The sequence below is a fragment of the Pedobacter sp. CG_S7 genome (assembly GCF_040544395.1).
Taxonomy (GTDB): domain Bacteria; phylum Bacteroidota; class Bacteroidia; order Sphingobacteriales; family Sphingobacteriaceae; genus Pedobacter.
The window spans coordinates 1-57,671 of sequence record NZ_JBEONS010000007.1; the positions used below are offsets into that span (position 1 = coordinate 1).

60 protein-coding genes and 1 other RNA gene (1 of these 61 running past the window's edge) are annotated in these 57,671 nt (G+C 36.9%); 27 read left to right on the forward strand and 34 right to left on the reverse strand.

Annotated features, from left to right (window positions below):
- Nucleotides 1-106 precede the first annotated feature (106 nt).
- The gene (gene tnpA, locus AAKU52_RS05900; protein WP_502931020.1) at nt 107-391 is read right to left on the reverse strand and encodes an IS66 family insertion sequence element accessory protein TnpA; all 285 of its coding nucleotides are present in this window, start codon (nt 389-391) and stop codon (nt 107-109) included.
- A gap of 24 nt (nt 392-415) precedes the next feature.
- Entirely contained in the window at nt 416-709 is a 294-nt protein-coding gene (locus AAKU52_RS05905; protein ID WP_354331250.1) for a transposase, read from the reverse strand.
- A 91-nt stretch (nt 710-800) separates the two neighbouring features.
- Between AAKU52_RS05905 and AAKU52_RS05910 the strand changes: the two genes are divergently transcribed.
- Nucleotides 801-998: a hypothetical protein gene (locus tag AAKU52_RS05910; RefSeq protein WP_354331253.1), complete on the forward strand. Its 198-nt coding sequence runs from the start codon at nt 801-803 to the stop codon at nt 996-998.
- Nucleotides 999-1,059: 61 nt separating this feature from the next.
- Complete coding sequence (gene istB / locus AAKU52_RS05915; protein WP_354331255.1) at nt 1,060-1,812, forward strand: IS21-like element helper ATPase IstB; 753 nt, start codon at nt 1,060-1,062, stop codon at nt 1,810-1,812.
- A 440-nt stretch (nt 1,813-2,252) separates the two neighbouring features.
- On the opposite strand, the gene AAKU52_RS05920 is transcribed toward istB, so the two are convergent.
- The 3 genes from AAKU52_RS05920 to AAKU52_RS05930 form a co-directional block, all read right to left on the reverse strand.
- Nucleotides 2,253-3,071, reverse strand: coding sequence for a hypothetical protein (locus AAKU52_RS05920; protein ID WP_354331257.1), 819 nt, complete (start codon nt 3,069-3,071; stop codon nt 2,253-2,255).
- Nucleotide 3,072: 1 nt separating this feature from the next.
- Complete coding sequence (locus tag AAKU52_RS05925; protein ID WP_354331259.1) at nt 3,073-4,125, reverse strand: hypothetical protein; 1,053 nt, start codon at nt 4,123-4,125, stop codon at nt 3,073-3,075.
- Between the two features lie 220 nt (nt 4,126-4,345).
- Nucleotides 4,346-4,780, reverse strand: a complete 435-nt coding sequence (locus tag AAKU52_RS05930; RefSeq protein WP_354331261.1) for a hypothetical protein — start codon at nt 4,778-4,780, stop codon at nt 4,346-4,348.
- Nucleotides 4,781-4,986: 206 nt separating this feature from the next.
- Between AAKU52_RS05930 and AAKU52_RS05935 the strand changes: the two genes are divergently transcribed.
- Together AAKU52_RS05935 and AAKU52_RS05940 are read left to right on the forward strand one after the other, a co-directional pair.
- A complete protein-coding gene (locus AAKU52_RS05935; RefSeq protein ID WP_354331263.1) occupies nt 4,987-5,268 on the forward strand; it encodes a transposase in 282 nt (93 codons plus the stop codon).
- Nucleotides 5,269-5,282: 14 nt separating this feature from the next.
- Nucleotides 5,283-6,149, forward strand: a complete 867-nt coding sequence (locus AAKU52_RS05940) for an IS3 family transposase (protein ID WP_354331460.1) — start codon at nt 5,283-5,285, stop codon at nt 6,147-6,149.
- Here AAKU52_RS05940 and AAKU52_RS05945 read toward each other — a convergent pair.
- Nucleotides 6,138-7,640 (reverse strand): DUF6443 domain-containing protein, encoded by a 1,503-nt coding sequence (locus AAKU52_RS05945; RefSeq protein ID WP_354331265.1) that lies wholly within the window; start codon nt 7,638-7,640, stop codon nt 6,138-6,140. The genes AAKU52_RS05940 and AAKU52_RS05945 overlap by 12 nt on opposite strands.
- A 196-nt stretch (nt 7,641-7,836) precedes the next feature.
- Here AAKU52_RS05945 and AAKU52_RS05950 point away from each other — a divergent pair, with 196 nt between their 5' ends.
- On the forward strand, nt 7,837-8,184 hold the full coding sequence (locus AAKU52_RS05950; protein WP_354331267.1) for a helix-turn-helix domain-containing protein: 348 nt from the start codon (nt 7,837-7,839) through the stop codon (nt 8,182-8,184).
- 32 nt (nt 8,185-8,216) lie between these two features.
- Here AAKU52_RS05950 and AAKU52_RS05955 read toward each other — a convergent pair whose 3' ends face one another.
- From AAKU52_RS05955 to mnmE, 5 genes are all read right to left on the reverse strand, one after another.
- The gene (locus AAKU52_RS05955) at nt 8,217-8,447 is read right to left on the reverse strand and encodes a hypothetical protein (RefSeq protein ID WP_354331269.1); all 231 of its coding nucleotides are present in this window, start codon (nt 8,445-8,447) and stop codon (nt 8,217-8,219) included.
- Nucleotides 8,448-8,507: 60 nt separating this feature from the next.
- Nucleotides 8,508-8,834, reverse strand: a complete 327-nt coding sequence (locus tag AAKU52_RS05960) for a tyrosine-type recombinase/integrase (RefSeq protein WP_354331271.1) — start codon at nt 8,832-8,834, stop codon at nt 8,508-8,510.
- A gap of 11 nt (nt 8,835-8,845) precedes the next feature.
- The gene (locus AAKU52_RS05965) at nt 8,846-9,718 is read right to left on the reverse strand and encodes a site-specific integrase (protein WP_354331273.1); all 873 of its coding nucleotides are present in this window, start codon (nt 9,716-9,718) and stop codon (nt 8,846-8,848) included.
- Between the two features lie 4 nt (nt 9,719-9,722).
- Nucleotides 9,723-10,289 carry a helix-turn-helix domain-containing protein gene (locus AAKU52_RS05970; RefSeq protein WP_354331275.1) on the reverse strand — a complete coding sequence of 189 codons (567 nt, stop codon included), beginning with the start codon at nt 10,287-10,289 and terminating at the stop codon, nt 9,723-9,725.
- Between the two features lie 323 nt (nt 10,290-10,612).
- Nucleotides 10,613-11,983 carry a tRNA uridine-5-carboxymethylaminomethyl(34) synthesis GTPase MnmE gene (mnmE, locus tag AAKU52_RS05975; RefSeq protein WP_354331277.1) on the reverse strand — a complete coding sequence of 457 codons (1,371 nt, stop codon included), beginning with the start codon at nt 11,981-11,983 and terminating at the stop codon, nt 10,613-10,615.
- An 87-nt stretch (nt 11,984-12,070) separates the two neighbouring features.
- Here mnmE and AAKU52_RS05980 point away from each other — a divergent pair, with 87 nt between their 5' ends.
- Entirely contained in the window at nt 12,071-13,189 is a 1,119-nt protein-coding gene (locus AAKU52_RS05980) for an AI-2E family transporter (RefSeq protein ID WP_354331279.1), read from the forward strand.
- 2 nt (nt 13,190-13,191) lie between these two features.
- Here AAKU52_RS05980 and AAKU52_RS05985 read toward each other — a convergent pair whose 3' ends face one another.
- Genes AAKU52_RS05985 through AAKU52_RS05995 form a run of 3 tightly spaced genes read right to left on the reverse strand, consistent with a single transcriptional unit; the run spans nt 13,192 to nt 17,213 of the window.
- Entirely contained in the window at nt 13,192-14,448 is a 1,257-nt protein-coding gene (locus AAKU52_RS05985; protein WP_354331281.1) for a sensor histidine kinase, read from the reverse strand.
- Nucleotides 14,449-14,477: 29 nt separating this feature from the next.
- A complete protein-coding gene (argS, locus tag AAKU52_RS05990) occupies nt 14,478-16,259 on the reverse strand; it encodes an arginine--tRNA ligase (RefSeq protein WP_354331284.1) in 1,782 nt (593 codons plus the stop codon).
- Nucleotides 16,260-16,262: 3 nt separating this feature from the next.
- Nucleotides 16,263-17,213 carry an arginase gene (locus tag AAKU52_RS05995; RefSeq protein WP_354331285.1) on the reverse strand — a complete coding sequence of 317 codons (951 nt, stop codon included), beginning with the start codon at nt 17,211-17,213 and terminating at the stop codon, nt 16,263-16,265.
- Nucleotides 17,214-17,312: 99 nt separating this feature from the next.
- On the opposite strand from AAKU52_RS05995, the gene AAKU52_RS06000 reads away from it, so the two are divergent.
- A complete protein-coding gene (locus AAKU52_RS06000; RefSeq protein ID WP_354331287.1) occupies nt 17,313-18,704 on the forward strand; it encodes an arginine decarboxylase in 1,392 nt (463 codons plus the stop codon).
- A 114-nt stretch (nt 18,705-18,818) separates the two neighbouring features.
- Here the strand turns inward: AAKU52_RS06000 and AAKU52_RS06005 are convergent, their stop codons facing one another.
- Nucleotides 18,819-19,250 carry an Hsp20/alpha crystallin family protein gene (locus AAKU52_RS06005; protein WP_354331289.1) on the reverse strand — a complete coding sequence of 144 codons (432 nt, stop codon included), beginning with the start codon at nt 19,248-19,250 and terminating at the stop codon, nt 18,819-18,821.
- Nucleotides 19,251-19,336: 86 nt separating this feature from the next.
- Between AAKU52_RS06005 and AAKU52_RS06010 the strand changes: the two genes are divergently transcribed.
- Complete coding sequence (locus AAKU52_RS06010; RefSeq protein ID WP_354331291.1) at nt 19,337-19,831, forward strand: acyl-CoA thioesterase; 495 nt, start codon at nt 19,337-19,339, stop codon at nt 19,829-19,831.
- Between the two features lie 125 nt (nt 19,832-19,956).
- On the opposite strand, the gene AAKU52_RS06015 is transcribed toward AAKU52_RS06010, so the two are convergent.
- On the reverse strand, nt 19,957-21,354 hold the full coding sequence (locus AAKU52_RS06015; RefSeq protein ID WP_354331293.1) for an FAD-binding oxidoreductase: 1,398 nt from the start codon (nt 21,352-21,354) through the stop codon (nt 19,957-19,959).
- A 20-nt stretch (nt 21,355-21,374) separates the two neighbouring features.
- Nucleotides 21,375-21,764 carry a dihydroneopterin aldolase gene (locus tag AAKU52_RS06020; protein WP_354331295.1) on the reverse strand — a complete coding sequence of 130 codons (390 nt, stop codon included), beginning with the start codon at nt 21,762-21,764 and terminating at the stop codon, nt 21,375-21,377.
- Nucleotides 21,765-21,955: 191 nt separating this feature from the next.
- Between AAKU52_RS06020 and AAKU52_RS06025 the strand changes: the two genes are divergently transcribed.
- The 3 genes from AAKU52_RS06025 (at nt 21,956) to AAKU52_RS06035 (ending at nt 24,092) form a co-directional block, all read left to right on the forward strand.
- Nucleotides 21,956-23,146 carry an acyl-CoA dehydrogenase family protein gene (locus tag AAKU52_RS06025; RefSeq protein ID WP_354331462.1) on the forward strand — a complete coding sequence of 397 codons (1,191 nt, stop codon included), beginning with the start codon at nt 21,956-21,958 and terminating at the stop codon, nt 23,144-23,146.
- Between the two features lie 71 nt (nt 23,147-23,217).
- Nucleotides 23,218-23,601 (forward strand): SRPBCC domain-containing protein, encoded by a 384-nt coding sequence (locus AAKU52_RS06030; protein WP_354331297.1) that lies wholly within the window; start codon nt 23,218-23,220, stop codon nt 23,599-23,601.
- Nucleotides 23,602-23,879: 278 nt separating this feature from the next.
- The gene (locus AAKU52_RS06035) at nt 23,880-24,092 is read left to right on the forward strand and encodes a hypothetical protein (protein ID WP_354331300.1); all 213 of its coding nucleotides are present in this window, start codon (nt 23,880-23,882) and stop codon (nt 24,090-24,092) included.
- A 243-nt stretch (nt 24,093-24,335) separates the two neighbouring features.
- On the opposite strand, the gene AAKU52_RS06040 is transcribed toward AAKU52_RS06035, so the two are convergent.
- The 3 genes from AAKU52_RS06040 to AAKU52_RS06050 all read right to left on the reverse strand — a co-directional run bounded on the left by AAKU52_RS06040 (nt 24,336) and on the right by AAKU52_RS06050 (nt 28,116).
- Nucleotides 24,336-24,893, reverse strand: a complete 558-nt coding sequence (locus AAKU52_RS06040; protein ID WP_354331301.1) for a hypothetical protein — start codon at nt 24,891-24,893, stop codon at nt 24,336-24,338.
- 556 nt (nt 24,894-25,449) lie between these two features.
- Nucleotides 25,450-26,610 (reverse strand): diaminopimelate decarboxylase, encoded by a 1,161-nt coding sequence (gene lysA / locus AAKU52_RS06045; RefSeq protein WP_354331303.1) that lies wholly within the window; start codon nt 26,608-26,610, stop codon nt 25,450-25,452.
- Nucleotides 26,611-26,802: 192 nt separating this feature from the next.
- Nucleotides 26,803-28,116: an aspartate kinase gene (locus tag AAKU52_RS06050; protein ID WP_354331305.1), complete on the reverse strand. Its 1,314-nt coding sequence runs from the start codon at nt 28,114-28,116 to the stop codon at nt 26,803-26,805.
- 240 nt (nt 28,117-28,356) lie between these two features.
- Between AAKU52_RS06050 and AAKU52_RS06055 the strand changes: the two genes are divergently transcribed.
- From AAKU52_RS06055 to AAKU52_RS06070, 4 genes are all read left to right on the forward strand, one after another.
- Nucleotides 28,357-30,090, forward strand: a complete 1,734-nt coding sequence (locus AAKU52_RS06055; protein WP_354331307.1) for a phospho-sugar mutase — start codon at nt 28,357-28,359, stop codon at nt 30,088-30,090.
- Nucleotides 30,091-30,185: 95 nt separating this feature from the next.
- Nucleotides 30,186-30,677, forward strand: a complete 492-nt coding sequence (locus AAKU52_RS06060) for a hypothetical protein (protein WP_354331310.1) — start codon at nt 30,186-30,188, stop codon at nt 30,675-30,677.
- Between the two features lie 101 nt (nt 30,678-30,778).
- Nucleotides 30,779-31,489 carry a DUF4397 domain-containing protein gene (locus AAKU52_RS06065; protein ID WP_354331312.1) on the forward strand — a complete coding sequence of 237 codons (711 nt, stop codon included), beginning with the start codon at nt 30,779-30,781 and terminating at the stop codon, nt 31,487-31,489.
- A gap of 105 nt (nt 31,490-31,594) precedes the next feature.
- Nucleotides 31,595-32,503, forward strand: coding sequence for a DnaJ C-terminal domain-containing protein (locus AAKU52_RS06070; RefSeq protein ID WP_354331314.1), 909 nt, complete (start codon nt 31,595-31,597; stop codon nt 32,501-32,503).
- 372 nt (nt 32,504-32,875) lie between these two features.
- Here the strand turns inward: AAKU52_RS06070 and AAKU52_RS06075 are convergent, their stop codons facing one another.
- The 5 genes from AAKU52_RS06075 to AAKU52_RS06095 form a co-directional block, all read right to left on the reverse strand.
- The gene (locus AAKU52_RS06075; protein WP_354331315.1) at nt 32,876-33,292 is read right to left on the reverse strand and encodes a response regulator; all 417 of its coding nucleotides are present in this window, start codon (nt 33,290-33,292) and stop codon (nt 32,876-32,878) included.
- Nucleotides 33,293-33,453: 161 nt separating this feature from the next.
- Nucleotides 33,454-34,104, reverse strand: coding sequence for a response regulator (locus AAKU52_RS06080; RefSeq protein ID WP_354331317.1), 651 nt, complete (start codon nt 34,102-34,104; stop codon nt 33,454-33,456).
- A 96-nt stretch (nt 34,105-34,200) separates the two neighbouring features.
- Nucleotides 34,201-34,800, reverse strand: a complete 600-nt coding sequence (locus AAKU52_RS06085) for a sensor histidine kinase (RefSeq protein ID WP_354331464.1) — start codon at nt 34,798-34,800, stop codon at nt 34,201-34,203.
- Complete coding sequence (locus tag AAKU52_RS06090) at nt 34,801-35,829, reverse strand: PAS domain S-box protein (protein ID WP_354331319.1); 1,029 nt, start codon at nt 35,827-35,829, stop codon at nt 34,801-34,803. It lies immediately after the preceding gene.
- A 235-nt stretch (nt 35,830-36,064) separates the two neighbouring features.
- The gene (locus tag AAKU52_RS06095; RefSeq protein ID WP_354331321.1) at nt 36,065-36,226 is read right to left on the reverse strand and encodes a hypothetical protein; all 162 of its coding nucleotides are present in this window, start codon (nt 36,224-36,226) and stop codon (nt 36,065-36,067) included.
- Nucleotides 36,227-36,507: 281 nt separating this feature from the next.
- Between AAKU52_RS06095 and AAKU52_RS06100 the strand changes: the two genes are divergently transcribed.
- Complete coding sequence (locus AAKU52_RS06100; protein WP_354331323.1) at nt 36,508-36,783, forward strand: hypothetical protein; 276 nt, start codon at nt 36,508-36,510, stop codon at nt 36,781-36,783.
- A 130-nt stretch (nt 36,784-36,913) separates the two neighbouring features.
- Here AAKU52_RS06100 and AAKU52_RS06105 read toward each other — a convergent pair whose 3' ends face one another.
- Nucleotides 36,914-37,444 carry a ferritin gene (locus tag AAKU52_RS06105; RefSeq protein WP_354331325.1) on the reverse strand — a complete coding sequence of 177 codons (531 nt, stop codon included), beginning with the start codon at nt 37,442-37,444 and terminating at the stop codon, nt 36,914-36,916.
- A gap of 99 nt (nt 37,445-37,543) precedes the next feature.
- Nucleotides 37,544-37,909 (reverse strand): hypothetical protein, encoded by a 366-nt coding sequence (locus AAKU52_RS06110; RefSeq protein ID WP_354331327.1) that lies wholly within the window; start codon nt 37,907-37,909, stop codon nt 37,544-37,546.
- 118 nt (nt 37,910-38,027) lie between these two features.
- On the opposite strand from AAKU52_RS06110, the gene AAKU52_RS06115 reads away from it, so the two are divergent.
- Nucleotides 38,028-38,489 (forward strand): DUF4268 domain-containing protein, encoded by a 462-nt coding sequence (locus tag AAKU52_RS06115; protein WP_354331329.1) that lies wholly within the window; start codon nt 38,028-38,030, stop codon nt 38,487-38,489.
- 186 nt (nt 38,490-38,675) lie between these two features.
- On the opposite strand, the gene AAKU52_RS06120 is transcribed toward AAKU52_RS06115, so the two are convergent.
- The gene (locus AAKU52_RS06120) at nt 38,676-39,683 is read right to left on the reverse strand and encodes a beta-ketoacyl-ACP synthase III (RefSeq protein ID WP_354331331.1); all 1,008 of its coding nucleotides are present in this window, start codon (nt 39,681-39,683) and stop codon (nt 38,676-38,678) included.
- A gap of 86 nt (nt 39,684-39,769) precedes the next feature.
- Between AAKU52_RS06120 and AAKU52_RS06125 the strand changes: the two genes are divergently transcribed.
- From AAKU52_RS06125 to AAKU52_RS06140, 4 genes are all read left to right on the forward strand, one after another.
- Nucleotides 39,770-40,435: an SCO family protein gene (locus AAKU52_RS06125; RefSeq protein WP_354331333.1), complete on the forward strand. Its 666-nt coding sequence runs from the start codon at nt 39,770-39,772 to the stop codon at nt 40,433-40,435.
- A complete protein-coding gene (locus tag AAKU52_RS06130) occupies nt 40,436-40,861 on the forward strand; it encodes a c-type cytochrome (RefSeq protein ID WP_354331335.1) in 426 nt (141 codons plus the stop codon). It begins immediately after the preceding gene.
- A 25-nt stretch (nt 40,862-40,886) separates the two neighbouring features.
- An RNA gene (gene rnpB / locus AAKU52_RS06135) (RNase P RNA component class A) lies at nt 40,887-41,296 on the forward strand.
- Nucleotides 41,297-41,365: 69 nt separating this feature from the next.
- Nucleotides 41,366-42,769 carry a sigma-54-dependent transcriptional regulator gene (locus AAKU52_RS06140; protein ID WP_354331337.1) on the forward strand — a complete coding sequence of 468 codons (1,404 nt, stop codon included), beginning with the start codon at nt 41,366-41,368 and terminating at the stop codon, nt 42,767-42,769.
- 56 nt (nt 42,770-42,825) lie between these two features.
- Here AAKU52_RS06140 and AAKU52_RS06145 read toward each other — a convergent pair whose 3' ends face one another.
- The 5 genes from AAKU52_RS06145 to gatB form a co-directional block, all read right to left on the reverse strand.
- Complete coding sequence (locus tag AAKU52_RS06145; RefSeq protein ID WP_354331339.1) at nt 42,826-44,613, reverse strand: chloride channel protein; 1,788 nt, start codon at nt 44,611-44,613, stop codon at nt 42,826-42,828.
- Nucleotides 44,614-44,624: 11 nt separating this feature from the next.
- A complete protein-coding gene (locus AAKU52_RS06150; protein WP_354331341.1) occupies nt 44,625-45,347 on the reverse strand; it encodes an RluA family pseudouridine synthase in 723 nt (240 codons plus the stop codon).
- A 28-nt stretch (nt 45,348-45,375) separates the two neighbouring features.
- Complete coding sequence (locus tag AAKU52_RS06155) at nt 45,376-46,065, reverse strand: response regulator transcription factor (protein WP_354331342.1); 690 nt, start codon at nt 46,063-46,065, stop codon at nt 45,376-45,378.
- A 107-nt stretch (nt 46,066-46,172) separates the two neighbouring features.
- Complete coding sequence (locus tag AAKU52_RS06160) at nt 46,173-47,282, reverse strand: redoxin domain-containing protein (RefSeq protein WP_354331344.1); 1,110 nt, start codon at nt 47,280-47,282, stop codon at nt 46,173-46,175.
- A gap of 4 nt (nt 47,283-47,286) precedes the next feature.
- Nucleotides 47,287-48,750 carry an Asp-tRNA(Asn)/Glu-tRNA(Gln) amidotransferase subunit GatB gene (gene gatB, locus AAKU52_RS06165; protein ID WP_354331346.1) on the reverse strand — a complete coding sequence of 488 codons (1,464 nt, stop codon included), beginning with the start codon at nt 48,748-48,750 and terminating at the stop codon, nt 47,287-47,289.
- Nucleotides 48,751-48,991: 241 nt separating this feature from the next.
- Between gatB and AAKU52_RS06170 the strand changes: the two genes are divergently transcribed.
- A complete protein-coding gene (locus AAKU52_RS06170) occupies nt 48,992-49,498 on the forward strand; it encodes a hypothetical protein (RefSeq protein ID WP_354331348.1) in 507 nt (168 codons plus the stop codon).
- Between the two features lie 108 nt (nt 49,499-49,606).
- On the opposite strand, the gene alaS is transcribed toward AAKU52_RS06170, so the two are convergent.
- Nucleotides 49,607-52,306 (reverse strand): alanine--tRNA ligase, encoded by a 2,700-nt coding sequence (gene alaS / locus AAKU52_RS06175; protein ID WP_354331349.1) that lies wholly within the window; start codon nt 52,304-52,306, stop codon nt 49,607-49,609.
- Nucleotides 52,307-52,420: 114 nt separating this feature from the next.
- Here alaS and AAKU52_RS06180 point away from each other — a divergent pair, with 114 nt between their 5' ends.
- The 5 genes in view from AAKU52_RS06180 to AAKU52_RS06200 are tightly spaced (at most 40 nt apart) and all read left to right on the forward strand, a layout consistent with a single transcriptional unit that may run on beyond the window.
- Nucleotides 52,421-52,756 (forward strand): MerR family transcriptional regulator, encoded by a 336-nt coding sequence (locus tag AAKU52_RS06180; RefSeq protein WP_354331351.1) that lies wholly within the window; start codon nt 52,421-52,423, stop codon nt 52,754-52,756.
- A gap of 40 nt (nt 52,757-52,796) precedes the next feature.
- Nucleotides 52,797-54,884, forward strand: coding sequence for a helix-hairpin-helix domain-containing protein (locus AAKU52_RS06185; protein ID WP_354331353.1), 2,088 nt, complete (start codon nt 52,797-52,799; stop codon nt 54,882-54,884).
- 4 nt (nt 54,885-54,888) lie between these two features.
- Nucleotides 54,889-56,694 (forward strand): ComEC/Rec2 family competence protein, encoded by a 1,806-nt coding sequence (locus tag AAKU52_RS06190; protein WP_354331355.1) that lies wholly within the window; start codon nt 54,889-54,891, stop codon nt 56,692-56,694.
- A 22-nt stretch (nt 56,695-56,716) separates the two neighbouring features.
- Nucleotides 56,717-57,496: an enoyl-CoA hydratase/isomerase family protein gene (locus tag AAKU52_RS06195; RefSeq protein WP_354331357.1), complete on the forward strand. Its 780-nt coding sequence runs from the start codon at nt 56,717-56,719 to the stop codon at nt 57,494-57,496.
- Nucleotides 57,497-57,514: 18 nt separating this feature from the next.
- On the forward strand, nt 57,515-57,671 hold the 5' end (the start) of the coding sequence (locus tag AAKU52_RS06200) for a hypothetical protein (RefSeq protein ID WP_354331359.1). The gene runs 521 nt beyond the window's last position; only the first 157 of its 678 coding nucleotides appear in the window; the start codon lies at nt 57,515-57,517; the stop codon falls past the right edge of the window.

Below are 57,671 nucleotides of genomic sequence, written 5' to 3' on the forward strand. Positions count from 1 at the left end.
CTGCATATTTGAACTTACCAATCCACATAGCCCGTCAAAACTTTTACGCATATCACAATATCCCGAATAAAGATAAAAACGGTGTGAAGATCCTAGTGAGAACATCTCAATACAGGCGGATCAACTGAGCTAAAAGCAACAGGTCGCCGTTAACCTTTAGTTTAACCCCATTCGGATAAAATAATTCTATCTCTCTGGCACCTGAACTCTTCTCTATTGGAATAAATTTCCCGGGAAGACTTTCTTTTTCATTGATCCGAGCATACCAATAATAGAACTTGGCCTCATTGATGCCTTTTTCAAGACAATATTGCTTTTTTGACTTGCCACTGGATTGCCAGTCCTCGATCATTGATACCATCGCGCTGCGTTTTTCTTCTAAATTATTCATGAAGGCAAAACTAGCCCTGAGAATTCAGCTAGTCAAGATGTACTTTGTAGGCTGGATACATTCATTCTGCATCTGGAGTTTGCCAATTTGCTCATATAAGCGGGCTTCATTAGCCTCATTTTCCTTGGTGCCGGTTTGCTTCTCGGAAAATACAGCCGAACTGTTTTCCAGAAAATGCTTCTTCCAGGTCGCGATCTGGGTAGGATGAATATCATACTGCAAGGCTAATTCAGCTATCGATTTTTGCTCTTTTAAAGCCTCTATAGCTACTTTCGCTTTGAATTCAGGACTGAACTTCTTTCTGCTAACTTTTTTCATCTGTCAATAAATTTACGGTTTTTTTTAGACCTTAAATTATTGACCTAATACTGGGGAGTATTATATAGGCCAGCAGCTTGCCGGACAGACATTGGATTATTGCCGCAGTCACCAGATCATCAGTGCTGGTGATTTCAAGGCTGTAGCAGAGAAGTTAAAACAACAAGAGCCTGTTTTAGGGGAAGCCAAAATTATTTCTTTAAATCCCTTAAATGGGGAAAGCTACCAAAAGACCATGCTGGATCCTGATAAAAGTGATTTACAGGCCTATGAAATGTTATTCAAATAAGTAAAAACGAAAGTCATCGGGCCAGGCCTGGCCCGATGACTTTCCTCATCAATCGAAAATAATGGAAACAGAAAAACAACAAATCAGGCAATTGTGTACACAATTCAAACTGGGCGGAATAGGCCCTGCACTGGACCAAACCATCACAAAAGCGGAAAGTCAGGGAATGGGCTTTGTAAAGTATACCATGGAATTGTTTAAACAGGAAGAAATACACCGTCTGGATAAAGATCTATCCAGACGGTTAAAGGCCGCAGGATTGCCCAGAAATGCCAATCTGGAACAATATGATTATGCTGTAGATAATGGTTTGAAGAAAGAACAACTTCACCAGCTCAGAGAACTCAACTGGGTAGACCAACTTTTTAACATGGTGCTGATGGGGCCTAGTGGGACGGGAAAAACAATGATCGCTGCCGGACTTTGTCATGATGCGGTGAAGGCTGGCTATAAAGCTTATTTCAAGACTATGGAAGATATCATACATACTTTACAAACTAAAGATGTGGTCAAATCCCAGCAAACCGAATATAGGAAACTCCTGAAAGCAAACCTGATCGTATTGGATGATATTATGCTTTTTCCATTGGAAAAGAATATGGCAGTGGCTTTTTTTAACTTCATTAACCATATTTATGAGTCCACTTCAATCGTGGTTACCACAAATAAAAAACCTACCGAATGGGCCAGGTTACTCGATGATGAAGTGATTGCAACAGCGCTGTTAGATCGGCTACTTTTTCGATGTGAGATTATCAATCTTTCAGGCGAAAGTTACCGGTTACAGAACCGAAAAACTTTTTTAGCTTCTTGAAAAAAGAATGTTACTTTTACCGCTAGAGTTCTGCATCATTGTTGCCATTTTCTCTGCACTATTGTTGCCAAATACTCTGCATTCTTAATTGCCAAAAATCCTGCAGTATTACTTACCGACTACACAGCTCCTAACTGTAAAGACTTTTCCGGACGAGACAATGCTTTATATATATCTACTAATATCTAACTATATCTAGTTACATACAACTATTTCCCAATACAAAAAGTAATTCCAGTTGGTTTACAGGCACTTAAGACCAGGAAGGTACAAATGAGATACAAAACTTTAAAAATAAGTTTTCACCGCTAATTCGAATTGAGGAATAAAGATACGTAAAAAGGATGTTTTATGACCTTAATTAATTTTTAATAGTATAATACAGATTCAAACCAATAAATCTAAAATATAATTCTATGTATAATATTTGCCTTAATATTTTAACTGATAAGATCTTCCAAAACTTCATACGACAAGAAAAATTTCTTGCAATTATTCACAAATGTTTTAAGACCTTCAAAATTATAAATGACAGTGCCGTTTAATCCCACCAAATAAGTAGTAACATCTTTACTATGCATTATTAAATTTCGCAAATTACATAATTCTTCAATGGCTATATCATTGCCATTTACAATCCGTTTACTTACAAAATACAATAAGAGTTCCTTTAAATAAAAAGTTTGAAAAGGATTAGCATCCCGCCTTATTAATTCTGTTTTATTTAATTTGTCAAGATCGTCCGGAATTAGCTCTAAATATCTTTTCGCCCAAAACTCTCGCTTGGATTCCCTTTTTTGATTGATCGATTGACCATAAATCCAATCAATAAAATCTCGATTATCGAAACCATATCGTATTAAGACAGTCCTTAAATTATTTTCAAAACGTAAAATAGCACGATATAATTCTACATAAAGGAATTCATTATTGTAATCAATGATATGTACAACTCCTCTTATTTTCCCGTTATCTAGTATAAAACGAATTTCATTACTGTTGATTTTTTCGAATTTCTCCAGAGTCTGATCAGCAAACAGCATATCGAAAGAATTAACACTCAAATCTGCAGAGAGCTCATCTTTAACAAAGTCATTATTATATAATTTATATATTCCTTTCCTATCTCTCGTCGGTAAATAACTAATACCGTTCTTTCTACAGAAATCTATTAAATGTTCTTTATTTGAGACATCATAAAATATCAGATCACGGACACCAATATCTGATATTGTAGCATATTTTAATTTATTTATCATATTAACATTCTACGTCTTTCTGATTTACATGGGCATTAGACTCCGCTAATACGTGATTAGTGAATTTCAAAAACACATTAATATCTTTCAAAATTATAAGCAGATCCCAAAACAAGTATTTTGAAATATTTAATTGATAAGGAGTATTATTCTGATCAGTAGGAAATCTAAATCTCATACTATCAGAGTCTAATTCATGTAATACATCAATGAACTCCTCTGCTTTCATCCTATAATCATGTAACTGATCTTGCAGAACATTAGACAAAGCAGCCGCATCTGTTTTATCAAGATAATCACTATAAACGTTCAATAATCCAACCAACGAATGTTCTAAATCTATTTTTTTCTTCTTAACTGCATCTGAAAACTCTCGAGCTTCTCTTATTAGAGATTTTAAAGAGATCTCAATACTATGACGAATTAAAAAGTAAACAGGAAGGAAACATTGATTAATATTAATTTGTCCCGTACTTACGAATCGAAATATTCTATCTACCAATTGTTCATACTCATGTGCAATGTGATTATCATTCTTAGTCTCATTTAAACAGAAAGTCAAATTACATACCTCAGCCCTAGAGTAGTTATTTGCAACATCAATCTTTTTAAAATATTGCAATTCTGTCAGAGCCTCATTATATTCAACAAGAATTTTGGTCAGATCAACTTTAGTATCCGAATTTAAAAAACGAGTACCACTACTATCAAAATAATATTTCAGGGAGTCCCCTTCCGAATTGAAATCTAAATTAATATTCGAATATAAAATACTATTTGTATCAATCCCTAATTCAGATAATAACTGATCTATATTATGAGTAAGTCGAATATCCGTAATATTTGATTTAAGTAATAATTCGATTGCATGCCGGGCTAAAAACAAAGTACCTCTCGCTGTTGCATTCAGCAAATATCGTCTTCGACAGAGAGTAACTAACTTATCAAGTAAATAATGGTATTGTTCATAATAATATTTGTACGTTGGGGCATAAAGCCTCGCATCTATGTTAAACTTCGATTGATCAAAGTCGGCTTCATCATAAAATAACATGTAAAATATATTTTAGTTTAAAAATTGATATCTAATCTACTAATACTTCCCTCACATAACCTAATTACTTTCAACACGTTGTATTAAAAGTTCACATTCATAATAATTGATCTATACCTTTACAAACAGAGTGGTATAAAACCCAAACAAGCAGTATTCATAAATAGGTAATTAACAGCAAGATACAAGCTTACAAACCTATTTTCAGAATTCCCGGATATTATTCCTTTTTACCCATTTTCTCAAATTCACCTAAAATTGAATTAAACAAATTTATTCCAGATGAACCTTTGTTTGGATTCGCCATTATCGAAGCTACATGTTTCATGTCATCAATCTCTTTACTTTCAAAATAATAAGACTTAAAAGACAAATCCATACTTAACATAAAAAAAGCGAGTAATTCTGAGTTTGTATGACTAGCTCGTTCTTTAGAACTCATAGTTAATTGCTCTTCGTAATTATTTATTTCATTAGAATACAGGAGCATCTCTGTAACAAACAATACTTTTATTATTCCATCCGTCTCAATTCGATTAGCAATCTCATTAAATTTTCTATATGTCGTTGTTTTTATAGAACTATCAAAAGACATTAAATTAAAAGTAGCATCATCATATACAATCACACAAGTTGGCATCATTTTCTTTTGCATTTGAAATATAACAATATGCATTATTACAAAATCATCAAATAAGTCTGTTACTCTACAATTGGGTGACATCTTAGATAAATTTGCAATAGGTATTCTTTGGAGTGGCGGCTGAGTGGATAAACCGCTTCAAATTGACCCCCTTGAAATTGGAGTTGGTACCTTTGAGTTGAGACAGGTTTAAGAAATAGAATTAAATTTGTTAATACATGGCAAGAGTATTTGATGAGTCATTTAAGAAAATGGCAGTAGAATTATCCTATTTAAAGGATTCGGTTACAGAAGCAGCTAAAGAATTAGATTTAGCGCCCAGTAGATTAAGTAAATGGCGACAGGATCCAAGGTTTAATGGAGGGACAGTTTTACCATTAAATAATAAACTGACAGCTGAAGAGCAAGAGATTAGAACCTTAAAAAAGCAATTGAAGGATGCTGAATTGGAAAATATGATCTTAAAAAAGGCGGTAGCCATCTTTTCCAAGGGCGACTGAGAAAGTATGAGTTCATAAAGACATATATGAACTTGTTCTCGGTTGAGAAGATGTGCAAGATTATAAATACAAGTAGTAGTTCGTTTTATAAGTGGATTTCTAGATCAAAAAGCAATAGTGATAAGAAAACAGAGGAATTGATTTTACTGGTAAAACAAGCGCACCAGGATAGTGATCAAATATATGGTAGTCCTCGAATTACCTTAGAACTGAACAAGAAAAACCATAAGATATCACGTTCTTATGTTGCCAGGTTGATGAGGAAATTGAATCTGCGAAGTAAGATTCGGAAGCAATTTAAGGTAACTACAGATTCTAAACACAACTTTCAACTTGCTGAAAACCTCTTTGCAAGAGATTTTTCTACAGAAGGTCTATCTCAAAAATGGGTTGGTGATATTACCTACATCAAAACTGGGGCAGGATTGCTATATCTTACTACTGTTATCGATCTTGCTGATAGAAAAATCATAGGATGGTCGTTTAGTAATGACATGACAGCGGAGCATACAACTATAAAAGCACTTAACATGGCTATTGCCAGAAGAGGTGTAAAAGAAGGTTTGATTTTCCACTCGGACAGAGGCGCTCAGTATGCATGCAATGAGTTTAAGTCCTTACTAAGGAAAAATGAAATTATTCAAAGTATGAGTAGAAAAGGTAATTGCTGGGATAATGCAGTGGCCGAAAGTTTCTTCAAAACACTGAAATGTGAACTAGTTTATCACAGAAAATTTGTGAACAGGGAAGTTGCTAGATTAGAAATATTTAGATACATCGAAGGGTTTTACCATCAAAAGAGAATACACTCTGCTTTAGGTAATAGAACACCCAACGAAATGGAGACATTTTATAAATCTAATAGTTTATTAGTAGCATAAAAAAGTCTCCACTTTTAAGTTGCAATTCCAGTTGCTCCCTGTTACCCCAGAGGAGGCAACAACAGCCGAACCCGGAAAGCTGTAATCATCATAATAATTGATCTGATGGATTTTTAAGCCGGGAAGGTTTTGAGGAATAACGTTGTTGGTATATCCATCTACACCTCCAGTGCCACTGCTCTCCCACAAAACAGGCTGCACGTTTATAGCCGCCTGTAACGCGGGCCGGGTTAAAGTATGCGAAATCTCATACCCTTTAACCACTTGCCTGCCAAGGGCATCATATTTATAAAAGGACCGCTCCACTTTTGCTTTTTGAACCGAGTCCTGGCTAAACACCAGCTGATCGAGGTTATCATAAACAAACTCTTCCCAACCTTTGCCCGGGATTTTTTTACGAATCAGCCGGTTGCGTCCATCATAACGGTAAGCATAAATATATTGGTTAAACTGGGTATCACTCAGGGCTTCTGTAAAACTGTTCACCGTGACCGCTGGTGGAAGCACAAAGGCAAGGTTCCCTAAGTCATCGTACACATAATAGGTACTTAAAGCCGCGCTCTCTGTTTGCCATAGCTTTTTCAATATCAACCTACCTTCCTTGTCTTTAAATTCTTCAACCGTGCCTGAATTGCCCGAGACCCAGTTTTCATCCTTTAACACCGTCTTATATAAAGTACCTGCAGCATAATTAGCCACTGAGTTAGCCCCTGTGCCACTTATATTCCAAAGCTTGACAGCATCAGCTGCAATATTGGCCTGATAATCCGTTTTTAACGTATGTCCTGATCCGGATATTCCAGCCTGGTAAGGTTGCCACGCGGCCCCCTGAAATCCCTGCTCTCTCACCCGGTTTAATGGAGAAGCTTCAAATACAGTCTGGCTGAAAGGATATGGGGTTGACTTAATGTTACTGTCACTCCCAGGGTTCTGATAAAAGACAGACTGCTGATTGACTGCATCACCTTTAAAACTTGCATCATTGCCAGATACATAGCTGTCATACTTTTTATCCTCACGGCCAAAGGCATCATAACTCACGGGGGTCACCAGTGACTGCCCCTCAGGGCTACCCTGGGTAACAACCGTTTGACTCAACCGCCCCAGCCCGTCAAAATACTGTACCGTTTGGCTCACCCCGGAAACAGTTCTTGCTGCATTTACGTTCAGCTCAGTCACAGCCGAATCCCTGAACACACGTGTACTGATATAGTTCTGATTGGAACTGGGTGTCCCGTTTAAAAAAGGATTATTCTGGGCGATGTATATCCGCGCGTTATTTCCTGATGGAATAAAAAAACCACTTTTCAGCGTGATGCTACCACTTGCCGTTATCTCGGTCTCATTTGAATAGCTACTATACACTTTATCAGGCTGCGCCTGCAAACGCAAACCAAAAAACAAGGTAAGGAACAAAATGAATGCAACCTGAATGCCTATTCTTTTAGATAATTCCGGCCTTGACCTATTTTGCGAAACAGTGACTAGCATAGAAACCCGTTAATATGAGCCGCTAATTTAATTCACCAAAGTGCAACCATAATGCACCCGGACAAATTATTTTCTAGGCCTATTGAAGCTGATGATACAGGTCGACGAAACTTACCATATGGGACTTCTTGTAATTTAAATTGACAATTATTGTGATAAACTTTGATTGTTTAAACGAAAAAGAGGAATTCTGCCTATGGAGCCATTTAATTTTGAAAAACTTCCCGAAGTGATCAGAATCTTATTTGAGAAGGTAGAGCACATTGAAGAATTACTTAAAGATCTACAGCCACAGGCTCCGAAGGAAAATGAGCTTTTAACAGTCCAAGAAGCTGCTATATTTCTGAAAGTCACTGTTCCTGCCTTATACACAAAAGTAAGCAGACAGGAGATCCCTGTAAGCAAACCAGGCAAAAGGTTATACTTCAATAAGTCCGATCTGAAAAAATGGGTCCAGGCTTCGAGAAGAAAAACTGTTATGGAGATTAGAAAAGAAGCCGAAGAGCGTATAAAAATGCTAAATAAGCATAAAGATTTTATTTGATATACCCACTCAGACCAATAGTTCTATATTGTTTACAACAGATACCGAAGTTTGATGTTTCTTCCTATAGCTTTAAGTAATCCAGGATGATCGTTTACAGTCGCGTCGATAGCATCCCAATCCCCCTTTAAGTTGCAGGCAAGCTGATACTCGATACCGTTCAGGTTAATCTGGATTTCAGTGGTTTGTTTTGTGATTCCCTTGGTAACAATAACGTAAGTAGAGTCCTTTTCATCAAAGCTGATGCGCATGGGTAAATTCATAATGCAAATATAGCGACGAAATGTGCTTTTGTTGTGCTTAAAGTTATGCTCACCTAAAGTTTATGAACGGTTATAAAACCCCTTTTCATTAAGATGCACAATAAACTTAAATGGCTTCGTAGGTAAGTTTTCATCCAATTCGACTATAGCAGCTTCTTCCGGCATTTTCAACATAACCTTGTCTGCTGCATTACGTTTGGTCTTGTCTACGATTTTTGCGTAGATCTCAGTGTTCTTAAAAGCCTTATGACCTAACATTTTAGAAACCGTATAAATATCCGTTCCAAGTTCCAGTTGCAGCGTAGCGAAGGTATGCCGAAAACTATGGAAAGTAATATTCTTATTAATACCTGCAGAAGATAACCAGTGCGTAAAAAAAGTCTTCAATCTGGAATACCTTAATCCTTCAAAAATATAACATGCTCTGTGTTTTGAATCCCCATAAATAACACTGCTTGATCTGATATCGGCATAACTTCTGCTGTTTCGGTTTTCTCCTGTGAAAACTGAAGTTCATATTTCCCTGCAGTTCCGCGCAGGTCTGACCATTTCAGAGTTGCAACGTCGGAAAATCTCAAACCAGTAAGCCCAGAGAAAAGCGCTGCCCTTTTCATCAGATTTGAATCGGCAGGTGTTTCTGCTAATTGCTGGAACTCTTCAAAGCTAAGCCTTTCTCTATGCGTTTCCTTGTGTGTGACGGGCTTAACAATAGCATGTAGGTCTTGTGGGATTAAGCCCTTTTTGTAAGCAATTCTTAAAATATGTCTCAGCTTAGCGTAATAGCTTACAGCCGTATTTCTTGAGATAGGCTTTCCAGTCCTGCTGATACCGGGCCCACTAAGTAAATAATTTTTATAGTCCTCACATAAATAATCATTGAGCTCAGGGAATTTTAAATCATGACCTGCAAAGGCGATAAAGTACCGTAACCCCATCCCCCAGTTATCTGAAAAAGATTGTTGCTTTTTGCGGGCCTCAATTTTAAAAAAGTCGATAAAGCTTGAATTTCTTAAGGTATCTGAAAGAAAACCAAACCTACGATTTTGTATATCTAATTGTCGTTGGGCACAAATTGTACGAGCCAACATCATAGTTTCTTTGTTATGCTGGCGTTCCAATTGATCTATGGGGTCATCAAAAATATACAGTTCAAGCATCTCAAACCGGTGTAATTTGCCGCTAGCTGGATTTTTTAGTGGTGGTGAATAGTCAAGTAGCAGACTTTTTCTATTTTTCGTAATACTTCTCATCCTCAATTTTACTCTAGCCATAACTTTATCTGTTTTGGTTTATAATTCTTTCTAAATCGGATTTCAGCACATATGTGTACCACCCACTTTGATATTTTCGAATGTTATTTCTTTTGATCAGAGAGAATAAAGCTGTTTCAGAAAAATTGAATTTTTCCTGAGCTTCGGCCATAGTATAGCAATATCTGGGATGGGGCTTCTTCTTGGGTTTTTCCCGGATTTTGACTGGAATTTCTGATTGTTCAAATACTTTATCGACTTCTGTTCTTTTAATAATGATTTTCCTGTCAGAAAGCCGAACTGCTTTAATTCTTCCACTGTAAATGATGTTGTAAACCGTCTTAGTACAAATATTGAGCAGCTTTGAAGCCTCTCTAACAGATAGAAATTCGACGGGCACCTGTTTAGCTTCAATCACATCCACCGCTTGCTTCACCTCAATTTCCGATACTTTAATTTTAAGCTCACGTACCTTTTGTTTACTGTGCCTGCTATTGCATTTGTGAGTACAATACCGGGTTACAGTCGTCTTCGCAATAAAGGTGTTCCGACAATATTCACAAATTCTTTTTACGGCAATATTTGAACTCATTGTATGATAATTTAAAATGCCTGCAATCCATTTTTCGTACCCTCTTTTCTACCTAAATCATCGGTTGTAATCTACCCCCGATTTTAGCACCTTTTAACCTAATTTGGGCGATTTAAGTGGAATTAAGAGGAACTAAGCGCCATCATTTACCCTGTAATTTTTTAGGATAAAAAAAAACGCACTTGAGTTACAGATGCGTTACAAAAGTCAGAAAAACAAAAGGATAAATCCAAAAATATGGACAAAAGAAATCAACATAACTTATTAACAATAAGCCATTTACTTGTCATTATTTATCGTAATTATGAAGTAATTATCATCGATTACTTTCCGATGCAAAACTTACTAAATATATTCTCCAGCAAATCATCCGTCGTAACCTGTCCTGTAATCTCGCCCAAATAATGTAGCGCCTGCTTAATATCCACCGACAAAAACTCCGAAGTAACCGGATTCGCTAAACCATAAGCAACACTATCCAGCGCAGCCCTGGTCTTCTGCAAAGCCTCCACATGCCTAATATTCGTCACCATAGTATGATTATCAGTCAGCTGATCACCAACAGCAATTTCGTACAACCTTTCCTTTAGCTCCTCTACAAACTGATTTTCACGAGCAGAAATAGAAATAAAATGAATGGCCTCCGGCAAGTCCAAAGCATCAAAATCAAAAGCCGAAACAAGATCAATCTTATTCGCTACCGCTAAAAAAGCCACCTCTGCCCTGTACAACTTTAAAATATCAGCCTTTAAATCGTCGGCCGACAAAGAAGCAGCGTCAAACAAATAAACTAGCACAGCACTTTGGTCAATCTTCTGCATCGTCTTCTCCACTCCGATCGCCTCAATAGTATCCGTCGCTTCCCGAATTCCAGCAGTATCAATCAACCTGAAGTTAATCCCATTGATATTTAAAACCTCCTCAATCGTATCTCGCGTAGTACCAGCAATTTCACTCACAATAGCCCTTTCCTCGTTCAGCAAAGCATTCAGCAAAGTAGATTTCCCTGCATTAGGTCTTCCGGCGATAACCGTATTGATCCCCTGCTTAATTACATTGCCCAATTCAAAAGAACGGATCAATTTATTTAGCACCAGGGTAATCTTATTGATGAGCTCCTGCAACTGATCGCGATTAGCAAATTCAACATCCTCTTCAGCGAAATCCAGCTCCAGCTCTATCATCGACGCAAAGTGGATCAGCTGCTCACGAAGCACCTGCAGCTCTGTGCTAAAACCACCCCGCAATTGGTTCATCGCCACTTGATGTGCCGCAGCTGAATCTGATGAAATTAAATCCGCTACAGCTTCTGCCTGCGATAAATCCAAACCTCCATTTAAAAATGCCCTTAAGGTAAATTCGCCTGGTTTAGCTGCACTAGCACCTTTTCTAATCAATAAAGAAATAATTTGCTGAATGATGTAATTTGACCCGTGACAAGAAATTTCCACCACATTTTCCTTGGTGTAAGATTTTGGTGCCACAAACAGAGCCACAACCACTTCATCTATAACCTTTTCCCCATCTTTTATCAAGCCAAAATGTAAGGTATGTGAATCTTGAAGCAGCAAATCCTTCCCCTTAAATACAGCATTCGTAATGGTAATGGCATCCTTCCCCGAAAGGCGGATTACCCCAATTGCACCAACGCCGGTTGGGGTAGATAAAGCAACTATAGTTTCATTTGTAATCATCAGACGGGTGTTTTATCTTCTAAAGCTCAAAATTAGCCAAACATTTCTTACCTTCCGGTGTTAATTTTGTAAATTTAAGAATACACTATGCAAGAACTGCCACTCACGGTTAGAAGATCAATTGAATTATTAGGTTTGGCTTTAGTTGGAACTATTTTTGTACTCGGTGCCGGAATTATCATGCCCGTCCTTACTGCTTTCTTTTTGAGTCTGCTACTTTATCCTGCCTTCCGCTTTTTGAGAAAACACAAAGTGCCTGAAGTTCTGGCCATTATATTCCCTATCCTCCTGTTAATCATTTTTGTAGGCCTCATCGGCTGGTTTTTCTCCTCGCAAATGGGAATGCTCATGGGTGATTTCCCTCAAATTAAAAAGAATGTTTCTCTGCACCTGCATTCCGTCAGCGATTGGATCAGTAGCCATAGTGAATACTCCACAAAAGAACAAACTGACTTTATAAAAGAAAAAAGTAACGACCTCATGAATTTTGCCGGCGGTCTGGCAAGTGGCGCGGCGGTTACATTGAGCTCCATCTTCATTTTCGTTGGCTTACTTCCCATTTATGTTTACCTGATCCTTTTTTACAAAGACATCTTACTCCGCTTTATTTTTATGTGGTTTAAGCCTCATGTTCATTCCCGAGTAAAAGATGCGATCTATGAAACGGAATCTATTGTTAAAAACTACCTGATGGGCTTGCTCATTCAGGTTACTTATATGACTATCCTCTTAGGTGGAACTTTATTTTTATTTGGCATCAAACATGCCTTACTTATTGGAATCATCTTCGCCATCCTTAACCTAATTCCTTATGTAGGTGCGCTGTTCGGTAACATTATCGGCGTCTTGCTTACCCTCACTTCTTCAACTGAAATTTGGCCTGTGCTTACAGTACTGATCATCATCGCTGTAGTGCAGTTTTTAGACAATAACATCTTAATGCCCAGAATTGTCGGTTCTAAAATAAAAATTAATGCGCTGGTGTCAATCATCGGGGTCGTCATTGGTGGAAGTATTGCCGGTGTGCCCGGTATGTTCCTCTCCATGCCTATGATTGCCGTTTTAAAGGTTATTTTTGACCATACTGAAATCTTTAAACAATGGGGTGTTTTACTCGGCGATGAAAGACCTGCTAAAAGCCCGATGGGCTTCCCCATATTCAGAAAGAAAATAATAGATACGACTAAGGCTGGTGTTCAAAAATAGAATTACATGGCCATGGGTAGGGACACATAAAAAGTTGTTCCTTCCCATGCTATACTATTAAACCAAATCTCTCCCCCCTGCTGCAATATAAAATCCCTGCATAAAATCAGACCCAATCCTGTGCCTTTTTCATTTGCAGTTCCATAACTGGAAGTTACATTTAAAGTGAAAATTCTTTGTTGTTTATCGGCCGTCATCCCAACTCCATTATCCTTAATGCTAATTATACATTTACTTCCTTCTTTATGGACACTTAACCCAACAACACCTTTTAAATGCGAAAATTTAATAGCATTATTTAATAAATTCCGCATCACCACCTTTAACATATTTGGGTCTGCTGATATATTTATTTCTTCTTCTATTTTAAGGTCAATACTGATCCCTTTTTTATCAGCGCGCTGCTGGAATATTTCAATAGTTTCTTGGAGCAGATCTTTTAAATTTACTACTCCTAGCTGTAAATAATTAAGTTCCATTCGGCTTTTTGACCAAAGCAATAAATTGTTCAGTAAAATCTTTGCATCACCCAAAGAGCGGGTAAGGTCTTGCTCAATCACTGTACGTTCTTTCCAATTTAAGCCGTCGGCTTGCAACAAATCAAGATAGTGCTTAACAGAAGCAATGGGTGCACTGAGTTCACTCGATATAATAGAGAAAAGTTTATCTTTCTCCTGGTTGGACTTTTCAAGTTTAGCGGCCTTTTCTTCTGCTATATTCTTCTGCAACTCATAATTGTTTCTAATCATTACAAGACCTATATACATCACAATCACTACAGTAAAATAAGAAACCACAAGGTCCAGGTATTGTTCAGTCCGGTTTAAGTATGCTTTCTTAACAATCCCTGGATTGATATATTCCAGGTACACCATAACCAAAAGCACAGCTAAAGTCACCATAAACCAGAAAAACCGTACTTTTGAGGGCACAATCAGTAAAACGAAAAACAATGTTTCAACAGAAAGTAGCATCGCATTACCTGCTATTCCGGCATTATACATATAAGCAAAAATATGTGTTATACTCAGCGCAATGATTGTCAGCGTAATCGCCAAATTAAGCTTCTTTTTATACCGGCTTAAATAGTAAAGTCCAGTTAGCCCTAATCCCACGAGTGTGGAAATTAACACCGCTTCATGGAGACTGGTAAACATGTAAAAAATAGACTCCCCGAATATAATAATAATTGCAAGTAGTGTAACCGTATGGAAAATCCTACTTTGCAGCGAAAATTCTTTCGGGTCCCCTATTAACAATTGATAACGCGCTTTTAACATCGACTTATTTACATTCTTTCAGGAACAATAATTCCTAATATCTTCATTCCTGATTTAAGGATATTAGCAGTTAACCAGCTTAAATTTAAACGGTGTTGTTTTACCTTTTTATCTTCCTCTTTAATAATCGGTGGTATTTCATGGTAAAACTTATTGAACATCTTCGCCACTTCGTAAAGATAATTAGCTAACGTAGCCGGACTATAGCCTTTGGCTGCAGCAGCTATTTCTGAAGGGTATTTTGATAATAAGATCACCATCTCCAACTCCGTAGGTGTTATCACTAAATCAGCATCACTTTTAACTCCCGCTTCATATCCTGCCTTATTCAATAAGGATTTAATGCGGGCATGGGTATATTGTATAAACGGACCGGTGTTCCCTTGAAAATCAATAGATTCTGATGGATCAAACAACAGCCTTTTCTTGGGTTCTACTTTCAGCAAAAAATATTTTAAAGCGCCTAACCCAATGTTATAATATAAACGATCTTTCTCTTCTTCAGAAAAGTCGTTTACCTTACCCAAAGCTTCTGTCTTTTGTTTTGCAGTCTCAATCATCTCTGCCACTAAATCATCGGCATCTACAACTGTTCCTTCCCTTGATTTCATTTTCCCGCTTGGTAAATCTACCATACCGTACGATAAGTGGTGTAAGCCTTGTGCCCATTCTTTTCCTAGTTTCTTTAATATCAGAAACAATACCTTGAAATGGTAATCCTGCTCATTGCCCACCACATAAATTGATTCATCCATCTTGAAATCATCATATTTCATTTGGGCGGTTCCTAAATCCTGCGTGATGTAAACCGACGTCCCATCAGCACGTAATACCAATTTTTCATCTAAACCATCTGCGGTAAGGTCAATCCAAACCGAGCCATCTGGCTTCTTAAAAAATACACCCTTTTCTAATCCTTCTTCAACCGTATCTTTTCCTAATAAATAAGTGTTACTTTCATAGTAATATTTATCGAAATCTACCCCAAGATTTTTATAGCTGATATCAAATCCTGCGTAAACCCAAGCATTCATCCTTTTCCAAAGTGTTAATACTTCCTCATCTCCGGCTTCCCAGGCTAACAACATTCCTTGCGCTTCCTTAATCAAAGGTGCGTTTTTCTTTGCTTCTTCTTCCGTCTGACCAGCAAATTTTAAGGCTTCGATTTCTTTTTTATATTCTTTATCGAAAATTACATAGTATTTCCCAACCAGGTGATCTCCTTTTAAGCCTGAACTTTCTGGTGTCTCACCATTTCCATATTTCTGCCAGGCCAGCATCGATTTACAAATATGGATACCCCTGTCGTTCACTAAGTTTACTTTATAAACTTCATGTCCATTGGCTTTCAATAATTCTGCAACAGAATAACCTAATAAGTTATTGCGCACATGGCCTAAATGCAATGGTTTATTGGTGTTTGGCGAAGAATATTCTACCATAACCTTATTGCCATTGGGCTTAAAGGTTCCAAATGAAGGATCCAGCAAATCGGTATTTAATAAATTAAGCCAATAATAGCCAGCAATGCTGAGGTTTAAAAAGCCTTTAATCACATTAAAAGAGGTCACTTCTTCTACATGCTCCACAAAATATTCACCGAGGTCATTTGCTGTAGCCTCAGGAGATTTCTTAGAAAATCTGACTACAGGAAAAACCACTAAAGTGATTTCTCCTTCAAATTCTGCACGGGTATCTTGCAGGTTTACCTGCTGTTCAGGCATATCCTGATTATATAAATGCTTTACTGCCGCTACTGTTGCAGTAATCAAATTTCTTTCGATGTTCATGTTCTATTCGTTTCTAAGCGCATTTGTTGCTTTAACTAAAATCTCAAAGGCATGTTCTGCCATCTGATTTTCCCGATCTAAGGTGGGGTTTACTTCCACAATTTCAAAGCAACATACTTTTTTATTCGTAATCAATTTAGACATCAGCGTTCCGGCTTCCTTTTCAGTGATGCCTTGTGCTACTGGTGTGCCTGTGCCCCTGGAGGTTGTTGGATCTAATGAATCCACATCAAAAGAAACGTAAATCATATCGCAATGATCTAAATACATCATCGTTTCAATAACAATCCGCTCCGCTCCCCTTTTCCTGAGGTCTGCTGTGGTAATAATTTTAACGTTATTTTTTTTAACCAGACTTTCTTCCGGCGCTTCCATGTCGCGCGCTGAAATCAAAACCAAATCGCGGTAGGTGATTTTTGGCGCTATATTGCCTACATTCTTCAATTGAAACCAATAATTCATGGTCTCCTGATCTAACTTATTTACTTTAGCATCAAGGTTATCTTCGTCTAAAACCATTGCCAATGGCATTCCGTGCATATTTCCAGATGGCGTGGTATAGGGTGAATGCAGGTCAGCATGGGCATCAATCCAGATCACCCCCAATTTAGATTTTGGATAGGCCGCCTTGATCCCAGAAATTGTCCCCGCTGCAGTACTATGGTCGCCAGCTAAAATTACTGGAAATTCATTCCTGCCTAAAGTTTCTTTTACCTCATCACTTACTCTTTCCACCATCGTCAGGATTCCTGAAATACGTTTAGCAAAGGGGCTGCCGGTACTTTCCAGCAACAAATGGTTTTCATTTGGTACTTCTACAGAGGTGTGCTTTTTAAAAAACCTGCTCCCATAATCTAATGCGGCAATTTTAATCGCATCAACGCCTAAACTGGCACCACGGGTGCCCGCGCCAATCTCTGATTTTACTTCAATAATCTTTAAAGTTTTGGTCATAAAAAAAATTACTGGTGTATTTATAAAAACTTATCTTTGTGCCAAAATTAGTTGATTTTAATTTGCTAAACCCTTAAATATTGCTCAAAAATATAAAAAATGCAGAGTTACTCCGAATTTCTTGATCTTAGTGTTGGTTTTCCTCAGGAAGGCTATGACATTATAGACGATGAATTATACTTCCATGACCTGAATTTAATGGAGATGATTGAAACTTATGGTACCCCATTGCGTTTCACCTACCTGCCAATAATCAGTAAAAAAATTCAACAAGCAAAGATATTATTTCAAACCGCCATCCTGAAAAATAATTACAGGGGCGATTATAAATATTGTTATTGTACTAAAAGTTCTCACTTTCGCCATATTGTGGAAGAAGCGCTCAAGAATGGTATCCACCTGGAAACTTCTTCTGCCTTCGACATGCCCATGATTGATGCGCTAGAGAAAAAAGGTGCTGTTGATAAAAATATAACCGTAATCTGTAATGGTTTTAAAACCTATCAATACAAACAGTATATCATCGATATGCTGCATGATGGTTATAAAAACATTATTCCTGTATTGGATAACAAGGAAGAGTTTAACTTGTATGACGATGAGATTGAAATGGATACGCCTTGTAATTTGGGTATCCGGATTGCCGCTGAGGAACAACCAGATTCGCAGTTCTATACCTCCCGCTTAGGCGTAAGAGTAGAAGATGTAATTGAATTCTACAATAATAAAATTGCGGTGAACCCTAACTTCAGGGTTAAGCTGCTTCACTTTTTCATTAACTCTGGTATTTCTGATACACCTTATTACTGGAACGAGCTGGAGAAATATGTTACCTTATATTGCAAATTCAAAAAAATTAATCCGGAATTAGATACCCTTGATATTGGTGGGGGTATGCCATTTAAGGATTCTCTGGTCTTTGATTTTGATTACGAATACATGGTGAATGAAATCGTAAAAAGAATTAAAGAGGTTTGTGCAGAGCATGATGTAATTGAACCTGATATCATTACTGAATTTGGTAAATATACAGTGGCAGAAGCCTCGGGTATCCTTTATAAGGTTTTAGGTCGCAAGCAACAAAACGATAGAGAGAAATGGCTGATGCTGGATGGTTCTTTCATCACCAATCTGCCTGATGTCTGGGCTTTAAACCAAAAATATGTGTTGCTGCCGGTCAATAACTGGGATGCGGAATACGAAAGGGTTAACTTAGGTGGTATTACTTGCGATGGCCAGGATTATTATAACCAGGAAGCGCACATGAATAGTGTTTTTATGCCTAAAACGCGTAAAGTGCAATATTTAGGTTTCTTTAACACGGGTGCTTATCAGGAAGTTTTAAGTGGTTACGGTGGTATTCACCATTGTTTGTTGCCTAGCCCCAAACATGTTATCATCCGCAGAAACCGCGATGAAACTTTCAACTTCGAGGTCTTCGGCGAAGAACAAAATAGTAAACAGGTACTGAAAATACTGGGTTATACCTAGTAGATTAATCCTTTAAATCAAACAAGGGCATTCTGTAAAGAATGCCCTTGTTTGATTACTTAAAATTATTTTCTGCATAATTGAACAGACTCGCTTTTTTGCAAAAAGCTTCAATTAAGACACTTTAATTTCTTTGGTCTGTAATTTACTTTCGTCCTTTTTACCTAATGTTAGGGTTAAAATGCCATTCAAATAAGCTGCGTCTATTTTCTCAGCATCTATGGTTTCTGGCAATACGAATGACCTGGCGAAAGAATAATAATCAAATTCCTTCCTACTATAGGCTTTCTCTTCTCCTTCGGCAACTTTTTTCTCTGCCCAAACAGAAAGAGTGTCTTTCTTTAAATTGATTTGAAAATCTTCTTTGTTTAACCCCGGTGCAGCAATCTCTATTTTATAATCTATTGCTGATTCTAAAATGTTAACTCCAGGCACTTTATTAACCTCCAAGTTTTTATTTATCGCTTCGGTAAACAATGAGTCGAATACATTGTTAAAATATGGGGCTGTGTTTCTAGTCTTGTTGTTGAAATTTACTAATGTCATGGTTGTTTCTCCTTTGTTTTTAATTAGTTTTTTAATATTTTATATATATAACCCTATCTTCAACTCTTATACCAACCCATTTTTCTATGAATTTTAAGACATTTTGGCGCAATAAAGAAAAACAATCAGACAAAAAGGCAGTTATCGTCAATCAACTCGACAGTTTTAAGTATAAAACAGCTATCGAAACCCGATTTATGGATTTCGATATGATGGGTCACGTTAATAATTCAGTTTACTTTACTTACCTGGAAATTGCCCGCACTAAATATTGGAAACATGCCATTAACTGGGATTGGAAAAAAACAGGAATTGTAATTGCCAACGCCACATTGGATTATGTAACACCTGTATTTTTGGAAGATAAAATCATCATCTATGTGCGAACCTCCAGAATTGGCAAGTCCAGCTTCGACCTGGACTATTTAATCGTCAAATTAGTATCTGGTAAAGAAATTATTTGCAGCAAAGGTAAAACAGTCTGTGTTACTTTCGATTATACCTCCAAAACCGCTACCAGTATTCCTGCTACAGAAAGGGCGCAGATGATTGCCTTCGAACAACTTAGTGATCAGCTGTAATGAATCAACTATGGATCCATAGTGAGTCAAGGGTGAGTCAACCCTTTCTTCGACAAAAGGTTGACTCACTGTTGACTCACTCTTGACTCACTGTTGACTCACGCTAAACGGAGGCCTTTGTTTTTCTAAAATATTTTACCCGGATTTAAAATCCCTGCCGGATCAAATACTTTTTTAATATTGCGCATTAAATTCAGGTTTATCTCACTGTATTTGATAGACATAAATTCTTTTTGCACCAAGCCTATACCGTGTTCGCCAGAAATTGTACCACCAAGGACTGTTGTTAATTCAAAGATTTCAACGATACCATCTTTCAACTTGTTTTTCCAATCTTCATCGCTCATTCCTGCTTTAATGATGTTGATGTGCAGGTTACCGTCTCCGGCATGGCCATAACAAACGCTCTCGAAACCATACCTTGAGCCTATTTCTTTGATACCATTAATCAGTTGAGGCAAGGCTGCACGGGGTACTACAGTATCTTCTTCTTTATAAACAGAATTGGATTTCACCGATTCTGCCATCGTGCGTCTCATCCGCCATAAATCTTCTTTCTGCTGGGTAGTGTCTGCAAAAAGTACATCGCTGCAATTGAACTGTTCTAAAACAAGATTGGTTTTTTCACAATCCTTGAAAATGGCATCCATATCATCGCCATCAAATTCGATCATCAAAAAAGCATTGACGCCGTCCTTCAAGTCAAATTTAATGTCATCATATTTTATAACCCACTCCACTCCTTTTCTTTCCATAAATTCTAAGGCTGATGGTGTTATGCCTGCTCTAAAAATAGCGGATACCGCAGCACAGGCTGCTTCATTTTCTGAGAAAGAACCTAGCATTAACACACTTTGGGTAGGTTTTGGAATGAGTTTGGTAACAATTTTAGTCACCACGCCTAAAGTGCCTTCAGAACCAATCATCAATTGCGTCAGGTTATAGCCTGAAGAATATTTCAAAGTATTGGCGCCTGTCCAAATGACTTCGCCTGTTGGCAATACCACCTCTAAATTTAAAATATATTCTCTGATGGTGCCATATTTCACAACCCTTGGTCCTCCGGAACAATGGGCCACATTACCGCCAATAAAGCAGGAGCCTTTGCTAGAAGGATCCACTGGATATAAGAGCCCTTCTACTGCCACAGCATTGATAAATTCTTCTGTAATAACGCCTGGCTCTACTATTGCCTGTAAGTTTTCGGTGTCGATATTGATTATGGCTTTGAATTTCTCCATCGAGAGCAATACGCCGCCAAAAATGGGTAATGCAGCACCGCTCAAGCCTGTTCCTCCTCCTCTTGGGGTTACGGGCACCTGATTTTCGCTACATAATTTCAAAAGTGCAGAAACAGCGGCGGTATCAATCGGTTTTACGACCACTTCCGGATAGTATTTTAAATCTTCTGTTTCATCGTGTGCGTAATTGCTCAACGATTCTTCATCAGTAAAAACATTTCCGGCTCCAACGGCAGCCTTTATTTTGTAAAGCAGGTCTGAAGTAATTTTAGTGTATGGCATTAGAAATTTATTATTTTTATTTAAAAGGATGTAAAATAGTTTTCACTTTGTGTAGGTGCCGTATAATGCAATTGGACAAAAGAATGGTTAACGGCACCGGGCATGCAGGGGTTTAATTTCTTAATCCCTACTTCAATAGTGAGCAGAAATGGGAAAGCGTCAAGGATCTGGTGAAGGATGTTTTTTACTACTGTCTCTAATAGTTGTTGTGTTCTTTGCATTTGCTGGATCATAATGGTATTCAAAACCTCGTAATTAACGGTGTGCTGCAACGCTTCAGAGTCTTCTGATGGTAAAAAAGTGACACTTGCGCTAACCAAAAAATGGTTGCCGATTAACTGTTCTTCGGGGTAATAGCCATGTAAGGCGAAGAATTTAACATCTTTTAACGCGACGGTTTGTATAAACATGTACCTGAATCTTTTTGCAAATTTAATTTTTTAATGGGTTCTTGCCGCCCATTACGCTAAATTATTAACTTTGATCGTAAATACACTGTAAATCGACCACTTTTGAACGTAATTTTAAAGTGGATACAAAATGTAGTGATACCGGGATACAAAATGTTTTATACCCGACAGCATACCAAACTATTGTAGCAATGAACAAATCTGGAAAAAAAGACCTTTACGAAGCGCCTGATTATTATCAGCTGGATGAATTATTATCTGAAGAACATCGGTTAATACGGGCTTCAGCGCGCGACTGGGTGAAAAAGGAGGTGAGCCCAATTATTGAGGATTTCGCCCAAAGGGCAGTATTCCCAAAACACCTGATCAAAGGACTTGGCGAAATAGGTGCTTTCGGCCCTACTATTCCTGTGGAATATGGTGGTGCTGGTTTAGATTATATTTCTTACGGCATTATTATGCAGGAAATTGAACGCGGGGACTCGGGGATTCGCTCCACGGCTTCTGTACAGGGTTCATTGGTGATGTACCCGATTTTTACGTATGGTACCGAGGAACAACGTAAAAAGTACCTTCCTAAATTAGCGAGCGGTGAAATGATGGGCTGCTTTGGCTTAACGGAACCTGACCATGGTTCTGATCCGGGTGGCATGGTAACCAATATTAAGGATAACGGCGATCATTTTATTTTGAACGGCGCTAAAATGTGGATCTCTAATGCGCCTTTTGCTGATATCGCTGTGGTTTGGGCAAAAGATGAAAGTGGAAAAATTCGAGGTATGGTGGTTGAACGTGGCATGGAAGGTTTTACTACTCCAGAAACGCATCATAAATGGAGCTTAAGGGCTTCGGCAACCGGCGAATTGGTTTTTGATAATGTGAAAGTGCCTAAAGAAAATGTTTTTCCTGATATTAGAGGGCTTAAAGGTCCTTTGGGTTGTTTAAACCAGGCGCGTTATGGTATTGCCTGGGGTGCTTTGGGTGCCGCCATGGATTGTTACGATACCGCTCTGCGCTACTCGAAAGAAAGAATCCAGTTTGGTAAACCTATTGCCGGGTTCCAGCTGCAACAAAAGAAACTTGCTGAAATGGTGACCGAAATTACCAAAGCGCAGCTAATGGTATGGCGTTTAGGTGTGCTGAAAAGCGAAAACAGGGCTTCTGCCGAACAAATATCAATGGCCAAAAGAAACAGTGTGGAAGTGGCTTTGGACATTGCTAGAAATGCACGTCAGATGCTTGGTGGAATGGGTATTACCGGTGATTATTCCATTATGCGCCACATGATGAACCTGGAGTCTGTGGTTACTTATGAAGGTACTCATGATATTCATTTGCTGATTACAGGAATGGATATCACTGGATTGAATGCCTTTAAATAGAAATTACATTTTAACTAACAATTGTTGCCTTGAGTTGTTAAAGCCTAAAGGCAAAAACTTTTAAAAATAGAATGAAGACTTTTAAAAAATATTATGCTTTTCCTGCGTCTCCTGAAGAGGTTTACCTGGCCATGACCAAAGCCATCAGTATACAATTATGGACAGGTGCGGAAGCTGAATTTACCGAAGAGGTGGGCGCTGAGTTTTCTTTCTGGGATGGTGATATTGTAGGTAAAAACCTGGAATTGGATTTTGGTAAAAAAATTGTTCAACAGTGGTACTTCGGTGAAGATACCGAACCCTCTATTGTAACTATTAAACTGCACGCGGATAAAAAAGGTACTTCGCTGGAATTTGTTCAAACTAATATCCCTGAGGAAGATTTTGATGAATTTACAGCGGGTTTAAATGAACATTATTTTGGAGGCCTCCAGGATTTCTTTGAAGAGGAATAAGTGTAGCGAATTGATGTCTTGTGATTTTCGTGATGCTGGGAAAAAGGAATAAAGTGTTAATTCTCATATCATAACAATGGAATTTTAAATATAACGTTAGGTTAAACATAAGTATAAAGTGCTGAAGTTCATCTCGATAATATTGGGATTTTAAATTTAAGGTTAGGTTAAACAGGCTTAAAAAAGTAAGGATAAAGCCTGAGATTTTATATAATAGTGTAAGTAAATTTTGGATTGCAATTAAATAATCATAAAATTAACCATTAATTCAGTTAGCTATGAATAAAAACATCGGACTCATTTTAATCGTCATTGGCGCCATTCTCCTCATCTGGACAGGCTTCACTTATACAAAAAAGGAAAAAATAGTAGATGCCGGTCCGATACAAATAACCGCGGACAGAGAAAAAACGGTTAACTGGTCTCCTTATGCCGGTGGTATTTTTCTGGTTGTAGGTATTGTATTTTTGGTTGGCTCAAAAAATAAATAGAATAACAACTTCTATTGGCATTCAGGAATGATATTTAGACGCTGCATATTTCAAAAAAAAGAAGCTGTTCATTTTTCTATTCATTAAAATGCCTAAAAACTAAGAATGCACTGCCCTTAAAAAATTAGATAACTTTATGGGAGCAGTGCATTCTTAGTTTTTGGGGCAATGCATTTTCAATGATACAGCCTCTTTTTATTTGAGCCTTATTTTTCGGGATTATGACTAACCCTAATCTTATTATTAAAACCTTTTTCCGATCGTAATTCCAACTCTGGGATAGTATTGATCACCATCATTACCTAATAACCTGCCAGCGCCAACATAGGCCTCCCCAAATAATCCATTCCGGGCAAGAAACTTGGCACCACATGCAGCACCCAAACCTAATTGAACTTTATCAACCATATCCAAATTGCTGTAACCATTATCATTATAATAGTAAGAATAATACCTTTGAGAAACTAGGCCCATATTGCCTTCAATAAAAAAACCATTAGCTTTTTTATTACCAAAATACAAGCGATAATCTGCAATCACACTGAACCTAAGGTCTGGATCATCGATCAAAGATACCATAGCAGAAATCCCGACTCCCATGTTATCATCAATTAATCTTTCGTAACTCACCTCAGGCATCCCTAATACCATGTAAAGCAAGTTTAATTTAATTTCATTATTTCCATTATGACCAATGGCAGCCGACTGGCTATTAACGGAATTCACCACAATGTCTTTTTGTGCATAAACCCCAGCTGATAATAATAATAATAATGTAATAGAGAGTAAAAGTCTTTTCATGAAACAATAATAATGAAAAATTACCTTATTTAACTTAATTTAAATAGAATTTTAAATGAATTCACAAAAATGAGTGCTGTTACCGATCTCACTTTAAAAGAGCTATTTACAAAAAACAATGCTTTTACTGGTCTCACCTTTAAACATCGATTTACAAAAAACAATGCTTTTACTGGTCTCACCTTCAAACATCGATTTATAAAAAACTATACTTTTACCGGTCTCACCTTTAAACAGCTATTTACAAAAAACAAAGCTTTTACTGGTCTCACCTTTAAACAGCTATTTATAAAAAACTATACTTTTACCGGTCTCACGTTCAAACAGCTATTTATAAAAAACTATACTTTTAACGGTCTCACGTTCAAACAGCTATTTATAAAAAACTATACTTTTACCGGTCTCACGTTCAAATTTGCAAAAGAAAATTTCAACCTGTTCCGTTTGTGCAATGCCGTTAACATACAGTCCTAAAAAAAATCTTACAGCTATTTAAGGACATCCATTCTCTATTTCTGAGAATGAGGACGAAAATAGTTGTAAGATTTTTTCACCTTTATATTAACTCTTCACTAAACGCAACATTTACATTTTCCCGCAAATTATACCGTGATGCCATGACTTCACCATACGCCCCAGTACTTCTTATTGCAATCAAATCGCCCCTTTCAGTTTCCGGCATTTCAACTTCCTTACCAAAGCAATCTGTACTTTCACAAATTGGCCCTACCACATCATATTTAACAGCCACATCAGCCGCTGCTTTACTGATGTTTTCAATTTTATGATAAGCCTGGTACAATGCAGGACGCATTAATTCTGTCATGCCAGCATCCAGGATAATAAAATTCTTTTTCTTACCATTCTTAACATAGAGCACTTTACTGATCAAAGAGGACGACTGCCCTACTAATGCCCTACCCAATTCAAAATGCACCTCCTGACTAGGTCTAACCTCCAGAAAATCATTAAAAATCTTAAAATAGGCTGCAAAATCAGGAATTTGCTGATCAGGGTTATGGTAATCGATACCCAAACCGCCGCCAACGTTCAATACTTTAATTACAAAACCACGGTCCTCAAACCAGGCAGCAAACTCATTGATCCTGACACATAAATTTTTATACACATCCAAATTAGTGATTTGTGAACCGATATGAAAATGTATACCGATAAATTCCAGTTCGGCACACTTTTTTAAAGTAGCAGCACAATCATTTAAGTCCCACGAGTTGATGCCGAATTTATTTTCATCTAAACCTGTGGTGATGTTATGATGTGTATGCGCATCAACATTAGGGTTAATTCTGATGGCTACTTTAGCCTTCTTCCCTTTTTTTGTCGCCAGTTCATTGATCACGAGCAATTCCTGAATAGACTCAACATTAAAGCAGAAAATATCTTGATCCAGGGCGTCATTAATTTCTTTGTCCGATTTGCCAACACCTGCAAAAACGATTTTATCTTTACCAAAACCTACTTCTATCGCTTTAAGCACTTCGTTACCGCTTACACAATCTGCACCATAGCCACTCGCCTTAATTCTCTCCAAAACTTTTTGATTAAAATTGGCTTTCATGGCATAATGAACATGAAAATTATACACCTTTGCAGCGTCAGCACAAGCATTCAACGTATTTTGCAATAAAGCAAGATCGTAATAGTAGAATGGCGTTTCCAAATTTGCAAATTGAGTTATATCTTTATTAGAAAACATAATGTTTAAATATCTTATTGTATTTGTTTTACTAGGATTAATGTTGATTTTTATCGGCAATTACCTGGATTTGCGACAACAAAAGATCAACAAAAAAGAGTACGACAGGAGATCCAGGTTCTTTATCGTTCTCGTGTTTATTCTAATTGCCATTGTTGTTTATTTCAAAAAGAAATAACAATAGCTTTACGGCTATTCAAATAAACGGTTGTGAAGGCTTCTTAAACTTTCCACTTTATCTTTAGAATTAATCAGCAGAGAAATATTATAATTACTTCCACCATAAGAAATCATCCGGATAGGAATATGTTTCATTGCCTCGAGTACCCGTGCAGCAAAACCATGTGTATCGGCACTGAAATCGCCTACAACACAAACAATACTTTGGTCATTATCAATTTCTACCGACCCAAAAGCATGCAGTTCTTCCACAATTTCATCAAGGTTATCCGTGAAATCGATCGTCAATGATACGGCAACCTCTGAAGTCGTAATCATATCAATAGGGGTTTTATACCTTTCAAAGATCTCAAAAACTTTCCTTAAAAATCCATATGCCAACAGCATTCTGCTGGATTGTATTTTAATAGCTGTGATACCATCTTTTGCAGCGATAGATTTAATTTTACCCTTTTCGCTTTCTGCAGATATTAATGTACCCAAAGCTTTTGGCTCCAGGGTATTTAATAACCTTACAGGGATTTTATATTTTTGCGCTGGAAATACTGATTGTGGATGTAAAATCTTAGCTCCGAAATAAGCCAATTCTGCTGCCTCATCAAAAGACAAATGGGAAATTGGTTTCGTTCCTTTTACAATGCGTGGATCATTATTGTGCATCCCATCAATATCTGTCCAGATTTGCACTTCTTCAGCCTTTATAGCAGCGCCAATTAATGATGCCGTATAATCACTGCCCCCTCTCCTCAGGTTGTCGACCTCACCAAAACTGTTACGACAGATAAAACCTTGAGTGATGAACAATTTATTGCCTTTGCTTTTTTCTAGCAATGGCTTTAGATGACTCCCAATAAATGGAATATCCGGTTCACTGTCCTCATCAGTTTTCATAAAATCCAAGGCAGCCAACAATACAGAAGGCACATTGATGGATTTTAAATAAATGTGATAAAGAGTAGTTGATAACAATTCTCCTTGTGCCAGCACCACTTTTTCTTCAATAGGCGTAAAAAAATCATTTGCAAGGGATGCAATAAAGTTCAAATGGTAATCTACCACCTCCTGACCTTCTTCCAGGAATGCTCCTTCTGGTAGAAGTTCTTCAACAAAGGCATTATAAATTTCATGAAGTGCGCTAATTTGGCTTAACGCCGCTTGCTTGTCTTCCTTTAAAAGTTTGCTGGAGATTTCTACTAAACTATTGGTAGTACCAGACACTGCCGATAAGACTACTATTTGTTCTTCTGCCGGATTGATGATATCCAGTAATTTTGTCATCCGCTCAGGGCTTCCAACAGAAGTTCCTCCAAACTTTAATATCTTCATTATTTTTATTGTTTTTATCGTTTAATTGATGGTACTTAGGGATTCAAAACCATTCTAGTGGTATTATTTTTATTTTTGCCTAGTGGTTAATCCTTTAGGCCGTGAAAATAATAAAACCATGCGATAAAAAAGAGAGTTATACAGAATTATATTTGGAAAAAGACCAAATCATACCTTACTTAACAAAATAGCCTACTAATAATTTGTAAAACAAATTTTAAAAACTACAATTAAAAGAATATGCAGTTAGAATCTTCAACATTAGAAACTATAAACAAATGGCTTACTAATAGTTATGACCGGGATACAAAAGATGAAATACAGCTACTCATTAATAATGAGGACTTTAATGAACTATCGGATGCTTTTTACAGGAATCTTGAGTTTGGAACAGGTGGTTTAAGAGGGGTTATGGGTGCTGGCTCTAACCGGATCAATAAATACACCATTGGTACTGCAACCCAGGGGTTAAGCAATTATTTATTGAAAAAGTACCCTGGAAAAGTGATTAAAGTGGCTATCGCTCATGATAGCCGTAACAATTCTGACTATTTCGCTAAAATTACAGCAGATGTGTTTTCTGCTAATGGTATCATTGTTTATTTTTTCAAAGAATTAAGACCAACACCGGAACTTTCGTTTGCAATCAGACAATTGGGGTGCCGCGGTGGCGTAATGCTAACGGCTTCTCATAACCCAAAAGAATACAACGGTTATAAAGCTTATGGCTGGGATGGTGGTCAATTTACTGCCCCTGAAGATACAGAAGTAATGAATGAGGTAGCGAAAATAGCTAATATTTTTGAAGTTAAGTTTGATCGCATACCCGACAATGTTAAACTTATAGGCGAAGAAATAGATAAATTATACCTGGATAGCATTACCGGGCTTTCGGTTTCACCAGAAGCAATTTCTCGTCAGAAAGACTTGAAAATCGTTTTCTCGCCTATTCACGGCACAGGAATAACATTGGTGCCCAAAGCTTTAGCTCAATTTGGTTTTACCAATTTAACTTTAGTAGAGGAACAAAGTAAACCGGATGGCAATTTCCCAACTGTAGTTTATCCTAATCCAGAAGAAAAAGAAGCCATGACCTTAGCGCTTAAAAAAGCTCAGGAAATTGATGCGGATCTGGTTTTAGCAACTGATCCTGATGCAGATCGTGTGGGAATTGCAGTTAAAAATAACGATGGCGAATTTGTTCTCTTAAATGGTAACCAAACCGGAAGTTTGCTAATACATTATTTATTAACCGCCTGGGAGGAAAAAGGTAAACTGGATGGCAACCAATATGTGGTTAAAACAATTGTAACGACAAACTTAATTGAAGCTATTGCTAAAGCTAAAAATGTAACATGTTACAATACGTTGACTGGCTTTAAATGGATTGGTCAGCTGATTACGCAATTGCAGGGTAAAAAAACCTTTATAGTTGGTGGTGAAGAAAGCTATGGTTATTCTGTTGGCGAACTGGTGAGGGATAAAGATGCAGTGATATCTTGTGCTTTTATCGCAGAAATGACTGCTTATTACAAAGACAAAGGAACCAGCTTGTACAATGCATTGATCGACATGTATGTGGAATATGGTTTATTTAAAGAAGAACTGGTTTCCCTGACTAAAAAAGGCAAAACAGGTGCTGAAGAAATTAAGGCCATGATGGAACAATTTAGAAATAACCCTCCTGCAGTATTGGGTGGTTCTAAAGTCATTACTTTGAAGGATTATGAACTTGGTATAGAGACTGATCTAAACACTGGCAAAACCTCTCCTTTAGCCCTTCCTAAGTCGGATGTTTTACAATTTATTACCGCTGATGGTAGTATTGTTTCTGCCCGCCCTTCTGGTACGGAGCCTAAAATTAAGTTTTACTGCAGCGTAAATGCCCCTTTGGCTGATAAATCGAAATTTAATGAAGTCAACGAGCAGCTGACGGTAAAAATTCAAACTTTAATGAAAGATTTACAAGCTTAAATAACGCTACAAAGCTTTACTTAAACAATATTTTAGAATAGAATTATAACGCATGATCAGGGCTGATCATGCGTTTTTTATTTACCTTTGAAGTTATGCTGAGATACTGCTTCACTATATTGATCTGCCTGGGCATGATTGTTTGTAATGCACAGGTGCAAAATTTGAAAGACTTGGAAATTTGTATCAATCAAACAATAACCCATGTGAGTGACTCACTTGTAAATAATGGCTGGAAACTGGATCCTGCGCTCACTGGCTATGTAGAAAACGATTATTACCGTACTTTCTCCTTCGGTAATCTTAAAACTGACCCTAAAAAAGCTCAAGCCTGGCTAAGGATACATACGGAAAGGACTGCAGTAAACCGCATGTATTACCAAGCACCAGATGAAGAAAACTTTCTGCAGTTTTTAAAAGAAATTGAAGCAGTAAAAATCTCCAATACTAAACCTCAAATCATAGAAGGTCAAAGCATTACTTCCTATATCGGAAGTGATTTTGCCTATCAGACTATTTCATTTAATGCTACCTATACGATTGTTGTGATCAGCAAGAAGTATTATTCAGACCACACTCAGCTTTAACTTTTCTAACCTTTTATACCATCTTTTAATCTGGATTAACGTTTTTTAACACTTAATTATTTATAATTGTTGAATATTTGCATCACCTTAATAGATTATAAATGATGAAAAATTCTACAACATTTTATTTAAAAAAATTTAGCCGAAACCTTCTTATTTCATTTGGTTTATTAGCCATCCTGCTATGGAGTTCTTGCGGAAAGAACGAAGTACCAAGTACAGAATCCACTAGTTATATGACGATTATCAATGCTTCTCCTAGTCCGGCTACGTATAATGTTTACTTGAATAACAGTAAGGTTAGCAATGCAGCATTGCCTTTCGGTGGCACTATTCCTTATGCGCAAATTCTTTCAAATACCTATGATTTGAAGTTTACTTCTGCAGGTAGTGCAGAAAGTCTGCTGTCCAAAAACATTATTTTAGCTGAATATACTAACTATTCTTATTTTCTTATCGGTGTAACCGGTCAGTTAGATTTGATTAGCTTCAAAGATAACTTGTCGGTCCGTTCAGAAAAGGCTTCCCTGCGTTTTATTAACTTATCGCCTGACGCGCCTTCGTTAGATCTGGCCATTAAAGACAAAAGCAACATCGTCAGTAATCAGACATATAAACAGGCTAATGAGTTTTTGCAAATTGAACCTGGCACTTTCGATTTGGACATCAAAGAGAAGAGTACAGGTAGCGTAAAAACTACATTAAATGTAACTTTGGCAGCTGGTAGATATTACACCATTTTTGTAAAAGGAATGGTAAATCCAAGCGGTGTTCAACAAACATTGGCTGCACAATTGATTACAAATTTATAAATCAAATTATTATAAACGGAAACTATTGTTTTTTGCAATGGTTTCTGTTTTTTTTGGTGATTATGTAAGGTCAATTGGTTAAATTTGGTTAATATCAAAGAGAATATGGCATTTATCGACTATTATAAAGTACTTGGAATTGATAAAACGGCATCAAAAGATGACATCAAAAAAGCTTACCGAAAATTGGCAAGAAAATATCATCCAGATGTGAATGCCAATGATAAAGAGGCACAAAAAAGATTTCAGGAGATCAATGAGGCTAATGAAGCCCTTAGCGATCCTGAAAAGCGCAAAAAATATGATGAATACGGTGAAAACTGGAAACATGCTGATGAGTTTGATAAGCAAAAATCAAAATCCCAAAGACAATATGCTGGAGGAGCCAATCCTTTTGAAGGTGCTGGCTACGGTGGAAATCAATATGGAGCTGGTGGTTTCTCAGACTTTTTTGAATCAATGTTTGGGAGAAGTTCCGCTGGCCAGTCACAGCGTAGCGCAACAAAGTTTAAAGGCCAGGATTTTCAGGCAGGGCTGCATTTATCGCTTCGCGAAGCTTATACAACCCATAAACAAACCCTGACGGTTAACGGTAAGCAAATCAGAATTACTATTCCTGCTGGTATCGCCAATGGACAAGTTATAAAAATTAAAGGTCAGGGTGGCCAGGGTTCAAATGGTGGTTCAAATGGCGATTTATTCCTCACTTTTAGCATTACCGAAGACTTGGTTTTCAAAAGAGTGAATGATGACCTCTATGAAACCGTCGACCTTGACTTGTATGCCGCTGTCTTAGGCGGAGAGGCCACAGTTGATACCATGAATGGGAAAGTTAAGCTTAAGGTAAGCGCAGGCACTCAAAATGGCACTAAAGTAAGGCTAAAAGGTAAGGGATTTCCAATTTACAAGAAAGACGACACTTTTGGCAACTTATATGTTACTTTTCAAATCCTCATCCCCGAGAAATTGAATGAAAAACAAATAGAACTGTTCAAAGAATTAGCAAAATCTTAATTGATAACTCAATTATTTCACTACTGCTTTTCATCCTTACACAAACCAGCAATTTCATAAAAACGATCTTGAACACCAATCAGCTTTTTTTGATGGATGATAGGTAGTTGACATAGAACTAGAATTTATTTTTCATTTAAAATAGATTTAGAAATAATAATTCTAAGGATAAAATCAAATCCAATCGTCAAAAAAACCTCAAATAAACAGTTTTCCTTTAAGTTAATCAAAAACATGCAATCGTCTTAAAACAAATGATTTAAGACGATTAACATGAAGTAATTATAGATTCCTAAGTTTTTTATGGAACTAATATATAAACATAACATAATCTACACTTTACATAGTTTTACTAAATAATTGATATAGCAACTATTTATGTAATTGATGATTGGTCGGAATGGCATTTGGAAGATGAACCTGTAAGGGCGCAGTAGAGATTACCCTCTTAATTACACTCAACAAATGTTTCATATCAAATGGTTTAGAGACAAAGGCATCACAGCCATAATTACCAAGAGACTGGATAATACGTTCATAAGCAGAAACAATTATTACCGGTAAAAACCTCGTAACTTCATTCCTTTTCAATGCTGCGCACATCTCTCCCCCATTGATCCCTGTCATTAAATAATCGATAATGACTAAATCTGGTTGGTGCAAATTAACCAAGGAAAATATATCATCAGTATAACTGCTCGTGGAAACACTATAACCGTAATAAACAAGTGTTTCTTTCATCACTTCAAGCATGTTCAGATCATCATCAATCAACAATATTTTATTCATGATAAAGGAATTAATTTTTTAAATTAATATCAGGATAAATAATTTTTATAAATAATTTAGAATAATCATATCCACTAAATAAATATAGAGATTATTACTAGTATAAAAACCCGTAGATATACGTAAAAAACAGTGTTAAATACTTGATATTATGCAGTCCACTACTGTACAATTCCATTTAAAACAGCGTATTTGATTAAGGAAGCCGTATTTCGTGATCCTGTTTTTTCTATTAGGGTTTGTCGGTGCCCTTCAATCGTCCTTTTACTTATAAACAAGCGCTCGGCCATTTCACCATTAGTAAACCCTTCAGCAATAAGTTTCAGCACATTGATTTCACGAACAGAGAAGTTCTTACGGATATCTACTCCACCATATTCGGCATTTGACCGCTGTATTAAACGATCCAACAACTTATTAGACAATTCCGTACAAAGGTACTTCCCTCCAAGACTTACATGTTTTACAGAAAAAATAAGCTCACCAACAGATATATTTTTAAGAAGGTAGCAGGAAGCTCCTTCAGCAAATGCCTCTGCAACATATTTCTCACTATCAAACATGGAAAGGATAATCACTTTCACTTCAGGATTAATCTCTAAAACTTTACTGATCATTGCTATCCCATCCATTTCTGGCATATTAATATCCGCTAAAATAACATCTATTTTACAGCCTTCTTGGAGCATCCTAACAGCCTCTTTACCATTTGTCGCCTCAGCAACAACACTTATATCCTTATCTATCTCCAGCAGCATCTTTATGCCATTACGGACAATAGTATGATCTTCAGCAAGCATTACATTCACCATTTCTAACGCGTTTAATTTGATTTTCTAATAATTTCCATTTCCAGCACTTATCATTAATTTGAATGTTTAATGGTCTAGCTGATTTTTTCAGTATTCCTATCCTACCGTTAACAGCGCGGCTAAGCTACTGTCATTTCTAAATTTTATGGTTGCTGTCGTTCCCTTTTTGGAACTTTTAAAAAAGATGGTTCCATCTAAAAGAAAAACCTTGTTTTTTATACCATTTAAACCTAAGCCTTTATTAAAGGCCTCTTTTGCGGTAGCATCAAATCCAATTCCATTATCAGAAACGCTAACTGTAACCTCATTAAGTTTAAGTCCAACTTTAATTTTTACCAAGCTCGCCTTCGCATGTTTAATAGAATTATTTATCAGCTCCTGTATAATCCGGAAAAGACTAAGTTGCACCTCAGGAGGTAATAGATCTGCGGAACTTTTAATACTACATTGTATTTGAAAATTAGGTGTATATAACCTTTGAGATAGCTCTTTAATTCCAGCCGAAAAACCAAAATCCTTAAGTACAGAAGGAGTAAGTTCGTAGGAAAGTTGACGTGTCTCCATTATTGCCTGATCCAGCAACTGGTTAATTGTCACAAATTCATCTTTCATTTTATTGGTAAATTGTAAATTCTGCAAATTTAACCTTATTCCATATAACACCTGGCAAACACTATCATGAAGAGCGCTACTGATTTAAGACCTTTCTTTTTCCTGTGCGGTTAAAGTGGCCGACAATATTAATCTGTCTTGTTTTCGACGAAGGTCCTTCGCTTCTTCCTCTAAACGCTTCGGTTCTGAATAATCCAGCAGGATACCTGAATAACACATACCCTCCTTTTTGAAATTTGCAACTTCATGTCCCTTGAAAGAAATGAACTTTAACTGCCCGGTATTGTTAATAACCCTAAATTCAGTATCAATTTCTTTATTTAAGGCAATGCCATCCTCCAGACAAAAACGTGTTTTTTCCCGGTCATCGTTATGAACACACTGCATAATTTGATTGATACTGCCATCAAATTGAGAGGGTTTTAATCCTAAAATAGTACAACTGTTATCATCTAAATAAACCGTATTGTCAGCAGTTCTAATGGCCCAAATACCACTATTAGAATTACACAGTAGCAACCTGGAGTGATCTTTAGTCTGCTGAAGCGTAAACTGCGATTTTCTGTTTGCTGTAATATCAAAGACAGTGATGTAATATTTGATTTTTGTTGCGCTTTGATTTTGAATAGCAATTCCTTCAATCCGGGCATAGGCATGTTCATAAGCATTCAAAGTAAGCCTGATTTCCATCGATTGTCTCGTAGCAGATTTTTTGATCTGTTGTAAAAAATCGTAAAAATCCCCTAAATTATCCTTCGGGATAAAAGAGTGAAATCTTTTATCTATAATTGAATCCTTAGGCATTTTCAACAAGTCAGCTCCCCGCTGATTGATGTCGATAATTACTCCAGCATAATCAAGGATCAAACAGCCCACTGGTGCAAAGTTATATAAGCTTATAAAAGTTTCATGCTTTTCAATAAGCGATTGATAAGATTTTTTGAGTTGGCTGTTCAGCTTTTTCCGTGTTAAACTAATCACATCAAACTCATCCAACACTGCTGGAGTTTTTTCTTTTGTATTATTTCCAGGTTGATGAGGATCCAAACTCATCAAAACCTTTTCCTCTTGCTTTTCGGCAGGCCATTTAGAAAAATTAAAGTGCTCTTTCAATTTTTTGATTTTAAATTTTACGACTCATAGTATTCCATTATAGCCTATTTCTAAATCGCGTTTATAAAAGCCGATTTTGGAACAAAAGATCATCAAGAAAGAACACCTTACACCGCACTAATCTAAGATAAAAAATTAAAACTTAAGTTTATTCTTTATCTTAAAAATAACAGAAATAAATGAAACATATTTCTGTTAAAAAATAAAATATTAAAATAGCAGACTTTCAGCAAAGCTAATTCACTAATAATTCTTTATTGAGCATCTTCTTAAACAATGTCAAAGCTTGTGCAACTAACTGATCCATATTGTAATACCTGTATGTAGCCAATCTGACAATAAAGTGGGTAGACTTCAATTGCATGGCCAGGTCATGGTATTGGGTTTTCGTATTCATATTTAGGCACTAATATTCCTGTCTGGTCGTATTGATCATAAGTATTTCCTACAAGTTTACTGGAGCAAAATTTTGATCAAGATTTATTTGATGGCTTTGTACTGAAAGTTCAATCCTTAAAATTCGACCTCATCTTACAAATGCAGGGCAATGGAAACATCCTCAAACATTATGACCTACCCTAAACATGACCATGAAATTATTCGGCTACTCAATTTAATGGCTTTTTGGGGATCGCTCCTCCAGGTGCTGCTTTAGAATTTCTGCTATTAAATAGTGATATGGAAGAATTTAGCAATTTGAAAATCAATGTAAAAGCAGGACAATACATTTGTATTCATCCCAGTGCCATAGATAATTGGCAACAATGCCCAGCCTTATATTTTGCTACCCTCGGAGATTATTGTATAAAAATGAATTACCAGGTGGTAATTACAGGAAAGAAAGTAGAATTTTCTGTAATTAATGAAATGCTGAAATCGATGCCTAAGCTAGGGGACAGTTTTTACACCTTTTTCCCTTTTTATACTTTTCACAGCAAGTCTTTTTTTTCTTGACTTTATCAGCCTTTTTAGTACTCTTTTTTTCTGAATCTGTTTTTTTTCCCACAGCACCTGGTCGTTTAAAATAAAATTAACCTGCCGGTTTTAAAACTGGCAGGTTACCTAAACCAGATATGCGCTAGTTTTAGGCTTCGTTAGAATATTCAATTTTTCCAACATGTTTATCAATTTCCCATCTTCCAATACCCTCTTCACCAATAACGTCGAACAATTCAATTGCTCTTCTAGCTTTATACTCTTCTTCTCTTTGTTCTTTAAAGAACCAGTTTAGAAATTCAAGCGTCACAAAATCTTGTTCTTTATGGCAACGGGCAGCAATATTTTTAATAGATTGAGTAATGGTTACTTCCATTTCCAGGGCTTCTTCAAAAACATCCCGGAAGGAATTATATTCATTTTTAATATTTGTTACTTCAGGAGAGGTTGCCGAACCACCCATATCAAGTACATATTTAAAAAATTTCAGTTGATGAAGTCTCTCCTCTTCTGCTTGCTTGAAGAAATAATCTGCAGAAAAATCAAAACCATTACGATCGCACCACGATGCCATTGAAAGGTATACGGATGAAGAATGGGCTTCTTTCTTTATTTGTTGATTTAAAAGCGTTTCTACATCGGCAGAAATTAAGCTTTTTGTGCGGATAATATCTTTCATAGCTTATTGATTTAATATTATTTATTATTTAATCAAAAATAGTGCTATTTTTCAAAACTAACGTTTCTTAAGGCTAATATGGAAAGAGTCTAATCTCATTTAAGCGGGTATGCGGTATAAGCAATCCTGTAATATATGATTCAGGCTCAACATCACAAATGTTCCTTCAATTAACTCTTTAAAAGCAATTATTTCCATTATCGTGAGTAGGTAACAGTGGTCGCAAGCATAGATAAAAACAATTTCTAAATCTGCAGCTTTACTATTGTTCATTAATAAATGCTCAATATCAAGGTTATAAATTGCTTTCTTTAATTTCAGCAGGCAGCGATAATCAAACCGCGCTACTTTGCCCCCAAAGTCTACATACCAACAGTTCTCACTGTCAGATTGATAAATACTGCCATTTTTAGTACTAAATACTTCGGCCCAAGGAGTTGAAATTTCGATCGTTGAATTTTGCATTAAGTGTGTTTTAATGCAAATATTGTCATTATCTGGAATTAATCCAAATTAAATTAACAATTAAAGTTAATCCTAAATAGCTAAATTTGTAAATCAAAAAAGTTAAATAATAACAAACTTGTATACAAAAGAAGAAGCATCAGCTTTAAAACAAGCATTTTGGACTGTGTTTGGCCAATATATGGCTTTAAGCCTTTCGGCTGAGGGAGAAAAAATAAATTGGATCAATTACAAAACAGGGATTAAACACCTACATTTTAAAATGCAGGCCGACAATCATGTTGCTACCATGACAATTGAAATGTCGCATCCCGAATTAGGAATTCAGGAATTAATGTTTGAGCAATTCAAAGCGTTCCAAAATTTATTAAAAAGTAATTTAAATGAAGATTGGGAATGGGAGCTCCACACCCCCGATGCGAACTATAAAATCATCAGCAAAATTTCTATTTGCCTAACTGAGGTAAGTATATTTAAAAAGGCAGATTGGCCGGCTATGATCTCTTTTTTAAAGCCAAGAATAATTGCCCTCGATGCGTTTTGGACAGATGCACAGTACAGTTTCAGCCTTTTTAAATAAAAGCAATCCATTTTTAGTTTGCATAATAGCTCCTGTACCTTAACCCTGTTCCTTGTAGGGAGTTGGTTCGGACTTTGAAGGCATCCAGCCCTACAAAGTCCGAACCAACTCCCAACAAGGTCCGAACCGGCTCCTTACCAACTGATAACCGTGCACAACTAAAACTGTAACAGATCTTAACTGTTATTAAGCATCACCTCTAAGTTTACCCCAAATCAAATAAGAAGCACCCCATGAAAAACCTGCACCGAAAGCTGTTAATAATAGCTTATCGCCGGCCTTAAAATCATTCTTAAAATCCCACAAGCAAAGCGGTATTGTTGCCGCTGTAGTGTTTCCGTAACGATCTATATTGATTTTAACTTTCTCAATTGGAATATTCAGGTTATCGCCTACCGATTGTATAATTCGCAGGTTTGCCTGGTGAGGTATTAGCCAATCAATATCTTCTGAGGAGATGTCATTTCTTTTAAACACCTCTTTGCACGTTTGAGTCATGCCTTCGATAGCGGCTTTAAAAACAACTCTTCCATTTTGACTAATGAAATTGAGTTTATTGTTGATGGTTTCTATAGAAGATGGGTTTAAAGACCCTCCAGCCTGAACGATAAGGTGTTCTTTTCCGCAACCATCAGTTTTAAAAACATTGTCTATTAATCCTTCTTCTTCTGTTGTTTGCTCTAACAAAACAGCACCTGCCCCGTCACCAAAAAGAATGCAGGTATTGCGATCTTCATAGTTGATGATGGCACTGTTTTTATCGGCACCAATTACAATCACGTTTTTGTAACGGCCACTTTCAATCAAACTGGCACCTAAAGTTAGGGCATATAGAAAACCACTGCATGCTGCATTGGAGTCTACGCCCCACGCATTTACTAGTCCCGCTTTTTCACAGACTACACTTGCAGTAGACACCATAATATAGTCGGGAGTTGAAGTAGCAACAATAACACATTCAATGGCATCCGGACCTAGCTTCGCATCATCCAACAAACGCGCTACTGCTTTTACAGCAAGATCTGAAGTAGCAACTTGTGCATCGTTAACAATGCGTCTTTCTTTTATTCCAGTCCGGGAAACAATCCACTCGCTGTTGGTATCTACCATTTCTTCCAGCTCGTGATTAGTTAAAATATGTTCAGGTACATACCCCCCTAAAGCGGTAATCCTGGCATTATATCTAGTTCTCATTAATTAAATTCTATTCTAGTTGCCAAAACTAACAAATATTTACAGCTACGTTACACTTTATTTTATTTGAAATGTACCTTTGTAGCATGACAACTAAGCCATTTAGACATTTACAAACTTTTTCCGTTATACTTTTCTCTACCTTTTTATTATTCTCTTCCTGCAAAAACGAACGTAAATTGCCAATATTCGGCCATCGTGAAGCCGTTACGACTCAAAATGCAGACGGAACCACTAAAGTTGATTCCGTTTATCAAACCATTGCGCCATTCAGGTTTTTAAACCAGGACAGTGTTTATATCACTAACGAAAAATTTAAGAATAAAATATATATAGCAGATTTCTTCTTCACTTCCTGCACCAGTATTTGTCCGGTGATGCATAGAAACATGAAAACTGTATTTGACCAGTATAAAGATAATCCTGATGTTATGTTTTTATCGCATACCATTGATTTTAAATATGACAAACCTTCGGTACTTCAAAAATATGCAAAAAAACTTGGGGTATATGGCGACAAATGGCAATTTGTTTATGGCCCTAAAGAAGAAATTTACACTATTGCCGAAAAGAGTTACCTCACTGCAGTAATGACCGATTCGACTAACAGAGATGGCTATGTACACCAGGGCTGGCTAGTTTTAATTGATAAAGACAAACGGATGAGAGGTGCTTATGACGGCACCGACAAAGAAGCGGTAGCACAATTAAGTAAAGATATCGCTGTTTTATTGAAAGAATATAACCAATAAATGATGCGCAAGATTTTAATTTTAGTTCTTTTTTTAATCAGCGTTTCTACCATCATTTACAGCTGCCAATCGGCGCTTAAAATGGAGCAGGACATTTATTATACAAACGGACGGGATTTATATAGACAACATTGTCAGAATTGCCATGGCGAAAAAGGCGAAGGATTAGGTGAACTTGCCCCTCCATTAACTGACACCGTGTTTTTAAAAGACAATAAGAACCGCTTGGCTTGTTTTATCAAAAATGGATTAGAAGGCCCTATTACTGTTGGGGGTAAGGTATATGACGAAAAAATGCCTGATGAGAAAGACATGGCAGACATCGACATTGCACAACTACTAGTTTACATCACCAATTCTTTTGGCAATAAACAAGGCATGTATAAACCAGAACAAGTAGCAACTGATCTAAACAACTGCAAATAGAATCGTTTTTATTATCTTTGTAAAAAATGTAAGCCGTTCTATCGCTTGTACGCTCCATTTAATGTTGACTAGTTTAACATTAGTTAAAGTATCAAGAGGAAAGTCCGGGCAACAAAGGGCATCTCGCTTCCTAACGGGAAGAGGTTTAGGAATGAAAACCTGAATTATGGAAAGTGCCGCAGAAAATATACCGCCGATGACTTTTTAAGTACAGGTAAGGTTGAAATTGTGAGGTAAGAGCTCACAACTGTTCCGGGTAACCGGAACGTTGGTAAACCCCGGGAGTTGAAAGACCAAATAGGCTAACGCATGTAGGGCTGCCCGTCCGATGTTAGTGGGTAGGTCGTTAGAGATAAATGGCAACATTTATAGTAGATTAATGATAGAAGTTCCAGCAATGGAATACAGAACCCGGCTTATAGGCTTACATTTTTTAATTTAATTATTATATTCGTAAATAGTAATATATTAGTATCCAATAACCAAAAATATTGAGCATAACCTATGGCAAAATTATTAATAATTGATGACGAGCGGGCGATAAGAAGCACCTTGCGAGAGATCTTAGAATACGAAAATTATGAGGTTGATGATATTGATAATGGCGTTGATGGATTAGAACTTATTAAAAAAAAGAAATTTGATCTCGTTCTGTGCGATATCAAAATGAATAGAATGGACGGCATGGAAGTTTTAGAACAAGCACTTGCTTACAGTCCTGATCTTCCTTTCATCATGATTTCTGGTCATGGTACCGTAGAAACCGCTATTGAAGCAAGTAAAAAGGGTGCATTTGATTTTATCTCTAAACCACCAGATTTAAACCGCTTATTAATTACGGTTAGAAATGCTTTAGACCGTGGTAATTTAGTTACAGAAACAAAAGTTTTAAAAAGAAAAGTCAGCAAAACCAGAAATATTCTTGGCGCTTCTGAAGTGATCAATAAAATTAAAGAAACCATTGAACGTGTGGCCCCAACAGAAGCCCGTGTGTTGGTTACCGGTGCTAACGGTAGTGGTAAAGAATTGGTTGCCCGCTGGTTACATGAAAAATCGCAACGTGCAGATAATCCACTAATTGAAGTAAACTGCGCAGCAATACCTTCAGAGTTAATTGAAAGTGAGTTATTTGGTCATGAAAAAGGTTCTTTTACCTCTGCTGTAAAACAACGGATCGGTAAATTTGAACTGGCAAATGGAGGTACTTTATTTTTAGATGAGATTGGCGACATGAGCCTTTCTGCCCAAGCTAAAGTACTCCGCGCTTTACAAGAACATAAAATTACCCGTGTAGGTGGTGAAAAAGAGTTTGAAGTAAACGTTAGGGTAATTGCTGCTACCAATAAAGACTTGTTGAAAGAGATTGAAGATGGTAATTTCAGGATGGATTTATACCACCGTTTGAATGTGATCAATATTCACGTGCCGCACTTAACAGAGCGCATTGAAGATATACCCCTTATTGCGCAAAGCTTTTTAGAAGAGATTTGTAAAGATTACGGTATGCCGGTTAAAAAAATTAGTGATAACGGAATTGTGGCTTTACAACGCTTACCGTGGACAGGTAATGTGCGCGAATTACACAATATGATAGAGCGATTGATTATATTGAGCGATAAGGTTATTACAGAACATGATGTTGCAGCATTTGCAAATCCTGGAGGTGGCACCAATATTGGTGCAGCAAATGCCAATCAGCATATACCTACTCTTGTTGCTACAGGACTTGATTTCGAGAAGTTCACCAATTTCCAGGATTATAAGGACTATGCGGAACGGGAGTTCATTAAATTTAAACTGGAGAAACACAATTGGAATGTTTCAAAGACTGCAGATGATATTGACATACAACGCAGTCATTTATACAGTAAAATAGAGAAATTCGGTTTAAAAAGAACCGCTGAATAAATAATTATCCGCTTGCTTGTTAGGGGCTGCATTGACCCCTGCAAGCAAGCGTTTTTTTATTCCATATAGTCTGCCTGTCGGCGTAGTAAGTCGCGGTATTTATTAAAGACAGCAGTTTTAGAAACAAAGCCAATAAAGCCACCCTTTTGATTCAATACCGGAAGTATCCATACATTTTTGGCTTCCATTTTAGCTAACACAGACTTCAGTGACTCGTTTTCAAGCAGCACACCCGGGGCAGCATGCATCAATTCTTTAACCATATGTTGCTCTTCTGTTCTTGAAGATGTTATTCTCACAATATCATCCATATACAAAAGCCCTTTAAATTCTTGCGTGGCACTCAATACTGGAAATAAATTTCTTTTTGTTTGTAAAATCTCAACTATCCTTTCAGAAAGTAAATCTTCTTCATTAAGAATTAAAAAATCTTTTTCCACTAGGTACCGGAGCTTCATCATATTCAATACGGTGCTATCTTTATCTTCATGAGATAAGAGTGTACCGCTTTCTGCAAGTGATTTTGTATAGATGGAATATTTGTTGGAACTGCGGCTAATGAAATAAGAAATTGCAGAGGTAATCATTAAAGGTACCATAAGGATATACCCACCGGTAATTTCGGCAATTAAAAATATGCCCGTTAAAGGGGCATGCATTACACCACTTAAAGCAGCTGCCATGCCTGCAACAATGAAATTTGCTACATTTAACTGAGCTATACCCAAGGTATTTATTGTAAAGGCAAAGAGAAAACCAATAAGCCCACCCATAATTAAACTAGGCGCAAAGACACCTCCATTACCTCCGGCACTTAAGGTAATTAGGGTTGCAAAAGATTTGGCAAATAAAGTGGTAAATGTAAATAAGATAATAGCAAAAGGAATACTGGAATAGGCAGCAAAAATGCTATTCTTGAGCATAGCCTCATAGTTTCCACCCAATAAATTTCTAATGGTAATATACCCCTCTCCATACAAAGTTGGGAATAGAAAAACCAGGGCACCAAGCATTAAACCGCCAATTACAATCTTTTTATAGGGATGGTTAATTTTATAAAAAAAAGATTTAACGAGGTAATTTATTTTGGTAAAATAAATAGAAAAGAGCCCTATCAATAAAGCCAATACCACATAATAGGGTAATGCGCTAACCATCCAGCCCTCGGTAACAAGGAAAAAGAGCTGCTCAGTATAAAATAACCGGGCAACAACTGCTGCCGTTGCAGCCGATAGAAGTAAAGGAATAAAAGCAGGGATGGTAAATTCGGGCAATAGAATTTCTATTGCAAATACAATTCCAGCAATGGGGCTGTTAAAAGCACCAGCAATACCTGCAGCAGCTCCGCAAGCCAATAACATGGTTGTTTCTCTGTAAGATAACCCTAAAAGCCGGCCAACTAAAGAGCCTATACCAGAGCCACTGGTTACAATTGGAGATTCTAGTCCTACAGAACCACCAAAACCAACAGTTAAAGCAGAAGTAATGATTTGTGAATAAATATTATGCGGCTCAACTATGCTTGATTTCTTAGAGATAGCAAATAATACTGGTGTTAAACCTGTTTCAAACTTCCCCTTCCTAATAAACCTGCGGGTGTACATGACCGATAATAAAATACCGATCATCGGAAAAAAGAGATATAAATAGTACTTGTATTGCCATTCAAAACCTGATTGAAGAAAGCTTTCTATATGGTGGGTTAAGCTTTTCAATAGCGCAGCAGCACATCCGCCAAGAATACCAACTATAAAAGCTGCTATAACCAGGAAATTCCTATTAGAGATTTTAGTCCTACGATATTGATTCAATGCATCAATATAGTTTACTAATCTTACATTCATTATTAATTTATTTAGCAGTCAAATTTATCAAGCAGCTTAATTAAGGTTGCAAAGTCTTTTGGATAAGGAGCATCAATAGAAATTTCCTGTCCATCAACCCCTTTAAAAATCAAATATCGGGCATGCAAGGCAAAACGTTTCATAATAGGTTGCTCTTCTTCGTCTTTAGCAATTCGGTAACCTTTTTTAAGGTTAGATAAAAATACCGGCTTACCGCGATACATGATGTCTCCACAAATAGAGGCACGTTGTGTCGCTAAATGTATCCTGATCTGGTGCATTCTCCCGGTAACGGGCTTGCACTCAACCAGGGTATAATGCTTGTAATATTTAACGGAATTAAAATAGGTTTCTGCACGCTTGCCTTCCTGCCTGTCGATGGTAACATTTTTATTGCCATCATTCAATATAGGTAAATCCACAAAAAGGTCGTTAAAAGTAAACTGACCATCTACCACGGCGTGGTAAATTTTAGTGACTTTCCGCCTTTCAAACTGCATAGAGGCATTACGGTAAGCTTCTGGGTTCTTGGCAATCAAGATGGCTCCGCTGGTTTCTTTATCTAAGCGGTGACAAACCTGGGCATCATCAGTGTATTGTCTGGCCAAACGCAAGATATTTACTTCACCAGAACCTCCGCGCTCGTCAAGCGAGGCTACGAAGGGGGGTTTATTTACAACGATATAATCATCGTTTTCAAACAGAATAAGGTCTTTAAATGAGGGATATTTCAATGATATAGATTTCTAAATTGCAAAAGTACTAAGAAAGTTCGAACTTATAGCCTACCCCTTTCACGGTAGTGACATAATTCTCACCTAGTTTCTCTCTTAATTTACGGATATGTACGTCAATAGTACGGTTGGTAACCACAACAGAATCCTCCCAAATATTTTTTAAAATAGCTTCACGCGTGTACACTTTACCTGGTTTAGAGGCTAATAAGTATAATAATTCAAATTCTTTCTTGGCTAATACTACTTTGTTTCCAGATTGAAAAACAAGGTAAGCTTCCCTGTCGATAACAAGGTCGCCAATTTCAATCTTATTTTCCGAGATTTCGTCACTGCTTACATTTCTTCTTAAAATCGCATTAATTCTACTCACCAATGCTCTTGGTTTAATGGGTTTGGCAATATAATCATCTGCCCCAACATTAAAGCCGGCAATTTCACTGTACTCTTCGCTCCTTGCCGTTAAAAACACCATAAAAGTATTTTTAAATTCAGGTATAGATCGCATTAAACGACAAGCTTCAATGCCATCCATTACAGGCATCATGATGTCAAGAATAATTAGATCAGGATGAACTTTGCGCGCAACTGAAATACCTTCTTTACCATTGCTCGCAACATAAACCTGGTAGCCTTCTTTCTTTAGGTTATATTCAACTAATTCTAAAATATCAGGTTCATCATCAACAATAAGGATTTTCTGTTTTGCAGCACTCATATCTTTTAATTTATTTATTACGAAATTAGTCAATCAAATGCGTTACTGCGTTAAAATCAAGTTACCAAATTGTTAAGTAGGAGTAGCTTCTTAACTTTAAAGATGCTTTAAAGTAAAGTTTTGTTTAAAAATTCTTCTAACTGCTCCCCTCTGAGGTTTTTAGCGATGATTTTTCCTTGTGGATCAATCAAAAAAGAAGTTGGTATAGCATCAACCTGGTACAGTTTAACTACCGGTCCTTCGAAATCCTGGAGTTCACCTCCTTGTATCCATGCTAAATTATCTGCTTGCACAGCTTGTTTCCATGCAACTTGATCTTTATCTAAAGAAATACCAAACACGGTGAAATTTTTATCTTTAAAGGTGTTATAGGCCTTAACCACATTTGGGTTTTCTTGTCTGCAAGGCTGGCACCAGGAAGCCCAAAAATCAAGCAACACATATTTACCTTTAAAATCGGCAAGGCTTACTTTTTTACCATCGATGGTATTGATGGTAAATGCCGGTGCAGGCTGACCAATTTGCACAGTTTTAAGGTTAGCCATTCTAACCAGAAATTCGGTAACTGCAGGGTTTTTGTTGAAACTGCTTTTAATCTGATCAGAATAAGCAACCATTTCCTGCTCAAATTCTGCAGGATTTAAAAGGTTGATGGCATAAAAACCTGCTAGAGATTTGATGTTGTTTTGTGCAAATTTTAGAATTTCCTTATTCAGGGTTTCAATTTCTTTCGTGTATTCTGGGCGCAGACTTTCCATAATGGCTTCTCTGTTATCTGGATCTTTCGCTACCTGGTCATCAAATTTCTTTTGAACCTCATTAATTTTAGCCATATATTTATTCTTGGTCACATTCAACGTTTCCAATTTATCGGCATCTTCAGCACCAGAAATGTTGTAAAGCATGTTTTGATCAGCAAGGTCTGCTTTTAGTTGAATGTCATCACCATTTTTAGCAATAATCATGTATTCGTTGTTTCCGGCAGAAACCTTAAAAAAGTTAGCCTCTTCAGAAGGGTGGTTAAATTTAAACTCACCCTTTTCCGACAAAACAGTCGAGTCTAAAGCAATAGGTGTTGCTTTATCTAATGCAAAAAGGTATACTTTATTATTAGGTGTTGAATTTTCAAACGTCCCGTTAATTACAAACTTATCTGAATCTTTACAAGCTACAAAAGCTATACTGACCACTAAGAGGTAGATTAATTTCTTCATCATAATTTTAACTTAATTTTTCTTGAACCAATGCATTCACCTTTTGGGGATCCGCTTTTCCTTTTGCCATTTTTATTACTTCTCCAACAAATAGGCCTAAAACACCTTTTTTGCCTTTTTTATAAGCCGTTACCTGTGCTTCATACTTCGCTAATACCTGATCTACGAAATCACTTAGCTCATCATCATTGTCTTCAATTAACAAATTCAATTCTTTGGCTAAGGCCACAATATCAACTTCACCTGCTTTTTCAAGTGCGGGCAAGAGTTGTTGTAGAGCCGCCGACTGGGTTATTTTTTTCTGATCTATTAGGTTAATTACTTTTGCCAGTAGTAGTGGACTGATGGGATAACTGGAAAGTTGGATATCTCTTTCATTTAATAAAGCCCTGATTGGACCCACAAGCCAGTTGATTAAACTTTTCTGCTGCGTAACTTCCTTTACGCCTGCATAGAAATAAGCTAAAAGATCTGGATCTGCAGCAAGCAAAGATGCTTCAGCATTGTTAATGCCATAGTCATTAACCAATTGCTGCGAAATTTCTCTTGGCAAAGCTGGCATAGCAGCTTTGAGTTCGGCGAGCCATTGATCGGAAATAACTAAGGGTGCTAAATCAGGATCCGGAAAATACCGGTAATCGTTAGCCATTTCTTTACTCCTCATTGGGGAAGTTGTGCCATTATCGGCATCAAAATTCAAGGTGCTTTGCACAACCATTCCGCCATCATTAACCAATTCTACCTGCCTGTTAAATTCAAAATCCATTGCACGGCGAACGTTTCTAATGGAATTAAGGTTTTTAACTTCACAACGTGTACCATAAGCTGTAGTCCCTTTTTTACGGATGGAGATATTAGCATCACATCTTAAACTACCTTCTTCCATATTACCATCGCTTACATCAAGGTGGCGCACGAGTTTCCTCATTTCAGTAAGTAAAGCGGAAGCCTCTTCTGCCGATCGGATATCAGGTTCGGTAACTATTTCAATTAAAGGAACGCCCGCCCGGTTCAAATCCACAAATGAATAGCGGTCATCTTGATCATGAAGACTCTTTCCGGCATCTTCTTCTAAATGTATCCGGTTAATACCGATACGCTTTACATCACCATTACTCAAAATCACATCCAGAAAACCATTCTGACAAATGGGTTTATTATCCTGGGTAATTTGATATCCTTTTGGCAAATCAGCATAGAAGTAATTCTTACGGTCGAAATAATTCGTTTGATTGATAGTGCAGTTTAAGGCCAGGCCCATTTTTATAGCCTTAGCAACTACCTCTTTATTTAATTTGGGTAATGCACCAGGTAAAGCAAGAGATACAGGAGAGATGTGCTCATTCGGGCTGGCACCAAAAGTAGCACTATCTGCTGAAAATATTTTTGTATTCGTATTTAACTGTACGTGAACCTCCAAACCTGATATTAATTCAAATTCAGAAGCTGTGGTTACCGTATTCGTACTCATTTATTTTTTTTGATCTAAAAAAATTTATTTTTTCTGTTAATGCAAATATAACCAAAATAGTCTTAAAGCGTTATTTAAAACAAATTGATAGGTGTAAACAATATGTGGCATCAAATTTGATTTTAACACTTTACACAAATGAAATTATTATAAACTTACAGCTTAAAAACAGTAATGAATAAAAGTATATGAAAGCTTCATTAACGTTAAAAACACAAACACACAAATTAAAATCAAGGTTATGAAAAGATTAATTGTTTTTGCAATGTTAGGTTTTGCAGCAATGTCCGTAACACCAGCACATGCCCAGGTTAGCGTTAACATTAACATTGGAGCACAACCGGATTGGGGTCCCAGAGGTTATAATCATGTAGATTATTATTATTTACCTGAAGTGGAGTCTTATTACTATGTGCCTACCCGTCAATTTATTTACTATAGTGGAAACCGATGGGTACATAACCGTAATTTACCTTCCAGGTACAGAAATTATGACTTACATAAAGGTCGTAAAGTGGTTATTAACAGTAACCGACCTTATTTAAGACATCAAAATTACAAAAAACGCTATTCCAGCAATTATTCTTCAAACAGACCTCAAAAGGTAGTTTATAGATCTAGTTACAATGAACACGACAGCAAGAACTATCGCAAACAAGAGAAAAGCTCTAATAAAGGAAATAAACATGAACGCGGTGGAAACAACGGCAAAGGTAAAGACAACCATGGTAATAATGGTCGTCATTAATTAAATATTATATTAGTCAAACAACTTACATTCAACAAATTGACAAAAAACAAATGCGCAACTAAATTAGTTGCGCATTTGTTTTTTGTCAATTTATTAGTTATTTATTTACTTCACCATTTCTGCTGCCTTTAATAATACTAAAGGGAGACCATCTTTATTTTTACCACCTGCAGTTGCATAAAATGGTTGTCCTCCACCACCACCCTGGATATCTTTAGCCAGTTCTCTAACGATAATTGAGGCATTAAATCCCTTTTCAGTAACCAGGTTATCTGAAAGCATCACTGTGATACCAGGTTTATCATCAATATTGGTAGTAAATACCAGAAAGAGGTTGTCAACCGTCTCTTTAATTGCGAAAGCTAAATTCTTCACGGCATCAACATGAGGCAAATCCACATGGGCCGCAATCAGGTTGATCCCATTAATGGTTTTTACATGGTGCACAATTTCGTGTTTAAGATTAGCAGCTTGTTCAACAACGGCTTTATCTGCCTCTTTTTTGAGCTTCGCATTTTCTTCCAACAATGTAGAAACAGCTACCTTTAAATCTTTATTTCCTTTTAACAGCGCCCTTAACTCATTGATTTCTTTATTTTGATCTAAAATAAAAGCTTCGGCTTTATCTGCAGTAATCGCTTCTATCCTTCTTACTCCTGCAGCAACGGCACTCTCAGCAGTAATTTTGAAATAACCAATCTGACCAGTTGCCTGAACATGGGTACCTCCACAAAGTTCTTTTGAATAATGATCATCAAAAGTGATGATCCTTACAAAGTCACCATATTTCTCCCCAAATAAAGCAGTTACGCCACTGGAAAGGGCTTGCTCATAAGGAACATCTCTTTGTTCTTTTAAAGGAATATTTTCCCTTACTTTTTGATTCACCAGGTGTTCAATTTTTGCAAGCTCCTCTTCGGTAATTTTAGCAAAGTGCGAAAAGTCGAAACGCAGGTAATCAGGATTTACCAGAGAACCTTTTTGGTTTACATGCACACCCAACACCTTTTTCAAAGCTGCATGCAGCAAATGTGTAGCAGAATGGTTGTCTTGAGAAAGCAAACGCTGGTCTTTTGCTATTACTGCCCAGAATGTACCTTCTAAATCTTCAGGCAATGTATCTGTATAATGAACCGTAAGACCGTTTTCTTTCTTGGTGTCTGTTACCTCTACAAAGAATAAACGACTGTGGTCTTCCAGGCGACCAGCATCGCCTACCTGACCCCCACTTTCAGCATAAAATGGTGTTTTACTCAATACTAATTGGTATTGCTCTTTACCTTTTAGGCTTACTTTACGGTATTTAATAATCTGGGTTTCTACTTCAAAATCATCATATCCAACAAAATCGACATCAAGATTCGGATTTACCAGAACCCAATCGCCAGTATCAACAGCAGTGGCCGCTCTTGACCTTTCTTTTTGTTTCAACAAAGCGATGTTATATTCCTCCATATCGACAAGCCAATTCTTTTCACGAGCCATTAATTCAGTTAAATCAATTGGAAAGCCATAAGTGTCATTGAGTTCGAATGCAAAAGCCCCTGAAATAACCATTTGATCTTTCAAAATACTATATACCCATGGATCTTCGAACGATTTTTCCTTATCGATAGCATTTTCTGACATCAATAATTCACCTTGTTTTTTAGTGTAATTTTCAAATCGTTGAATACCTGTGGCTAAAGTCCTTAAAAAGGAAACTTCTTCTTCCAGCACTACTTTTTGTACAAAATCCTGCTGTTCTGAAAGCTCATCAAAAACACCTTTAAATTGTTGTGCTAATACCGGCACCAATTGATTAAGGAAAGGTTCTTTTAAATCAAGGAAGGTATAAGCGTAACGAACTGCACGACGTAAAATACGGCGAATTACATACCCAGCTTTATTATTTGCCGGCAGTTGCCCATCAGCAATAACAAAAGAAATGGCCCTGATGTGGTCAGCCATAACGCGCATAGCGATATCTGTTTTTTCAGCAGCTCCGTAGACAATACCTGCTTTCTGAGCAATAAACTGAATCAGGGGTTGGAATACATCAGTATCATAATTTGATGCTTTATTTTGCAGTACTCTAACCAGGCGTTCAAATCCCATTCCAGTATCAACATGATTAGAAGATAAAGGCTGCAATGATCCATCTTTCAACCTGTTAAACTGCATGAAAACATTATTCCAAATTTCAATTACTTGCGGGTGATCTGCATTGACAAGGCTTTTTCCAGAGGAGGCTGCACGTTCATACTCAGGGCGGCAATCGACATGAATTTCTGAGCAAGGGCCACAAGGACCTGTATCACCCATTTCCCAAAAATTATCTTTCTTGTTACCAAAAATGATACGGTCTTCAGGTACATATTGTTTCCAGAGCTCGTAAGCTTCTGTATCTTGCGGCAAACCTTCTTTTTCATCTCCTTCAAAAACAGAAACGTATAGTTTATCCTTGGGTATTTTATAAACTTCTGTTAATAATTCCCAACTCCAGGCAATAGCTTCTTTTTTAAAATAATCTCCAAAGCTCCAATTACCCAGCATTTCGAACATCGTATGGTGATAGGTATCTATCCCTACTTCCTCTAAATCGTTATGCTTACCAGAAACACGCAGGCAACGTTGGGTATCTGCAACACGCTTGTATTTTATTGGTGCCTCACCTAAAAACAAATCTTTGAACTGGTTCATACCTGCATTGGTAAACATCAGTGTAGGATCGTCTTTTACGACTATAGGTGCGGAGGCAACAATGTGATGCTTCTTATTTTCAAAAAATTGCAAATAAGCACTTCTAATTTCTTTTGCGGTCATCCTTCTATTATTATCCAACAAAATTAAAACTTTATTGCGGTATTTTACTAAAATCCCTTTATATTTGAATACTTTAAATAAATGCTATAATCTCCTAATAATCAACCGTAAATTATGCCATACAAAGAAAGAGAAATTAATAAAATGTATTATAGCATGGGGGAGGTAACTGAAATGTTTAAAGTTAATGCTTCACAGATTAGGTTTTATGAAAAGGAATTTGATGTGTTGCAGCCAAAGAAAAACAAAAAAGGCAACCGCCTATTTACTCCTTCAGATATAGAAAATTTGAAAATCATTTTTCACCTGGTGGATGATAAAGGCTTCACATTAAAAGGAGCCAAAGAACATTTAAAAAATAACAGTGGTGAAATGAAAGAGAACCAGAAGATCATTGCTTCCCTTGAGAAACTGAAGGATTTCTTATTAAAATTAAATGAAGAAATTTAAATGAAATAATATTTTTTATTGAGTTAAATAAATTGTTGTTTTGAACGAAGACAGGTTCATTATGACAAATTCTCCTTCTCTTTTTTGGCAATCCCTTTCTCTATTTTTCTTCTTTTTTATTTTTCTTGCCCCTGTAATAGCCCAGCAACAACAGCAACAGGAAATTATTAAAGATATTGTTGAGCGTATAGCTCCAGATTTACCCGAAGATTTCGACCTTTCTGAATTACTGGAGCAACTTCAATACTTTAGCACTCATCCGATTAACTTAAACCAAACCAGTGTAGTTGAGTTAAAGTTACTGGTAATGTTGTCTCCACTTCAGATCAGCAACTTTTTTAGTCATATCTCCATTAACGGCAAATTACTCGATTTACTGGAGTTGCAATCGATAGCTGGTTTTGATATTCAAACCATACAAAACCTGTTACCATTTGTTAGCCTGACTATACCTTCTGGCTATAAAAATCTAAACTTTAAAGACCTGTTAAACAAGGGTAATAGTGACCTTATCTTAAGGTACGCACAGACTATTGAAGCACAAAAAGGTTTTCAGGATTTACCAGGAAGCCGCTATTTCGGAACCCCAGAAAAGTTATTAGTCAAATACCGTTACCAATATGAACAGCTCTTCTCTGTTTCTGCCGTTTTCAAAAAAGATGCTGGAGAAGAATTTTTTAGCGGCAACAATACCTACAGCTTTGATTTCAATTCTTTCAGCATCGGACTCTATCAATTAGGCAAAATCAGCAAGCTTGTATTGGGAGATTACAGCTTACAATTTGGACAGGGCTTAACTTTATGGTCTGGCTTCTCTTTTGGTAAAGGACCTGATGTAGCTGGTGTTGCCAAAAAGGATATTGGTTTAAAAACCTACACCTCCTCTAATGAATCTTCCTTTTTCAGGGGAGTTGCTGGTAGCGTGACTTTGTACAAAAACCTTAACCTGACCTCTTTTGTCTCTTACAGAAAACTGGATGCCAGTCAAACGGATTTAACAAACGGGCAATTCGGACAAGTAAACACGAGTATCAGTGGATTACACCGCACAAAATCAGAATTAAAAAACCAGCAAAGCTTGGATCAATTGGTTTATGGTGGTGCCTTACAATACCTCAGCAATAATTTATCTGCTGGCATTATTGGTTACCAAACGCACTATGGCAGCGAATTCATTACAGGTAACCAAGCTTATAACGCACATGGGTTTACAGGGAAAGACCTCACCAATATTGGCCTACATTACAACTATACTTTTAAAAATATTTACTTCTTTGGGGAGGGTGCGAAGAGTTTAAATAGTGGCATGGCCTTGATTAATGGTGCCATGACAAGTATTTCCCCTAAAATTTCAGCGGTGTTAGTCAACAGAAACTATGATGCCAATTACCATAACTTCTTTAGCCAGGGTTTGGGTGAAAACAGTGATGCCACAAACGAAAAAGGCTGGTATACTGGTTTAAATTATGCACCAAACAACTATTGGGCAGGCGCTATCTATGCAGATCTGTTCCGTTTCCCTTGGTTAAAATACAGGGTAAACGCAGCTTCCTCAGGTTATGAAGTGATGACACAGGTTTTGTATCGCCCAACAAAAACCTTCACGGCAACAGCAAGATTTAAAACCAAACAAAACCAGCAAAATACAGATTTAGACGTCCCCGTAAAATACCTCGATGAGGTATCCAAACAAAACTATCGCATGGAAGTGAACTGGCGATTAAACCGCAAATTCAGTTTACAGAACCGACTAGAGTTATGTCGATTTAAAAAAGGAAATACTACTGCAGAAAGCGGCTATTTGATTTATCAGGATATTGCTTATTCACCACTATCTTCCCGCTTATCGGCAAATATGCGACTGGCCTATTTTAATACCGAATCATACAACAGTCGTGTTTATGCTTACGAAGATGATGTGCTTTATGGCTTTAGCTTCGGCATGTATAATGGCAAAGGAGCCCGCACTTTTTTAAACGTGAAATATAAGGCATTACGAGGATTGGATATATGGACAAGGTATGCATTATTCATTTATCAGGATGCTAAAACTGTGGGTTCCGGACTTGATGAAATTCAGGGGAACAGGAAATCTGAGTTAAAGTTACAGATGAGGTATAAATTTTAAAGCATTGAGCATAAGAGCAGAAACTGTATTTGTAAACTTGTTATTCTTTTATATAGCGGGAATCTATGTGGCTTATGAATTCGCTTCAGTAGGTTTACAATGGGGCTTTGCCTTTTCTTCGTTTCTCCTTTTTGCTTTCCTGGTTATTTTGAATAATAGGTATGCAAAACTAAAAGCATACCGATATAAAATTTATACCTCAGCCTTATTTTACCTGCTTTTTTTTTGTGTGGGCGGATGGCTGTATCTTATTAATTCGAACAATCTTCAGCCTGGTTATTTCGCCAAAACCAAATTAGATGCCATCAAAATAATCCTGGAGGAAACACCACAATGGAAAGGAAACCAGGTGCGGTTCAAAGCAAAAGTTATTTACGGTTACCAGGCAAAAAGAGGTATAGCTTGTCAGGGTAGATTGCTGGTTACTTTAAATGCTGGGAAACATAAACCTATAACATTAAATTATGGTGATGAGTTGATTTTACCTGCCCATTATAGAGCTGTAGAAACACCACAAAACCCTTCAGAATTTGATTACAAAGCATGGTTGGCTACACAAAACATCCATTACCAGGTTTACATGAATCAGCAAGATGCTATTTTAACAGGTCAGAACCGTGGCAATACCCTTATTGCATTTGCCCTAACTTTGCGTCTGCAGCAAATTGAGCATTTAAAAAAGTTAATAGTTGACCAGGAAGCTTTTTCAGTGGCCTCCACTTTAATTTTAGGCTACCGTGCTGATTTGAGTAAGGAAACTTTAGCTGCCTATTCAAAAACAGGAACTATCCATGCACTCTCCGTTTCTGGCATGCATGTAGGCATTATTTATATTGTTTTGATGTGGTCATTGCGCTTTATGAACCGAAGCACACTACTAAAAATCCTTAAAGCCATCCTCATAATAGCCTTAATATGGTTTTATGCACTGGTTACAGGGTTCTCGCCTTCTGTTTTGCGTTCCGCAATTATGCTTACCTGTTTTATCATTGCCAAAACAGGACGCAAACGCACCAATAGTTACAATATACTTGCCTTTTCTGCTTTTATCTTATTAGTTTATCAACCTTTTCTGTTATTCGATGTAGGCTTCCAGCTAAGTTATCTAGCCGTATTCGGACTCATTTACCTGCAACCCCTCCTTTATAACCTGCTCTATTTTAAGTATACCCTGGCCGATAAATTATGGCAATTCACCGCTTTATCATTAGCTGCACAGCTGGCAACCTTTCCCTTAAGTGTTTATTACTTTCACCAGTTCCCAGTTTACTTTTTATTGAGTAATCTTTTCATCATGCTCCCCGCTTCCTTAATGATGTATTTGGGCTTGAGCATGCTTTTATTCAGGCTTTACTTTCTGGCGCCATTATTAGAATGGGTTATAAATTTGACCAATACCGGTTTAAAATGGATTGCGAGCCTGCCGTTTTCTACTATCTCTGCCATCTGGTGGAATAAAACAGCGTTAATTTTGCTGCTTGTTTTCCTCATATTATTCATTCTTGCCTTAAATAAAGCACAAAAGAAGCTGCTATTTCCGGCACTATGTACCCTTCTAATCTTTCAGTCAATATTAAGCTTTTATAAAATGCAAGCCTTACGTCAACAGAAAACCATTACATTTAAACTGAGAAGAAATTATGCCGTAGCCTATCTTTATTCCAATAGAGCCATTCTTTTCACAGATGTAGATCCAGAAAGTAAAGTCTTTCAATATTCCATTAAACCATGTTTAGACCAGCACCAGGTAAAGGAGATACAATTTAAAAATGGTCTGCCGGATTTGAATAAAATAAAGCATCTTTGGTAAGCTAAACTATTATTCACACTTCATGACAGAACCATTGGTTATTTATTCGGTAGCAGACCGGATAGCAACAATAACATTAAACAGGCCTGAAAAGCGTAATGCTTTAAATCCAGAAATGGTAAGTCTGCTAACTAAAAAATTGCAGCAAGCCGCTGCCGATGAAGAGGTTAAAATCATCATTATCAAAGCAATGGGCAATACATTCAGTGCCGGTGCAGATCTTGCTTATTTACAACAATTGCAGCACTACACTTATGAAGAGAACCTTGCAGATTCCCAGAACCTTAGCAACTTATTCAGCACCATTTACTTTCTGCCAAAGGTAGTTATTGCACAAGTTGAAGGACATGCCATTGCAGGAGGTTGCGGTTTAGCAACAGTATGTGACCTCATATTTTCAGTTCCGGAGGCTAATTTTGGTTATACAGAAGTGAAGCTTGGCTTTGTGCCTGCTATTGTTTCCTGTTTTCTGATGCGTAAAACCAGTGAAACCCTTGCTAAACAATTGCTTTTAACCGGAGCGCTTTTTAGTGCACAACAAGCTTTTGACTATGGCCTGATAAATTTTGTAACAAACAAGGATATTATTGATCAGAAAGCCAAAGATTTTGCCTTAAATTTGTGTCAAACTACTTCAGCTAATTCTTTAAGGCTTACAAAGCAACTGATTGGTCAGACTACAAATCCTGATTTAGTTAAAAGCCTTGAATTAGCGGTAAAGATAAATGCAAAGGTTAGGGACAGCGAAGATTTCAAAAAAGGAATAGCATCCTTCTTGAATAAAGAGAAAATTAACTGGTAAAAAGTAAACAAAATAGATATGTTTAAATCAATAAAAACAGGCGTATTAGCGCTATTCTTAATTGGCACTGCATTTTATGCACATGCTCAGAAAAAAATTAGTCAGGGTATCATCACTTATGGCGTGGAGTATGATCTTAGTCCAGATCAAAAATCGACTTTAGATGTATCCAGCC

Coding starts and splice junctions, on each gene's coding strand:
- tnpA (WP_502931020.1), bottom strand. CDS start 391: ATGAATAATTTAGAAGAAAAACGCAGCGCGATGGTATCAATGATCGAG.
- AAKU52_RS05905 (WP_354331250.1), bottom strand. CDS start 709: ATGAAAAAAGTTAGCAGAAAGAAGTTCAGTCCTGAATTCAAAGCGAAA.
- istB (WP_354331255.1), top strand. CDS start 1,060: ATGGAAACAGAAAAACAACAAATCAGGCAATTGTGTACACAATTCAAA.
- AAKU52_RS05920 (WP_354331257.1), bottom strand. CDS start 3,071: ATGATAAATAAATTAAAATATGCTACAATATCAGATATTGGTGTCCGT.
- AAKU52_RS05925 (WP_354331259.1), bottom strand. CDS start 4,125: ATGTTATTTTATGATGAAGCCGACTTTGATCAATCGAAGTTTAACATA.
- AAKU52_RS05930 (WP_354331261.1), bottom strand. CDS start 4,780: ATGCAAAAGAAAATGATGCCAACTTGTGTGATTGTATATGATGATGCT.
- AAKU52_RS05935 (WP_354331263.1), top strand. CDS start 4,987: ATGGCAAGAGTATTTGATGAGTCATTTAAGAAAATGGCAGTAGAATTA.
- AAKU52_RS05945 (WP_354331265.1), bottom strand. CDS start 7,640: ATGCTAGTCACTGTTTCGCAAAATAGGTCAAGGCCGGAATTATCTAAA.
- AAKU52_RS05950 (WP_354331267.1), top strand. CDS start 7,837: ATGGAGCCATTTAATTTTGAAAAACTTCCCGAAGTGATCAGAATCTTA.
- AAKU52_RS05955 (WP_354331269.1), bottom strand. CDS start 8,447: ATGAATTTACCCATGCGCATCAGCTTTGATGAAAAGGACTCTACTTAC.
- AAKU52_RS05965 (WP_354331273.1), bottom strand. CDS start 9,718: ATGGCTAGAGTAAAATTGAGGATGAGAAGTATTACGAAAAATAGAAAA.
- AAKU52_RS05970 (WP_354331275.1), bottom strand. CDS start 10,289: ATGAGTTCAAATATTGCCGTAAAAAGAATTTGTGAATATTGTCGGAAC.
- mnmE (WP_354331277.1), bottom strand. CDS start 11,983: ATGATTACAAATGAAACTATAGTTGCTTTATCTACCCCAACCGGCGTT.
- AAKU52_RS05980 (WP_354331279.1), top strand. CDS start 12,071: ATGCAAGAACTGCCACTCACGGTTAGAAGATCAATTGAATTATTAGGT.
- argS (WP_354331284.1), bottom strand. CDS start 16,259: ATGAACATCGAAAGAAATTTGATTACTGCAACAGTAGCGGCAGTAAAG.
- AAKU52_RS05995 (WP_354331285.1), bottom strand. CDS start 17,213: ATGACCAAAACTTTAAAGATTATTGAAGTAAAATCAGAGATTGGCGCG.
- AAKU52_RS06000 (WP_354331287.1), top strand. CDS start 17,313: ATGCAGAGTTACTCCGAATTTCTTGATCTTAGTGTTGGTTTTCCTCAG.
- AAKU52_RS06005 (WP_354331289.1), bottom strand. CDS start 19,250: ATGACATTAGTAAATTTCAACAACAAGACTAGAAACACAGCCCCATAT.
- AAKU52_RS06010 (WP_354331291.1), top strand. CDS start 19,337: ATGAATTTTAAGACATTTTGGCGCAATAAAGAAAAACAATCAGACAAA.
- AAKU52_RS06015 (WP_354331293.1), bottom strand. CDS start 21,354: ATGCCATACACTAAAATTACTTCAGACCTGCTTTACAAAATAAAGGCT.
- AAKU52_RS06020 (WP_354331295.1), bottom strand. CDS start 21,764: ATGTTTATACAAACCGTCGCGTTAAAAGATGTTAAATTCTTCGCCTTA.
- AAKU52_RS06025 (WP_354331462.1), top strand. CDS start 21,956: ATGAACAAATCTGGAAAAAAAGACCTTTACGAAGCGCCTGATTATTAT.
- AAKU52_RS06030 (WP_354331297.1), top strand. CDS start 23,218: ATGAAGACTTTTAAAAAATATTATGCTTTTCCTGCGTCTCCTGAAGAG.
- AAKU52_RS06035 (WP_354331300.1), top strand. CDS start 23,880: ATGAATAAAAACATCGGACTCATTTTAATCGTCATTGGCGCCATTCTC.
- AAKU52_RS06040 (WP_354331301.1), bottom strand. CDS start 24,893: ATGAAAAGACTTTTACTCTCTATTACATTATTATTATTATTATCAGCT.
- lysA (WP_354331303.1), bottom strand. CDS start 26,610: ATGTTTTCTAATAAAGATATAACTCAATTTGCAAATTTGGAAACGCCA.
- AAKU52_RS06050 (WP_354331305.1), bottom strand. CDS start 28,116: ATGAAGATATTAAAGTTTGGAGGAACTTCTGTTGGAAGCCCTGAGCGG.
- AAKU52_RS06055 (WP_354331307.1), top strand. CDS start 28,357: ATGCAGTTAGAATCTTCAACATTAGAAACTATAAACAAATGGCTTACT.
- AAKU52_RS06060 (WP_354331310.1), top strand. CDS start 30,186: ATGCTGAGATACTGCTTCACTATATTGATCTGCCTGGGCATGATTGTT.
- AAKU52_RS06065 (WP_354331312.1), top strand. CDS start 30,779: ATGATGAAAAATTCTACAACATTTTATTTAAAAAAATTTAGCCGAAAC.
- AAKU52_RS06070 (WP_354331314.1), top strand. CDS start 31,595: ATGGCATTTATCGACTATTATAAAGTACTTGGAATTGATAAAACGGCA.
- AAKU52_RS06075 (WP_354331315.1), bottom strand. CDS start 33,292: ATGAATAAAATATTGTTGATTGATGATGATCTGAACATGCTTGAAGTG.
- AAKU52_RS06080 (WP_354331317.1), bottom strand. CDS start 34,104: ATGGTGAATGTAATGCTTGCTGAAGATCATACTATTGTCCGTAATGGC.
- AAKU52_RS06095 (WP_354331321.1), bottom strand. CDS start 36,226: ATGAATACGAAAACCCAATACCATGACCTGGCCATGCAATTGAAGTCT.
- AAKU52_RS06100 (WP_354331323.1), top strand. CDS start 36,508: ATGGAAGAATTTAGCAATTTGAAAATCAATGTAAAAGCAGGACAATAC.
- AAKU52_RS06105 (WP_354331325.1), bottom strand. CDS start 37,444: ATGAAAGATATTATCCGCACAAAAAGCTTAATTTCTGCCGATGTAGAA.
- AAKU52_RS06110 (WP_354331327.1), bottom strand. CDS start 37,909: ATGCAAAATTCAACGATCGAAATTTCAACTCCTTGGGCCGAAGTATTT.
- AAKU52_RS06120 (WP_354331331.1), bottom strand. CDS start 39,683: ATGAGAACTAGATATAATGCCAGGATTACCGCTTTAGGGGGGTATGTA.
- AAKU52_RS06125 (WP_354331333.1), top strand. CDS start 39,770: ATGACAACTAAGCCATTTAGACATTTACAAACTTTTTCCGTTATACTT.
- AAKU52_RS06130 (WP_354331335.1), top strand. CDS start 40,436: ATGATGCGCAAGATTTTAATTTTAGTTCTTTTTTTAATCAGCGTTTCT.
- AAKU52_RS06140 (WP_354331337.1), top strand. CDS start 41,366: ATGGCAAAATTATTAATAATTGATGACGAGCGGGCGATAAGAAGCACC.
- AAKU52_RS06145 (WP_354331339.1), bottom strand. CDS start 44,613: ATGAATGTAAGATTAGTAAACTATATTGATGCATTGAATCAATATCGT.
- AAKU52_RS06155 (WP_354331342.1), bottom strand. CDS start 46,065: ATGAGTGCTGCAAAACAGAAAATCCTTATTGTTGATGATGAACCTGAT.
- AAKU52_RS06160 (WP_354331344.1), bottom strand. CDS start 47,282: ATGATGAAGAAATTAATCTACCTCTTAGTGGTCAGTATAGCTTTTGTA.
- gatB (WP_354331346.1), bottom strand. CDS start 48,750: ATGAGTACGAATACGGTAACCACAGCTTCTGAATTTGAATTAATATCA.
- AAKU52_RS06170 (WP_354331348.1), top strand. CDS start 48,992: ATGAAAAGATTAATTGTTTTTGCAATGTTAGGTTTTGCAGCAATGTCC.
- alaS (WP_354331349.1), bottom strand. CDS start 52,306: ATGACCGCAAAAGAAATTAGAAGTGCTTATTTGCAATTTTTTGAAAAT.
- AAKU52_RS06180 (WP_354331351.1), top strand. CDS start 52,421: ATGCCATACAAAGAAAGAGAAATTAATAAAATGTATTATAGCATGGGG.
- AAKU52_RS06195 (WP_354331357.1), top strand. CDS start 56,717: ATGACAGAACCATTGGTTATTTATTCGGTAGCAGACCGGATAGCAACA.